49 protein-coding genes, 2 pseudogenes and 1 riboswitch (2 of these 52 running past the window's edge) are annotated in these 57671 nt (G+C 40.0%); of the genes and pseudogenes, 10 read left to right on the forward strand and 41 right to left on the reverse strand.

Annotation, left to right across the window (positions count from 1 at the left end):
* The 19 genes and pseudogenes from D0466_RS03555 to D0466_RS03640 all read right to left on the reverse strand — a co-directional run.
* On the reverse strand, positions 1-104 hold the 5' end (the start) of the coding sequence (locus tag D0466_RS03555; RefSeq protein WP_117321176.1) for a branched-chain amino acid ABC transporter permease. The gene continues 763 nt to the left of window position 1, outside the view; only the first 104 of its 867 coding nucleotides appear in the window; it begins with the start codon at positions 102-104; the stop codon falls past the left edge of the window.
* A 106-nt stretch (positions 105-210) separates the two neighbouring features.
* Positions 211-1470: an ABC transporter substrate-binding protein gene (locus D0466_RS03560; RefSeq protein WP_117321177.1), complete on the reverse strand. Its 1260-nt coding sequence runs from the start codon at positions 1468-1470 to the stop codon at positions 211-213.
* 107 nt (positions 1471-1577) lie between these two features.
* Complete coding sequence (locus D0466_RS03565) at positions 1578-2744, reverse strand: iron-containing alcohol dehydrogenase (RefSeq protein WP_158555804.1); 1167 nt, start codon at positions 2742-2744, stop codon at positions 1578-1580.
* Between the two features lie 80 nt (positions 2745-2824).
* Positions 2825-4033: an acyl-CoA dehydrogenase family protein gene (locus D0466_RS03570; protein ID WP_117321179.1), complete on the reverse strand. Its 1209-nt coding sequence runs from the start codon at positions 4031-4033 to the stop codon at positions 2825-2827.
* Between the two features lie 105 nt (positions 4034-4138).
* Positions 4139-5671 carry a class I adenylate-forming enzyme family protein gene (locus tag D0466_RS03575; protein WP_117321180.1) on the reverse strand — a complete coding sequence of 511 codons (1533 nt, stop codon included), beginning with the start codon at positions 5669-5671 and terminating at the stop codon, positions 4139-4141.
* Positions 5672-5690: 19 nt separating this feature from the next.
* Positions 5691-6446, reverse strand: a complete 756-nt coding sequence (locus D0466_RS03580) for an SDR family NAD(P)-dependent oxidoreductase (RefSeq protein ID WP_117321181.1) — start codon at positions 6444-6446, stop codon at positions 5691-5693.
* 112 nt (positions 6447-6558) lie between these two features.
* A complete protein-coding gene (locus D0466_RS03585) occupies positions 6559-7707 on the reverse strand; it encodes a thiolase family protein (RefSeq protein WP_117321182.1) in 1149 nt (382 codons plus the stop codon).
* A gap of 328 nt (positions 7708-8035) precedes the next feature.
* Positions 8036-8950: a DMT family transporter gene (locus D0466_RS03590; protein ID WP_117321183.1), complete on the reverse strand. Its 915-nt coding sequence runs from the start codon at positions 8948-8950 to the stop codon at positions 8036-8038.
* A gap of 347 nt (positions 8951-9297) precedes the next feature.
* Complete coding sequence (locus D0466_RS03595; RefSeq protein ID WP_117321184.1) at positions 9298-9858, reverse strand: NADPH-dependent FMN reductase; 561 nt, start codon at positions 9856-9858, stop codon at positions 9298-9300.
* 90 nt (positions 9859-9948) lie between these two features.
* Complete coding sequence (locus tag D0466_RS03600) at positions 9949-10362, reverse strand: thioredoxin domain-containing protein (RefSeq protein WP_117321185.1); 414 nt, start codon at positions 10360-10362, stop codon at positions 9949-9951.
* Between the two features lie 51 nt (positions 10363-10413).
* Positions 10414-11595 (reverse strand): LLM class flavin-dependent oxidoreductase, encoded by a 1182-nt coding sequence (locus tag D0466_RS03605; RefSeq protein WP_117321186.1) that lies wholly within the window; start codon positions 11593-11595, stop codon positions 10414-10416.
* A 165-nt stretch (positions 11596-11760) separates the two neighbouring features.
* Positions 11761-13302 carry a class I adenylate-forming enzyme family protein gene (locus tag D0466_RS03610; protein ID WP_117321187.1) on the reverse strand — a complete coding sequence of 514 codons (1542 nt, stop codon included), beginning with the start codon at positions 13300-13302 and terminating at the stop codon, positions 11761-11763.
* A gap of 20 nt (positions 13303-13322) precedes the next feature.
* A complete protein-coding gene (locus D0466_RS03615; RefSeq protein ID WP_158555805.1) occupies positions 13323-14327 on the reverse strand; it encodes an LLM class flavin-dependent oxidoreductase in 1005 nt (334 codons plus the stop codon).
* 310 nt (positions 14328-14637) lie between these two features.
* Complete coding sequence (locus D0466_RS03620) at positions 14638-16809, reverse strand: hydantoinase B/oxoprolinase family protein (protein ID WP_117321189.1); 2172 nt, start codon at positions 16807-16809, stop codon at positions 14638-14640.
* Between the two features lie 25 nt (positions 16810-16834).
* The gene (locus D0466_RS03625) at positions 16835-18910 is read right to left on the reverse strand and encodes a hydantoinase/oxoprolinase family protein (RefSeq protein ID WP_117321190.1); all 2076 of its coding nucleotides are present in this window, start codon (positions 18908-18910) and stop codon (positions 16835-16837) included.
* 589 nt (positions 18911-19499) lie between these two features.
* A pseudogene (locus D0466_RS23565) lies at positions 19500-19945 on the reverse strand (enoyl-CoA hydratase/isomerase family protein).
* A gap of 23 nt (positions 19946-19968) precedes the next feature.
* A complete protein-coding gene (locus tag D0466_RS22495) occupies positions 19969-20286 on the reverse strand; it encodes an enoyl-CoA hydratase/isomerase family protein (RefSeq protein WP_199484500.1) in 318 nt (105 codons plus the stop codon).
* A gap of 48 nt (positions 20287-20334) precedes the next feature.
* Positions 20335-21288 (reverse strand): NAD(P)H-dependent flavin oxidoreductase, encoded by a 954-nt coding sequence (locus D0466_RS03635; RefSeq protein WP_233522522.1) that lies wholly within the window; start codon positions 21286-21288, stop codon positions 20335-20337.
* A 102-nt stretch (positions 21289-21390) separates the two neighbouring features.
* Positions 21391-22941 carry a class I adenylate-forming enzyme family protein gene (locus D0466_RS03640; protein WP_117321192.1) on the reverse strand — a complete coding sequence of 517 codons (1551 nt, stop codon included), beginning with the start codon at positions 22939-22941 and terminating at the stop codon, positions 21391-21393.
* A 435-nt stretch (positions 22942-23376) separates the two neighbouring features.
* Between D0466_RS03640 and D0466_RS03645 the strand changes: the two genes are divergently transcribed.
* Positions 23377-25500, forward strand: coding sequence for a sigma-54-dependent Fis family transcriptional regulator (locus D0466_RS03645; RefSeq protein ID WP_117321193.1), 2124 nt, complete (start codon positions 23377-23379; stop codon positions 25498-25500).
* 615 nt (positions 25501-26115) lie between these two features.
* On the opposite strand, the gene D0466_RS03650 is transcribed toward D0466_RS03645, so the two are convergent.
* The 6 genes and pseudogenes from D0466_RS03650 to D0466_RS03670 form a co-directional block, all read right to left on the reverse strand.
* Positions 26116-27054, reverse strand: a complete 939-nt coding sequence (locus D0466_RS03650) for an MBL fold metallo-hydrolase (RefSeq protein ID WP_117321194.1) — start codon at positions 27052-27054, stop codon at positions 26116-26118.
* 230 nt (positions 27055-27284) lie between these two features.
* Positions 27285-27743, reverse strand: a complete 459-nt coding sequence (locus D0466_RS03655) for a general stress protein (RefSeq protein WP_117321195.1) — start codon at positions 27741-27743, stop codon at positions 27285-27287.
* Positions 27744-28073: 330 nt separating this feature from the next.
* Complete coding sequence (gene ade / locus D0466_RS03660; protein ID WP_117321196.1) at positions 28074-29804, reverse strand: adenine deaminase; 1731 nt, start codon at positions 29802-29804, stop codon at positions 28074-28076.
* Positions 29805-29876: 72 nt separating this feature from the next.
* Positions 29877-29978: riboswitch (purine riboswitch) on the reverse strand.
* Positions 29979-30180: 202 nt separating this feature from the next.
* Positions 30181-30333, reverse strand: a complete 153-nt coding sequence (locus D0466_RS22040) for an STAS domain-containing protein (RefSeq protein ID WP_233522523.1) — start codon at positions 30331-30333, stop codon at positions 30181-30183.
* A 515-nt stretch (positions 30334-30848) separates the two neighbouring features.
* Positions 30849-31493 (reverse strand): SDR family oxidoreductase, encoded by a 645-nt coding sequence (locus D0466_RS03665; RefSeq protein WP_117321197.1) that lies wholly within the window; start codon positions 31491-31493, stop codon positions 30849-30851.
* A 284-nt stretch (positions 31494-31777) separates the two neighbouring features.
* Positions 31778-32002 (reverse strand): annotated as a pseudogene (locus D0466_RS03670) (GNAT family N-acetyltransferase); the annotation flags it as partial.
* Positions 32003-32096: 94 nt separating this feature from the next.
* Between D0466_RS03670 and D0466_RS03675 the strand changes: the two are divergent.
* Positions 32097-32297, forward strand: coding sequence for a ChaB family protein (locus D0466_RS03675; protein WP_117321199.1), 201 nt, complete (start codon positions 32097-32099; stop codon positions 32295-32297).
* A 369-nt stretch (positions 32298-32666) separates the two neighbouring features.
* On the opposite strand, the gene D0466_RS03680 is transcribed toward D0466_RS03675, so the two are convergent.
* The gene (locus tag D0466_RS03680) at positions 32667-33707 is read right to left on the reverse strand and encodes an acyltransferase family protein (RefSeq protein ID WP_117321200.1); all 1041 of its coding nucleotides are present in this window, start codon (positions 33705-33707) and stop codon (positions 32667-32669) included.
* Here D0466_RS03680 and D0466_RS22500 point away from each other — a divergent pair.
* The 3 genes from D0466_RS22500 (at position 33664) to D0466_RS03690 (ending at position 35578) form a co-directional block, all read left to right on the forward strand.
* Positions 33664-33942 carry a hypothetical protein gene (locus tag D0466_RS22500; protein WP_199484530.1) on the forward strand — a complete coding sequence of 93 codons (279 nt, stop codon included), beginning with the start codon at positions 33664-33666 and terminating at the stop codon, positions 33940-33942. The genes D0466_RS03680 and D0466_RS22500 overlap by 44 nt on opposite strands.
* Before the next feature lie 179 nt (positions 33943-34121).
* Positions 34122-34436: a hypothetical protein gene (locus tag D0466_RS03685; protein WP_117321201.1), complete on the forward strand. Its 315-nt coding sequence runs from the start codon at positions 34122-34124 to the stop codon at positions 34434-34436.
* Between the two features lie 356 nt (positions 34437-34792).
* Entirely contained in the window at positions 34793-35578 is a 786-nt protein-coding gene (locus D0466_RS03690; RefSeq protein ID WP_117321202.1) for a putative hydro-lyase, read from the forward strand.
* 70 nt (positions 35579-35648) lie between these two features.
* Here the strand turns inward: D0466_RS03690 and D0466_RS03695 are convergent, their stop codons facing one another.
* Entirely contained in the window at positions 35649-36197 is a 549-nt protein-coding gene (locus D0466_RS03695) for a BA5345 family protein (protein WP_117321203.1), read from the reverse strand.
* Positions 36198-36591: 394 nt separating this feature from the next.
* On the opposite strand from D0466_RS03695, the gene D0466_RS03700 reads away from it, so the two are divergent.
* Positions 36592-37041, forward strand: coding sequence for a hypothetical protein (locus tag D0466_RS03700; protein ID WP_117321204.1), 450 nt, complete (start codon positions 36592-36594; stop codon positions 37039-37041).
* Between the two features lie 161 nt (positions 37042-37202).
* Here the strand turns inward: D0466_RS03700 and D0466_RS03705 are convergent, their stop codons facing one another.
* Positions 37203-38927, reverse strand: coding sequence for a methyl-accepting chemotaxis protein (locus tag D0466_RS03705; protein ID WP_117321205.1), 1725 nt, complete (start codon positions 38925-38927; stop codon positions 37203-37205).
* 287 nt (positions 38928-39214) lie between these two features.
* Positions 39215-40054 carry an STAS domain-containing protein gene (locus D0466_RS03710; protein ID WP_117321206.1) on the reverse strand — a complete coding sequence of 280 codons (840 nt, stop codon included), beginning with the start codon at positions 40052-40054 and terminating at the stop codon, positions 39215-39217.
* A 288-nt stretch (positions 40055-40342) separates the two neighbouring features.
* Between D0466_RS03710 and D0466_RS03715 the strand changes: the two genes are divergently transcribed.
* On the forward strand, positions 40343-41092 hold the full coding sequence (locus D0466_RS03715; protein WP_117321207.1) for a hypothetical protein: 750 nt from the start codon (positions 40343-40345) through the stop codon (positions 41090-41092).
* Between the two features lie 70 nt (positions 41093-41162).
* Here the strand turns inward: D0466_RS03715 and D0466_RS03720 are convergent, their stop codons facing one another.
* Positions 41163-42194: an FUSC family protein gene (locus tag D0466_RS03720; RefSeq protein ID WP_117321208.1), complete on the reverse strand. Its 1032-nt coding sequence runs from the start codon at positions 42192-42194 to the stop codon at positions 41163-41165.
* An 873-nt stretch (positions 42195-43067) separates the two neighbouring features.
* A complete protein-coding gene (locus D0466_RS03730) occupies positions 43068-43346 on the reverse strand; it encodes a hypothetical protein (protein WP_117321210.1) in 279 nt (92 codons plus the stop codon).
* 403 nt (positions 43347-43749) lie between these two features.
* On the opposite strand from D0466_RS03730, the gene D0466_RS03735 reads away from it, so the two are divergent.
* Positions 43750-44280 carry an IseA DL-endopeptidase inhibitor family protein gene (locus tag D0466_RS03735; protein ID WP_117321211.1) on the forward strand — a complete coding sequence of 177 codons (531 nt, stop codon included), beginning with the start codon at positions 43750-43752 and terminating at the stop codon, positions 44278-44280.
* Between the two features lie 359 nt (positions 44281-44639).
* Positions 44640-44828, forward strand: a complete 189-nt coding sequence (locus D0466_RS03740; protein WP_117321212.1) for a hypothetical protein — start codon at positions 44640-44642, stop codon at positions 44826-44828.
* Between the two features lie 178 nt (positions 44829-45006).
* Here D0466_RS03740 and D0466_RS03745 read toward each other — a convergent pair whose 3' ends face one another.
* The 4 genes from D0466_RS03745 to D0466_RS03760 are packed head-to-tail and all read right to left on the reverse strand — an operon-like array spanning position 45007 to position 48579.
* The gene (locus D0466_RS03745) at positions 45007-45723 is read right to left on the reverse strand and encodes an IucA/IucC family C-terminal-domain containing protein (RefSeq protein ID WP_117322200.1); all 717 of its coding nucleotides are present in this window, start codon (positions 45721-45723) and stop codon (positions 45007-45009) included.
* 13 nt (positions 45724-45736) lie between these two features.
* Positions 45737-46522: an ABC transporter ATP-binding protein gene (locus D0466_RS03750; protein WP_117321213.1), complete on the reverse strand. Its 786-nt coding sequence runs from the start codon at positions 46520-46522 to the stop codon at positions 45737-45739.
* Between the two features lie 12 nt (positions 46523-46534).
* The gene (locus D0466_RS03755; RefSeq protein WP_117321214.1) at positions 46535-47548 is read right to left on the reverse strand and encodes a FecCD family ABC transporter permease; all 1014 of its coding nucleotides are present in this window, start codon (positions 47546-47548) and stop codon (positions 46535-46537) included.
* Positions 47545-48579: a FecCD family ABC transporter permease gene (locus tag D0466_RS03760; protein ID WP_117321215.1), complete on the reverse strand. Its 1035-nt coding sequence runs from the start codon at positions 48577-48579 to the stop codon at positions 47545-47547. Before D0466_RS03760 ends, D0466_RS03755 begins: the two co-directional genes overlap by 4 nt.
* Before the next feature lie 190 nt (positions 48580-48769).
* On the opposite strand from D0466_RS03760, the gene D0466_RS03765 reads away from it, so the two are divergent.
* Positions 48770-49714 (forward strand): ABC transporter substrate-binding protein, encoded by a 945-nt coding sequence (locus D0466_RS03765; RefSeq protein WP_117321216.1) that lies wholly within the window; start codon positions 48770-48772, stop codon positions 49712-49714.
* A 536-nt stretch (positions 49715-50250) separates the two neighbouring features.
* On the opposite strand, the gene D0466_RS22045 is transcribed toward D0466_RS03765, so the two are convergent.
* The 6 genes from D0466_RS22045 to D0466_RS03785 form a co-directional block, all read right to left on the reverse strand.
* Positions 50251-50418 carry a hypothetical protein gene (locus D0466_RS22045; RefSeq protein ID WP_158555807.1) on the reverse strand — a complete coding sequence of 56 codons (168 nt, stop codon included), beginning with the start codon at positions 50416-50418 and terminating at the stop codon, positions 50251-50253.
* A 365-nt stretch (positions 50419-50783) separates the two neighbouring features.
* Positions 50784-50951: a hypothetical protein gene (locus D0466_RS22050; protein ID WP_158555808.1), complete on the reverse strand. Its 168-nt coding sequence runs from the start codon at positions 50949-50951 to the stop codon at positions 50784-50786.
* A 537-nt stretch (positions 50952-51488) separates the two neighbouring features.
* The gene (locus tag D0466_RS03770; protein WP_117321217.1) at positions 51489-52850 is read right to left on the reverse strand and encodes an amidase; all 1362 of its coding nucleotides are present in this window, start codon (positions 52848-52850) and stop codon (positions 51489-51491) included.
* Between the two features lie 118 nt (positions 52851-52968).
* Complete coding sequence (locus D0466_RS03775; RefSeq protein WP_117321218.1) at positions 52969-54732, reverse strand: M28 family peptidase; 1764 nt, start codon at positions 54730-54732, stop codon at positions 52969-52971.
* Positions 54733-54915: 183 nt separating this feature from the next.
* Positions 54916-56970, reverse strand: coding sequence for a sigma-54 interaction domain-containing protein (locus D0466_RS03780; RefSeq protein ID WP_117321219.1), 2055 nt, complete (start codon positions 56968-56970; stop codon positions 54916-54918).
* A 127-nt stretch (positions 56971-57097) separates the two neighbouring features.
* A protein-coding gene (locus tag D0466_RS03785; protein WP_117321220.1) for a zinc-binding dehydrogenase crosses the window boundary here: on the reverse strand, positions 57098-57671 show its 3' portion. It continues 536 nt past the right edge of the window; only the last 574 of its 1110 coding nucleotides appear in the window; the start codon falls outside the window, past its right edge; the stop codon is at positions 57098-57100.

A 57671-nucleotide genomic window follows, 5' to 3' on the forward strand; every position in this document is an offset into this window, starting at 1 on the left:
TGTGCGAAATTAACCAGGTCTGTCGTTTTATAAATCAAGACTAACCCCAGGGCTGCCAAACCATAAATACAACCAAAGATTAACCCGCTAACAATGATCTGCATTGTATTCTCCCTTCCTATGCATAATTTTTCATGGACCTTTGCTGAATGTTAAAATAAGAGGAATAATGGATGTTGTTCCATTATTCCTCTAACCAATAATGTGGTATTAATCTTCGTAGGTAATTTCTCCAGAAGCTGGGTCAAATTTTATTTGATCTGATATTGGCAAGATTTTACCATCTTTTGCTTCGGTCAGGATCATTGTGGTTAACCCGTAATGGTTATCTTTCGTAAATGTGACACCTTCAAAAATCGAACCATCCCAGTTGTCAAATGTATGCATGGCATCATAGAAGTTTTCCCATGTTAAATCTTTTCCACCTTGTTCTGTTCGTTTTAAAGCTTCCACCATGACTTCTGCAATTGCCCACCCTGATTGCGCAAACCCGTCAATCGGATCATTTGGATAATCCTTTTTAAAACGTTCAACATATTGTTTCATGCTTGGGTCATCACTAACATCCGGCATTGGGAAAGTTGCTGCACTGATCGTTCCTTCCCAAATATCATCGCCAGCTAATTTAAATTGATTTCTATCATTCGCACCTACAGATGAAACGATGTAAGGGACATCTTTCAATCCAATTTTATACATTTCTTTTTTCAAGTTAGCCGCGGGGTTAGGTCCACCAAGCACAATGATTGCATCAGGATCTGCCTGATCTAAATGCTGTGCCTGTGAACTCATATCTGTTTCGCCGGCTACATATGGAATTTCATCCACAAGTGTTGCTCCTTCATATTTATCAATATTCTCTTGCAGAGCTGTAAGGCCTTCTTTACCGTAATCATCATTTTGGTAAACCACTGCGATTTTCTTGGCTTTTAGCTCGTTGGCTGCATAATCCAAAAACACCCTTGTTTCTACGCGATAATTCAGGATGCTAGAACCAAAATAGTTCTTGATTGGAGGGTTTACAAATTCTTCGGCTCCACTACTGACCATCACCATTGGGATTCCCGACTTCTCAAAAGTGTTTCTTGCTGCCGTGTTACAAGGTGTACAAACATTGCCAATCATAGCAAATACTTTGTCTTCTTGAAGAATCCTCGTTGCATTTTTAACCGTTCTCGATGGTTGGTATTGGTCATCATACGCCACCAGCTTCAGTTTCTTGCCGTTAACCCCGCCATTTTCGTTTACATATTTAAAATGAGAATCGATCCCTTTCCGGAAATAGTCATAAACAGCATATGGCCCGGTTTGCGGCCCTAAGTGGCCAATCAATATTTCATTATCAGTGACGCCTTGTGTACCCTGAGACCCGGTACTTCCTTTTTTAGCCGTTCCGTTTCCACAAGCAGCCATTAAACAAAGTGAAAAAATCAATAGTGGCAATAACAGGAGTTTTATTCTTCTCATCATTCTAGCCCCTCTCTTTTATGAAAAATTATTTGTATATAATTCTTTTTTTCTGCCATTATATTTTTTGATTCGAAGAAAAATAATATATGAATATGCATTAAGTATGATCACCAGGCATTCTCCAATAAGCTATACACATCTTTTTTTAGTTCATTAATGTTCAGCAGATAAGAACTCGCATCACCGAGAATCTCTGCTGAAATGTTTTCAACAGTTTTTTCAAGGCTGCTTTTTTGTACGTTAAATTGCCTTAACTGGTGAGGGATACTTAATCTGATTATTAAATCCTTGATTAACATCGGGGCAAGATCCGCTTTTTCTTTTATGGACATCCCAGGCTTACCGGCATTTAGGGCATCTGTAATCGTTGCTTGTTCTTCAAATGTTTTCGGCAGCAAGAATTTCATTACGTGCGGAAGCATTATCGCAGATGTTATCCCATGTGTGATATTGTATTGAGAACCCAATTGGTGGCCTATGCTATGTGATAAGCCCATCTTGATGTTCACGTTTGAAAAAAGTGACATCCAGGCACCAAGCTGACATTGAAGCCGGTAATCCAAATTTGACGGTTCCTCCTTCGATAATGGCATATAAGTATATAATTTTTTTAGTGCATCTAAAGCCAAACTAGTATTTATCGGATTTTTTTTAGGTGAATATAGTGTTTCCACCGCGTGGTCCACCGCGCGAATGCCAGATGAAAGCCACAGTTGTTCTGGGGTTTCGATTGTGTATACCGGATCCAGAAAACAAATTTTTGGGGTTAATTTCACATTAGAAAAAATATATTTCATGCCATTGGTGTCGCAGGACACCCCGGCAAGACTTGTAAAATCTCCTGCTGATAATGTCGTAGAGATGGACAAGTGTGGGATTAATTTTACTGTTTCTACCGACTTATTTGAGCCTTGAAGGGAATAGGAGAATAATTCTTCCTCGTTTGTAATCCCTTCCGAAACAATCAGCGATAGGACCTTTCCTGTGTCTATGGCACTCCCGCCACCGCAGCTTATGACAAGATCTGGTTTATGGCTTTTAATCTCTCCTATATTTTCAAAGAGACTCTCGCTTTTTACATGCTGTTTAGAAAGAGTAACCAATACATTGAGATCCTGGCTGATTAATAATTCATGCAATTGTTTGTAAAGATCGGTTTGCAGTAAGCTTCGAGTCGTAACGATGATTACATTTTTCGCATTAAGTTTTTTTATTTCTTCAATTAAATGAAGTTGAATTACATTAGCCCCATAATATATTCGTTCGACAGGCAAAAATGGTATATCATTTATAGCCCCCTAACCTGGAATATTCATATTATTTTAAATTGGAAGCCTTACTGATATTACTTTTGTTATGAATCTTGGTATCTCTTTAATTCCAGTCTTGCAACATCCCTTAAATGGACTTCATCTGGTCCATCGACCAAACGCAGTGTACGTGAATTGGCCCAATGTGCTGCCAAGGGAAAATCTTCACTTACTCCCCCGGCACCGAATGCCTGAATTGCGCGGTCGATGACATTCAACGCTACTTCAGGCACGGCCACTTTAATCATGGCAATTTCCTTTCTGGCTGCCTTTTTTCCTTCTTTATCCATTTTGAAAGCAGCTTGTAAAGTCAAAAGTCTTACTTGTTCAATTTCTATCCTAGATTTGGCTATCCACTCCTGGATGACTCCCCGTTCTGCCAGTTTTTTTCCGAATGTAACCCGTTCATTTACTCTGCTGCACATTAGTTCAATTGCTCTTTCCGCCGCTCCCACAGCACGCATACAATGATGGATTCTACCCGGCCCCAATCTTCCCTGTGCGATGGCAAATCCTTTCCCTTCACCAACTAAAATATTGTCGACCGGGACACGTACATTTTCAAAGCTTATTTCTGCATGGCCCGTCGGTGCATGGTCGTATCCATAAACCGATAAGGTGCGTTTAATTGATACTCCTGGAGTGTCCATTGGAACTAAAACCATCGATTGCTGTTCGTGTTTCTCTGCATTCGGGTTGGTTTTCCCCATAAAAATCGCAATTTTTGTGCGCTTGTCGCCACCGTTGGTAATCCACCACTTCCTTCCATTTATCACATAATGATCGCCATCCGTTATAATGCTTCCTTCAATATTCGTTGCATCCGAGGATGCTACGTGCGGCTCCGTCATTGTAAAACAAGACCTGATTTCTCCATTCAGTAAAGGGACCAGCCATTTGTCTTTTTGTTCTTTATTTCCGTAATGCAATAACACTTCCATGTTTCCTGTATCTGGTGCATTACAATTGAAAACTTCCGGCCCGATTAATGACCGCCCCATGATCTCGCATAATGGCGCATATTCCACATTGGTCAACCCTTCGCCATACTCGCTATTTGGAAGGAATAAATTCCATAAACCTTCCTTTTTTGCCTTTCTCTTTAACTCTTCCATGGTAGGGGAAACTTCCCATCTTCCAATTTCATTTAATTCTTTTTCATATTTGTGTTCATTTGGATATACATGTTCTTCCATGAAAGCATTTATCCTTGACTGAAGTTTTTTTACTTTTTCGGTATGTTCAAAATACATTAGTGCCTCCTGTGTCAACGTAATCTTTCTCATTTTTTTCTAAAAGGATCTTAAAATCACAATCTGCTTATACCTGTGCTTAATTCAATAGCTTTTGAAAACTGGTCACATGTTCGGTTGGTTGTTGTATGTTTCCTTAAGTCTTCGCTTCATTAGTTTACCTGAAGGTGTCTTAGGTATTTCCTTTATGAATTCAACATCCCTAATCTGTTTATAGCTTGCCAAACGGTCTAAACAGTATTTTATAATCTCTTCTTTCGATAGTGACATGCCTTCTTTTAAAGCAATAAAAGCTTTCGGTATTTCACCAAGCCGATCATCCGGTTGGCCAATCACCGCTACTTCAAGTACTGCAGGGTGTGTATAGATTACATTTTCCAGCTCGACAGGATATACATTATAACCGCCTACAATGATAAGATCCTTCTTCCGGTCTAATAAATAAACATACCCTTCTTTATCCATTTTTCCGATATCCCCTGTATGCAGCCAGCCATTTTTAATGGTATTGGCCGTTTGTTCAGGGTTATTCCAGTATCCTTTCATTACACAATGGCCCCGTACAAGGATTTCACCCGGCTGCCCAGGCGGCAGAACTTTATTTTCTTCATCTACAATGGCCACTTCCAAATGTGGAAGCGGAAAACCCACGCTCTCAAATCGACGCTCTATCGACAGCATATCAACAGTAATGACCGGGGAACTTTCCGTTTGTCCGTAGGCTTGTATTGTCAAAGTGTTAAATCGGGATTCGAAGGTCTTCCGGACTTCTAAAGGCATATGGCCTCCACTCGTGATGCAAATTTTGAGGGATGACATATCATATTTTGTCTCTTCAGGCAAAGTCAGGAACATATAATACATAGCTGGAACGCCAATAAAGAAATCTATCTTTTCCTTATGAATTTTCTCTGCCACAGCTGTTGTACTGAATTTCTCAAATAGATAAAATTTGCCTCCCTTCATGAATATCAATATCAGTCCCGCCATCAAAACGAGCAAATGGGATAGAGGGGTGACGATACAACCATAGTGGTTTGCGGTAAGCCTAATACTATCTGCATAAAATTCTGCATTCGTATTCAAATTGTAGTGGGAAAGTTCGACTCCCTTTGGATTGCCCGTTGTACCAGAGGTATACAATATACAAGCTCCCCCGTCAGGGGATAAGTCCAAGGAATCGAATGGCTCCATTTGATCGGGAACAAGGCCATTCACCTCCTGAAAAATTTGATCATCATCCAGACAACCATCTATTATCAAAACTTTTTCAAGATCGGGCAAATCAGCCAGGTTGTTTTTTAGCAGGGGTATTTTTTCTTGTGTGGTGAAAAGTATTTTTGCAGCGGAATCTTTTAAAATATAACCGGATTCGGCGGATTTAAATAAATGGTTAATTGGCACTGCTAAAGCGCCTATTTTTAATGCAGCATAAAAGGCATAAATAAACTCCATACTATTTGGCAGCCATATGGAAACCCTTTCACCCTTAGCTACACCCAATGAAATCAATAAATTAGCGTATGCATCGACATTCCGGTTCACATCTTTGTAACTATAAGCGCGGTCCTTGAATCTTACCGCAGTCCTTTGTCCATTAATATACGCATGTCTTTCAATGGATTGTGCAATATTCATCTTTATCCTCCTCAGATTTCTATTCCGCAGTCCAGCCGCCGTCTACATATAACGTTTGGCCCGTAACATAATTCGCTTCGGATGAGCAAAGATATCGAACAGCTGCAGCTATCTCTACTTCCTGCCCAAGTCTTCTAAGTGGGATTTTATTCATGATACGTTTGTAAGCCCTTTCATTATTTTCCAATGTGTCGCGGTTCATATCCGTTTTTACATAGCCCGGACCGACTGCATTAACGGAAATGTTGTATCTTGCCCACTCAAGAGCAAGTGCTTTGGTAAGTTGAACAACTCCTCCCTTACTTGCTACATACGGCGAAATTGAAACATCACCGACGGCTCCCATGACAGAAGCAATATTTACAATTTTCCCTCCACCTTTTTCTTTCATTTGCTTTGCTGCTGCCTGGCTGGCGAAAAACAAGCCTTTTAAATTTACATCCAGGATCTGGTCCCATTCTTCCTCCGTCACTTCAAACGCCCTTTTGGTGAGCGTAGTCCCGGCGTTATTGACAAGAATATCAATTAACCCCACGCTTTCTTCTACTGTGTTAAAAAAAGACAATATGGAAGCTCTGCTCCCCATGTCGCTAGCTATGGCGCTGGCACTTCCCCCACCACGGTTTATCCCTTCAGCAACCTTATCCAGAGCTTCCTGATTTCGGCTTGTCACTATCACTTGTGCTCCTGCCTGTGCCAGTACTTCGGCTATAGATTTTCCTAATCCCCTGCTTCCACCTGTAATGACCGCAACTTTTCCTGTAAGGCTATACAATTAGCTCACCCTCTTATAAAATTTGCTACTAACTGGACATCTCGTAACAAAAGCAATAAACCTTATCCAATTAAATTAATTAGCTGAATGTTACTTTAGAAAACATCCTCGGTTACAGTCGTTCTATGATCGTGACGTTCGCCATTCCATGTGACTCGCACATTCCGATTAAGCCAAAACGTCCGCCGATTCTGTCTAATTCGCTCATCATAGTCGATAAAATACGGACGCCGGTAGCTCCTAGCGGATGTCCCAATGCGATTGCCCCGCCATTAGGATTTAACTTTTTAGGATCGGCTCCTGTTTCCTGCAGCCAAATAAGCGGAGCCGGAGCAAAAGCTTCATTAATTTCAAATATGTCGATATTGTCTATATTTAGCCCAGCCTTTACTAATGCTTTATTCGTGCCTATTATCGGACCTGTAAATATAATTGATGGATCAGAACCGACCACTGTTCTGTTCACTATTCGAAAACGTGGGCTTATGCCAAGTTCCTTCGCTTTTTTATTTGACATGATTAAGGCTGCTGCCGCACCGTCACTAATTTGGCTTGAGTTCCCTGCATGAATTTTCCCGTTTTCGATGAAAGATGGCTTTAATTGCCCCAATTTTTCAATTGTTGTATCTTGCCGCGGCCCTGAATCTTGTTTGATAATTTTTGTTTCTCCCTCAGGTAGTCTGACTTTCAACGGCATAATCTCCCTGTCAAATCTTCCTTCTTTTTGCGCTGTGATTGCCTTTTCGTGGCTTTCGAGGGAATATTCATCCAATTGTTCACGGCTTAAGCCCCAAATTTCTGCTATACGTTCTGCCGCTATACCTTGGTGATGCATTTCATACTTTGCAGTCAAGCTCTCACTAAAGCCTGTTCCGGCTAAATTTGAAAACATTGGAACACGAGACATACTTTCGACGCCCGCTGCCAGAACAATATCCATATCACCACTAATGATGGCTTGGGCTGCAAAATGAATGGCTTGTTGACTGGAACCACATTGCCTGTCTATTGTTGTACCTGGAACACTTATCGGAAAGCCCGCGATTAATCCGGCCAGCCTTGCAATATCTCCAGCCTGTTCCCCGACCTGTGAAACACAGCCCATTATGATATCATCAATCAATTCAGGAGAAACCCCTGTTCTGTTTATGATTTCTTTTAACACTTCTGATGCCATATCGTCCGGCCGTAACCCGCTTAACATGCCATTCCTTCGGCCTATAGGTGTACGTACCGCATCAATGATTACAGCTTCAAGCATTATTTCCCTCCTTCATTAATGATTAATAATAAAATAGTGAAGTGTGTTTTTTATTTTTTGATCTTATCTTTTATAATGCAAGCAGCATGCCAATTTTTTCATTTCAAATTTTTCCCTCAATAAAACATTAGGAAAACAAACGGAACTTCAATTTTTAAATAATATTCAAGACAATGAATGTTTCCAGAAGGCATTTTTTTCGAGACAGGCAACCGACTGTTGTTTACAATCGTTAACAACGATATATATGTTGTAAACGGAAATGTTCATTCTTCTTTACAAAATACAAATGTAAATTGATGTGAACACTTCTCTCTATCCTGGTCCGTTACAGAATGTTAGAATCATAATCATGTTCATTGACCCGTGTTTTTCTTTGATGCTTCACGAGCCACAGACCAATAAAAATGATGATCCCGCCAACAACCTGTTGAATATAAATGTGTTCTTTTGCCCATATTGCAGCAAACAATACAGCTGTAAATGGAGTCAAAAACATGTAAACCATCGTATTTGTAGCCCCAATTTTTTGGACACCGACATACCAAGTGACAAGGCCAAAAATTGTGACAAAGAAAATAGCATATAATAATGCAAGCCAACTTGTCTGATTTAGATGAAATGGGATAAAAACAATGCTTGACCCAGTTAACAGGACTAGTGGAATGGCCCCAATCATTGTTGACCAAGCTATTACTCTTAGAGCAGAATATTTGTTTACTAAAGGGGTAGCCAATATTGGGTACAAACCCCAGCTCATAGATGTCAAAATACCGATAATGGTACCAATCATTACATTCTTTTGATTACTGGACGGGTCATGAACAAGCAAGATAAGTATTGTACCGGTAAATGCAATGACAGATCCTATTAGTTTTTGCTTTGAAAATTTCTCCTGTTTAAAAAACAAGGAAAATATCATTGTAAAAATTGGAGATATAGAAATTAATAGAGAGGCATTCGTAGCAGATATGTATTTAATTGTTAACATAGAAAAAGACTGATATAGAGTTACTCCTACCATACTGACTATAATTAAATGGAATACATCTTTTCTTTTAATATGGATTGAACGCTCCAAAGCCATGGCAATAAGCAATAGGAAAGGAGCTGCAATAATCATTCGAATTGCTGTAAATTCGACGGGAGTAATTTCAATTACTCCATATTTTCCTATTGTGTAATTAGTGCCCCAAATCACGACGACAATAAGTAATAGAAGTTCCATTGTCCACCGTTTCATTTGTATTAAAATCTCCTCATCCGTTTTTTTTGCAGGAAAAGAGCGGAGTTAACGCAAGCACCGGATTCACCCGAGATAGTGGTCTTTAAACTTAACAATGCTGCCTTTTCAGGGTTTTGATAGAAAATTTCCGCTGGTTTTGTTCATTAATTACTCTTTAAGGATAATGTATCCCCTCCAAGTCAAAGGAAAATACCCACAGCTAACTTTTGGGTAAATTTCAGTTTGCCTAGAGGGAAATGCACTAGCTTTGTTTTACGAGCTTGACCTTGTATAGAAAAAAGGCTTTAAACTTCATTTTGCAGCTCTGGCTTCCTTTTTGTGTCAGTCTTTAAGCTTTTATAGTTTCAGTAAATAGATGGCCCGAGTACTTTCCCTCTAGTAATTGAGGCCAATTCCACAAGATCTTTGCCAAAGTTCTCAGCTTGTTCTTTAACATTATCCTCAATTATTTGCCCATCCTTAACCGTGAACCTTGAATGGTATAAGATGCCCGGTATGGTATGCACCTGAAAAAAGGCCATTGCTGTTCTAAATCCCAAATCCAATCCTAAATAATGATGATCGCTTCCCCCAGTCGCTACAAGTCCTGAGGCTTTCCCTTTTAAAAAATCATTCGGGATTAGGTCAATTAGATTTTTTAAAGCTCCTGTCATACTTCCCCTATACATGGGTGAACCAAATAGATAAGCATCCGCATGTTTTATTTTTTTGAGCACTTTTTTTGTAGATTCGCTATATTCCTCATAGGGCCTGCCATCACAAAAATCTATTTTCACTTCCGACAAATCAATCAGGTCGGTAGTGATATCTTCTCCACACACCACTGCCGACTTTAATGCTGTCTCAATTAATACCCTGGTTCTTTTACTGGATGCACAACTCCCGCATACACCGAGTACTAACACAAATGCACCCCCTTATGTTCGTCGATTGGAAAACATTTGTTAATTTTTGCTTGTGGAAAAGAATTCGGCTAAGTTTTCTGTTTTATGTTTTTAAGCCTGCTGTATATCTCTTACCTTGAAGAATCTAAACTTATTTACCATCACATCATACTGATATCCAATGATAAGGGTTTCGAAGTTTGTTAGAATTGGCGATACGATTAGGTAGGGATTCTCTACTAATAAACTTTTGACTTCATTGTCAGAAAGTGCATTACTTTGTATTTTGTCAATTAATGTTTGGTCTGAGGCTCTTTGGGGATTTATCAATGAAAAAGAGAACGCATCTGGAAATGCTAAACCTTTTACACCTCTTGGGGAAATGTTTGCCAGATTTTCAATTTCTTGCTCTGTGATTCGAAAAACACTCCGGACCTCAGCAGGAATGCCATGGTTTTTTAGCCACGCTTTTGTCACCTCAAAAGACGGGTTGCCTGATTTACCATAAAGGATCCAATTTTCCATTTACTCATCCTCCCAATTTTTGTTGATTCTTCACATAATCGTTATAGGTAGTTACCGGCTGCCTATCAAAGATTCAGCCTCTTTTTTATGAGTTATGGAATTATTCTTAGCTACAGGGTTCCTAATGCCTGCTTGTTCCAATAATGGCAATACATTCTCGTTGAAGTACGGCATTTCTTTAAGATAGTCAACAAAAGTAACCAATGTACCCGACACACCTGAATTTGCTATTTTAATTAATCCTTCAGCAACCTGTTCCGGTGTACCAACCAATGGCCATCCATTAAAGCCTCCTATAAATCTTTCTTGAGCCATTGATAAGTATTCCTTTGAATGGGAGGACGCATGCATGCCAAACATATCCGTAATGATCTTTGCTACCTCCCAGTCACCCTGCTCCCTAACATAATAATCATAGTATTCTTTTGCTTCTTTTTCTGTCGGTCTGCATACAACGAAACTCGAAGTAAAGGTATTGATTTCACGATGGTATTCTTCCCAAGCTAGTTTCCTTACTGTCTTTGTCCACTCACTTGCTTGCTCGATCGATTCTATATATCCAAAGTTAAAGTCAGTAAAGCGTGCTGCATAATTTCTACCGGCAGGGGAAGTTCCTGCGCTGATCAAAACAGGACGTGGATTTTGGACGGGTTTGGGTTCCGAAAATCCATCTTTAATTTCGAAAAATTCACCTTTATGGTCAAAATATTGTTCCGACCACAGCCTTAAAACAATTTCCAGCCATTCAGTCGAATATTTATAGCCCTTATCGTGTTCCATCTTGGTCCCGCCAAACATCTCCATCTCTTTAGGAAACCAGCCTACTACTGTATTTAACCCAATTCTCCCTTGAGAAATATCATCAATTGTTGAAATCATTTTCGCGGCCACGATCGGATGCATGGTTGGTACATGGGAAGTGCAGAATAGATAGATTTTTTCAGTTACAGCTGCCATTGCAGCAGACCATGTAAAGGTCTCCATACATCTCCCGTGTAAATTAGTAGGCCCCCCAAACCCTCTCCACCTGGCAGCAGGCACTATGCACTCATACCCGGCATCTTCCAACAACTTAGCTATTTTCACATTCGTCTCAAAATTCGGCTCAAAACTGCTTTCTGCAAGCGTCATTGTACAGGAATTGCTTAAGTTTGGTGCGAATATTCCCATCTTCAATTTATTTTCATTAAACATGGGATTACCGGCTTCGCGAAAAATGTCAAAACGACTCATTATTCATTCCTCCCCTATTTACGATTTTTCATGAATAGTATGGTCAGATCCTAATATACAGAAAAAGTTGTCCTTTACATCACCCCCTTAAAACCCATCCAGGAAAAATTTCCTCATCCCCTTTTTCAGCGATGGTGATTCAATGAAAAAGGGAGTTTTAGTAGTTTATGTGAAGCTGCTCTTTTGGCGGTTAAGTTTGGTCCTATCCTCTGAATTGACAGGATCGAACTTTATGTTAATGCGATTTATCTTTCCATTTGGCAGTTTCGGTAAAGGATCATAAGTTAATTGAATATACCTCGGTATCTTCCAGTCTGATAGTTTTTCCTTACACCAATCAGCAAGCTGGGTGGCGGATAATTTGGAACGGTCCTGCAGAACGACCACAGAAGCGACTTCTTCTGTCCTTATTTCATCCGGCACGCTAAAAACCACACATTCTACTACTTCAGCATGAGACATTAGGGTAAATTCTACTTCCTCCCCTGAGATATTTTCTCCAGATCTTTTAATAACGTGTTTGATTCTTCCCTCATAATACACTCGGCCTTCGTTATCCATACGCCCTAAATCGCCCGTTTTGACCCAGCCATTCACTAATGTTGATTTAGTGGCTTCTTCATTTTTATAGTATTCTTTCATAATATCCGGATGCTTAAATAATAATTCACCAATCGAATTAGGACCGACATCATTTCCGTTATTGTCAACAACCTTAACTTGGGCATTATCCGGAAATGGCCAGCCAATTAACTTAGGTTCAAACCGGTTGTAATTCGGGGAGGTCAGCGTTCCCATGCCGCCGATTTCCGTTAAATTCCACGTTGTGCACATATCAAGATTAAATCGCTCCATAAATTCCTTAGGCCGAATATGGGAAATGACAAGATTCAACGAATGATCGCGGTCATTCTCTTTTGGCGGCAAACTCATTAATATGGATACCATTGTAGGTAAAAGCAAGGCTTTTGTTACCTGGTGTTTATCCACAGTATCCCAAAACATATTTGCACTGAATTTTTCAACGAGGGAAACCGATGCTCCACATGCTATAGCGGAAGCTATGTTCATATGTGTACCGGCAGCATGGAATAAAGGCAATGTACAAAATATCGTATCGGTGGCTTTGTAGTTTAGTCTTGTGGAGAAGGCGATCCCACAGGATGAAAAACTAGAATTCGGCAAAACAACCCCTTTGGGTTTCCCCGTACTGCCCGAAGTATACATGCATGCCATTGGATCTTCGGGCTTAATTGTGGCGCTAGGTTCTTCAACATTATCGCTTAACAAGGATTCAAAGGAAGGTTCGCTTTTATTTGTTCCATCAACCAGGATGGTCCGTTTTAGAAAACGTAATTCTTTCCTTATAACTGCAACATTTTTATAGTTGGTATTGTCAGCAATCAAGTATCGGCTTTCTGAATGGTTCAGCACATATTTAATTTCATCTGGAGTTGAACCACTTATTAAGGGTACTACTATGCCACCGATCTTATTTATAGCAAGGAAACATTGAAGATAGACAGGGCTATTTCTAAACAGTAAAGCGATCTTATCCCCCTGTTTGCATCCAAAATCCAAAAGCCCGTTTGCTAATTGATTGGTTATTTGATCAAATTCCCCGTAAGTATAATAATCTTCATCAAACTTCAGAAACACTTGTTCGTTAAATTTTTCAACCGTATTTTTCCAGAATTGCTTTACCAACTTTCACCCTCCGTTCCATCCTATTTTTTAAAGGTTTCCAGAATCAGTTCCATATTCTGAATCACTTCGTCCTCGCTGACTCTGAATGGAATGAGAGTTAACATCGGCATTCCCGGGTAATCCTGATATTTTTGCAGCTTTTCCCTGCATTCATCCGGTTCCCCGGTGATTGTAAAGTGTTCAACCATCTTATCGGTAATCAAATTGGCTGCCTTTTCATAATCCCTTTGTTCTATAGCTTGGTTAATCACTTTAACTTCTTCCGAGAATCCTTCCTGTTGCATAACACGCTGGTAATGAGGGTACTGGGCAGTATACATGATTGATTTTCTAGCCCTGTCATAGGCTTCTTTCTTATTATGGGATATTGAGCAGATTTGTCCGTAAATCATTTGCAGGTTTGTCAAATCTCGGCCAGATCGTTCTGCGCCAATTTTTAGATTAGGAAACACATTTTCTTCTAAATATCTAGGGGAATGCAATGCTCCTATAACTAAACCATCGGCGATTTCTCCAGCCAGCTGCAGCATTTTAGGGCCAATAGCCGCCATGTAGACGGGGAAAGGGTTTTCCATCTTGACCGGGGACTTGTATTTCTTAATTTTAAATAATTCACCATCGTAACTAAATCTATTACCTGATTCGGAAGCTTGTATTCCCTGAATGACTTCAATCGATTCACGCATTTGCCTCAGCGGGCGCCCATAATGACTTCCATACCAATTTTCAACAACAAAAGGTGTACTTAAGCCCAAGCCCATGACAAACCGCCCATTTGAAAGTTCCTGAAGATTTATCCCTTGCAGAGCCAGAGTCGTTGGGTTGTTTGGGAAAATTTGCCCGACACCTGAACCAAATTTAATGGTATTGGTTTTCATGGCAATGGCTGTTAAAGGAACAATGGTTTCACGCCATGCTTCTGCAAACCAAACCGCGTCAAAACCATTTCCCTCTGCCTTTTGAGCCAATTCGGTAACTTTGCTGATCGGGGTTTTCTGTGTTATTAGCCAAATAGATAAATCCATGTACTTCACCTCCATTTGAAATAAAAAGAGCTTATTCGGTTGTTACTGATAGATCATTAGTCATTAGACGCTACTGTCAGATTGTGATAATATCATTTTCATTTCTGTGAAGGAGTGTTTCTTCGGTTCATTGAAAGGTATAATAAAAGAGTTTAGCTTCATGAAAGCATATGGATTGGTCGTATATTGTTTTCTTGTTGGGCACTAATTTGTCCCCCATTACTTTCTATTAAAGAATGAGGGACAACAGCTGCCACGCCTATTTTCTTTTTGGGACTACTAACATGGGGTAGAGGAAAAACCAGGATTTTTAATCATTCACACTTGTGCTAATGCCTAGCATGCTGCCACATTCCGGACAGGCTAATTCATTGAGATATACATAAGGTGCATGATCCCTTCCCTTGACAAACATGCCGTAATCACCAAGCGCTCCTGAAACTTCAGTATTGATACGAACAGCGCCTTGTTCCCACGGCTCATTTCTATCGGATAACACAGTCCCACAATCGGAACAACAAGTAAAAAGCTGCCCATTGGAATCAGTTTTTACATGCAGTGCTTCTCCGGATGTCCTTAAAAATTGAAGTTGTTTTTTCACATTAGATTTTTTTATCGGCGGTATTGCGCGGTCCACCCTTTCTTTGCGTATCAATTCCCTGCGTGTTTTTGTGCGCTGTTCATCAACCTTCCCGTTTTCAGCTATGATCACACCATAAGCCTTTTCCGCCATTTCTTGCGTAATATAACCGTCGTATAAATCCCTCAATACTGCTTGCGGATCACGTTTCAGCGGATCGCCAAGTCCTCCGCCCCCGCCTTCAAATTGTACAAAAACATCATCCGCAGCAAGTTGCAATACATGTTTGGAAGGCAGTAATTCTTTCTCCCCGTCCAACTGGGAAAAATCCGGCAGTTTGCCTTCTTGCATAAGTTTTCGGGCATTGGAGTTTTTGATTGACCAGTAACCGCTAGTGCCTCCAGGATAACCTCCCATCGCACCGCGTGACGGCACTTGCCAGCAAGCAGTGCTTACCAGTTCAGTCCCTCCGTCAGTTCCCCAGGGAATCCAGCCAAACTCAATTCCTTGCCCCCCTCTGTACTTGCCTGGACCTCCGGAGTTTATGTTTAGTTGACGCCATAAGTAAAGAATCGGATTGGAAAGTTCATTAATTTCTATGTCAGGCAACCCATTGCTTAGCTGTGTGAAGGCTGCTCCTGCATCTATGCCGTCGCAAATTGTCTGAGCACCTCCGCCCGCACCCCCGCCATTCATATCAAGAAAAACAGTTGGCCGGCCTTCATCGTCTTTTCCCGAAAATACTCCTACTACCCAACTATCATGGAAAGCGGCCATGGCATGGCTCTGGATCCATTCATCTTCACTTTCCATCATGGCGCGGCTAAGAAGATCTGTAACAACTTTTGTTATGCGCATCCCGGCTTCCATATGCGCTGACGAAACAGGTGCCGGCATTTTGGCATTTACCACTGTCCCTTCAGGCAGAATGATATTGGTTGCCCGGAAAATTCCTTCGTTAAAAGGGATGTCGGGCGTCAACACAAGCATAATGGGAGTGACAGCACAACCAATCGCCGTACCTTCTGTCGTATTTACGAACCCGTCGGTTTGAGGAGCGGATCCTGTGAAGTCTAAAGTAAGGCTGTCTTCATGTACCGTTAATTTACAATGGATTGGCCAAAGATTATTTTCATGGCCATTATGCTCGATCCATTCGGTTGCTTCGTATGTTTTTTTAGGCAGTTCCGCTATCCGCTGACGGTATGCCTTTTCTGTCAAATCCTTATTCAGTTCGACGTATTTATTGAATTCCTCCAAACCATATTTATCAATCATATCGATCGTCCGTTTTTCACATGTGTTACATGCTGCAATAAAGCAGCGAATGTTATTGATATCATGTTTTGGCAAACGGAAATTGGCTTCCATAAGATGGAACACATCCTGAATGATCTTTCCTTCGCTGACTATCTTAATGCCCGGAAAGCGCAGCGCTTCAGAATAAGCATCATTGGCAGCTATGGCAAATCCGCCTGGAGACATACCCCCTACATCCAACAAATGTCCTTCTGCCCAACACCAGGCCACTAATTCGCCTTTATAAAAAATCGGCTTCACAATTCCAACATCAGGCGGGTGACAAGCCCCGGTCGTATGTGGGTCATTACAAATAAAGGCATCTCCAGGAAGTATTTCATCTTCCGGATACGTAGCCATTATATGGCGGACCGATTGGCGGGCAGGTCCTGCGTGCATTGTCATATATCCTGAAAAGGAAATGATTTCCCCATTTTTGTCCGCGATAAAGGTAGAGAAATCCACTGCTTCAGAAATGACCGGATCCCCTGAAGTTCTTATCATGACAATGCCCATTTCTTGAGCGATATTGTATAATTGCTGCCGGATAATCTCCGCTTTAATTAAATTCCCTGATGTTTGTTCAGTATTTGTTTTTGCCATTAACTAAACTCCCCTCATTAGTGGATTATAGGTCTAACAAATAATTTCTGTAGTTATCCATTGTGGCAATCGTGCCTTCCGGAATGAAAATGGTTGTTTGTGTCCGTTCGATAATTGCCGGTCCGACAAATTTAGAGCCTGGTGTAATCTCCCGGTCATCATAGACAGGGATATCCGTCCATTTATGCTCCATTGGCAAAAATACTTGCCGGGTTGATTTCTGAACATCCTCGGCTTTAACCGGATTGTCCGAATAGCTCTTTGGCTGGAACTTTTCAACATTCCCAATCCCGGTTACCCTGACAGTAAACATATTTACTGGAGAATGGACCCATGCCGTTCCAGGACCATATTCCGCTTCATAAAGAGGAGCAAAATTATTTGCAATCTCCTCTAGAGTTTTTCTAGTTAACCTGCCAGAAGGTATAGGAACTGGCAATTCAAAAATTTGCCCTTCAAACTTGAAATCACCAAATCTCTGAATTTCATATTCACCATCTTTAAATCCACTGGCATATAAGCTTGCTTTTATTTGTTCTTCCATTTCTTCCAGTATTTTGTTGACATTGTCTACTTCCTGTCCCGGTTTCCAGAAACAAGACCTTACGAGGTTTCGCACATCATCGCCTGCTAGCAATCCTTGAGCTGAAAAAACAGCAGATGTACTAGGGATTACAGCCTTTCTAATCCCGATTTCCCGGCAAATTTCGGCTGCAAATATAGGCAATGCACCGCCATAAGCCACAAAAGTAAACTCACTGGGATCATGCCCCCGTTCGACACTTACCCCGCGAACTGCATTACTCATAGAGGCAACTACCAATTGGTACACCGAAGCAGCGGCATCAGTAATGCTCATATCCAGCTTTGAGGCTAATTTTTCATTGTATACTTCCTCTGCTTTTTCTTTCTCCAACTTCCTTCTGCCACCTAGAAAATACATAGGGTCAATAAATCCAAGTACTACGTTGGCATCTGTTACGGTAGGCTGGTCTCCGCCCCGGCCATAACAAACAGGCCCAGGATCGGAGCTTGCACTTTGGGGCCCAACCTGCGGAACCCCCCTTGAATCCAGCCATGCAATCGATCCCCCGCCGGATCCTATGGCAGTAACATCTATTTTACTTAGACCCGTCAGGAATTCCCGAAGGTAAACACGCTGGGTCTTGGAAAACTTATTATCTACGATTACCGAACAGTCATAACTGGTACCACCCATATCACCGGTTATCATGTTCTTGATACCCAAAGTGGTCCCAAGGTGGTTCGAGCCCAAAACACCGCCAACCGGACCGGAATCCACTAATGTGATGGGGGCAAGGCGCACTTCATCAGCACTTAAACTTCCGCCAAACGACTGGATAAATACCACGGATGATTTAAGTCCAATTTCCTCAAGCGTGCTTTGGACTTGATCGACGTAACGCACTACTTTCGGTCCTGTAAACGCATTTAATGTAGTGGTGACCATACGTTCATATTCACGCATCACCGGGTATAGCTCTGATGAAACCGTTACATAAACTGAAGGATATTTTGACTCAATAATCTTTTTCACCTGCTGTTCATGTTCAGCGTTTAGGAATGACCACAGAAGGCAAACTGCAATTGCCTCCACATTATTTTCTTCCACTAACTGTTTTACTGCTTGCTCCACTTGCCGGGAATTCATTTCCACTATTTCTTTGCCATTTTTGTCGATACGCTCCTCAATTTCCAAAATGCACTTTCTATCAACTATATCAGGGACATTTACTTGCTTATGATGGTCTCTATCATCCGTTCTTGGAGACCTGGCAATCCGTAATGTATCACGAAAGCCCTTTGTTACTAACAGGCCGACCTTGGCCCCTTTTAACTCTGCTATACTATTTGTAACAATTGTTGTCCCATGCACAAATCGGTCACACTGATTCAATAATGAAGTACGTGAAATCCCCATCTGTCCGGAAACATTGTCAAGACTAGTCAGTAATCCTTCAATTAAATTTTTGGGAGTTGTATCTGCTTTGTCTGTCCACATCTCGCCTTTTTGATTAATAACTACGATATCGGTGAACGTCCCACCCATATCAATCCCAATTTGGTATGAATCTGTCAACACCCATTCCTCCTCCAAAATAATAGATAGATTACTAAATCACCTACATTATTCATAAGAATTGTTCTATTCACACCACCTCCTCTATATATTTTCATAATATTCCGAAAATTAATAGAATAAATACTATATGGTCCATTTTGAGCTTCTACTTATTCACGCACTCTGCCAAAGATTTGATGGTTATTCTTCTCTTGTTTCAATCGCCGCAAACGCTTTCAAAAAAAGGTTTTTTATAGTCCTGCATTGTGGTGTTGGTTGGTTTCAGATCTTAAAATGGTAGATGTAACAATTCTCCATTTTACCAGACGCCGTACAACGTTGGACAAAATTGTATTTAACGATCCTTTTACTAGATTAAATGGAATGTATACATTTTTTAAATTAACGCCACGATTCCAGCAAAAGGATCTAACGTGAGTGCAGCGATTATCTAAGGAACATAACCAGGTTCGAATTTCAGATAAGGCGCTATCGGTATTAATGGAAAACCTAGCCACATCAAATCAAGCGACATAGATGATAACATGGCCATGACAACAAGTTTATGGGTTCTCATTTTCAGGCCTCAATTCTGGATATTATTTGGTCAAAGTTTGAAGTAAACTGCCTCACGTTTTTCTATGAACGCAGCAATCCCTTCTCTTCCTTCTTTGCTATTGGCCCGTTCTGCGAGATACTCCGACTCCATAGCCATTTGAGTTTCGAGGGTTTCTTGAAAGGCATGATAGAATAACTTTTTACTGCTGCCGAACGCGTTCATTGGCCCTTTTGCAAGCATTTCTGCTAAATCAATGACGACTTTCATTAATTGGTCCCCAGATACAAAGTGATTTACGATTCCCCATTCATGTGCCTCTTTGCACTTAATTTCCGATTGGTATACATAAGCTCAAATGCCCGTTTCATGCCAACAATACGAGGCAGAAAATAACTTCCTGACCCATCCGGTGTTAAACCAATTCGATTATACGCCATAACAAAACTTGAATTTTCTGAGGCATACACCAGATCACAGGCACATGCAAGGCTCATGCCGGCCCCTGCTGCCACTCCATTTACTGCACCATTAACGGTTTGTTCATGCGCGTCAAATAAGAAATTGCCTGATGGAGGTAAGCCGTCACATTTTTCAGTAGTGAACCAATTTCTTTGCCCTCTTTTGTAAAAGTTTTTAAATCACCTCCTACTGAAAATTTTTTTCCTTCCCCAGTAATGACCACGGCACGGATTTCTTCATTTTCCGAACAGAAAATGGCAGCTGCCATCAATTCTTTTGCCATGTCGAGGTCAATTGCATTCCCTGCTTCAGGCCGGTTTAAAAAAATAATGCCAACATTATTTCGAATTGACAGAACAACCGTTTTGTTTTCCATTTCAACCTTACTTAGAATCCATTTTTTTAAAAAATTAAGGAAATATAACTAAAAAAGAGCCTGAGCCTTTGCCAAAATTCTTCTCGCTTCACCTGCTATCCTTTTAACCACCGTTTCTGCACTGTCGATTTCCTCTATCAGACTGGCAACCTGCCCGCAGCTCATAAACCCGCCTTTAAGATCTCCATCCAACATGGCAAGCTTGTTATAGGTTCCACGAACTCTTGGCAGCACATTCTCCAATGTGGGGGTAATTTTTTCACTTTCATATACTTGTTCTGCATATTCGTTTTTCAATACTCGTAAGGGACCTTTAAGCATGCGTGTCATGATCATTGTGGAGTCATCCTTAGCTGCTAGGATTTCTTCCTTAAAATGAGTGTGGGCTTCGCATTCTTCTGTCGCCACAAATCTGGTGCCCATCTGCACTCCATCAGCACCGAGAATCAAAGCCGCAGCCATGCTTCTTCCATCAACAATTCCGCCCGCCGCAATTACTGGGATGGAAACCGCCTGTTTCACTTGAGGAACAAGGGTGAATGTTGTCAATTCTGATGGCCCATTACTTCCGCCAGCTTCATACCCTTCACAAACTATGACATCGGCACCAAGCTTTTCCGCTTTTACTGAATGAATGGCCGTTGATGTTAATATTAAAACCAATAATCCATTATCCTTAAGATAAGGCACAAGATTTTTTGGATTTCCAGCACCTAGGCTAACAGCTTTGATTAGTTCCCTATGTTTCTTGATGATCTCCAAATAAGGAGAAAAATCCGTATGCTGGCTAATTGGTATATTCACCCCAAAGGGATTATTAGTTGCTTCGCTCGCTACCAGAATCTCATTCTCGAAATTTTCCGGCGTACGTCCTGCCGAGCCAACCTGGCCAAATCCTCCTCCATTGGAAACAGCTGCAGCTAGCAACCCATTTCCAACATAAGCAAGCCCTCCCTCTAATACTGGCACTTCAATTTCCAACAGTTCGCATATCCGGTTCAAAATGCGTAACCACCTTAATATTTATAAAATTTGTATATGGCATTAACGCTGTCAAGACTGAGTTGATGACTCCTTAATTGCAGCTTATTTGTAAAGATCACATCATGAACGCTGTGCTGCATCTTTTTTGCTCAGATTGCGTAGTTGCCTTTTCAGTATTTTTCCAGAAGGGTTTCTTGGTATTGCAGAAATAAATTCAATTTGTTTAATATATTGATATTTTGCGAGCTTATCGTTACAGAATTTAATGAGTTCATCCTTTTCCAAAGCCGCATCCTTTTTTAGAACAACATAGGCCTTTACCGATTCTCCCCACCTTTGGTCAGGCGCGCCGATGACAGCGGCCTCTAACACATCCGGATGCCTATAGATCACCTCTTCGATATCCTTTGGATAGATATTCACCCCACCGCTGATGATCATATCTTTTTTTCGGTCGAGCATGTAGTAGAAACCACCTTCATCCATCCTCCCCATATCTCCCGTTCGATGAAAGCCGTCCGGTGTTCTTGCTTTTTTTGTTTCCCCCTTATTTTTATAATATTCTGTAAACATGGTTGGCCCTTTCGCTGCAAATTCACCTTCCTGCCCTATCCCGACTTCGTTTCCCTCTTCATCAAGAAGTCGAAGTTCCATAAATGCAGGACTTTGGCCTACACTGGCTGATTTGCGTATTAGATCCTTTGGCCGTAAACTTGTTAAAGGTGTTATTTCTGTTGTCCCATAGAATTCCGTAAAATTCTTACTGAACTGTTCCAGGACTTGCTTTTTGGTGATTTCTGCCATTGGAGCTCCAGCTGAAACAAGTGAACGAAGAGAAGAAAGGTCATATTCTTTGAAAGATGGCAGCTCAAGCATGAAAATGTATTGTGTCGGTACAAAAAAGGCATGCGTCACTTTGTATTCCTGGATTAGTTTTAACGTGTTTTCTGCACTAAAATCTCTTGTCAAAACAATTTTGCACCCTAATAAACTGATCTGGAAAATGTATAAATGCCCCATGGAATGATAAATTGGAACCGTTACCAAAATTACATCTTTATAGTTTAGATTCCATTCTATTGCAAAAGCGTTATCCCTGAAAATCTGGTTGCCATGAGTGATAATGATCCCTTTAGGCAAGGAAGTAGTTCCGGACGAATAAAGCAAAGCGGCAATATCTTCCGAATTCACTTCCACATTCGGTGCCTGTGTAGAGCCCTTTAATAAAAAAGATTCATAAGGAATGTACGGTGCCTCCAACTGATCATTACTCACTAAAATGGTTGTTTTTTCTGTAATGGTCTTTATATTTGATTGTACACTTTCTAATGCTGGCAAGGTTTCTTCTTCCACAAATAGGAAATTTGCGTCAGAGTCATTTATTAATGCGTGCAGGCTTTCACCTTGCACCATATAGTTAATCGGAACTGCAACTGCCCCGGCAACAGAAACCGCATAGTAAATCTCGACCATTTCCAATCGGTTTCTCATATAAACCACAATATGATCGCCTTTTCTGACACCAAGTTCTATCAATGAATTAGCCAAAGCATTCACTCGATCAAAAAGCTGTTTGTAAGTTCTGGACATATCGTAATAAACAATCGCTTCTTCATTAGGTTTATTTCTTGCATGAACAGCCAATCCGGAATGTAAGTTACCTAAATTCATCCTAACTCCCCCATTGTGTATAACTATGGTTATGCCGCGCCACAGAATTGATGGTTATTAGCAACTGAAAATTCAAGATTAATAGCTCATAAAGCAGATCACCAAATATTGTTGTATATATGTTTTCCATTAACTATGCAATATCTATGCCAATTTTTTTAAAAAGTCGCTTAATAGCTTTTTCCATTGAATTTGTATGAGGAGTTTGTGTTTTATAACTTAAAATTATTTTTCGTTTTGCCTCAGAATATATTTACTATTTTGGTTATTTTGTGATTTAATGTTAACGGAAGCTTACATTTTATAAACATATGTAAACAATAGCTGTCCATTTTTAGTAACAACACTCATCTTGACCATCACAATTTCATATCAGTTAAAGCGGATTTAGTCATATCAGTCCTATGTGGAAATTCGAAAAAGGGAGTGAAAATCTTGCAGGTTAAAGATATCATGACAGATTCTTTCCAATCTTGTGATGTCAATACACCTTTGATGGAAACTTTTAAAATTTTTTCAAAATATAAGCTGAATATCATCCCCATCGTTGACGAAAATAATATATTGACTGGCATTCTCACCAAGAACAAAATAATCCATGCTATTTCAAATGGGTACTCTCTTACAGACTCAATAAACCCCTTAATAAACTTTAATCCGATTTATGTATTTCCAGATGCACACATTTTACAAAGCAGAAAAAAACTGTTACACCACATGATTGGACACGCCCCAGTAGTAGACAGCAACAAGCAGCTAATTGGAATTATTTCTACCTCACAGATTTTATTTGGTTATACGAAAACCCTCGACATGCTGCAATCCCAACTTCAATTATTGTTTGACAATCTTCATTTCGGATTATTATCTGTTGATACAAATATGAATATAACTGCGATTAACCCATTAGCCCGGGAAATCCTTCAAATCAATGTCAAAAATGATTCAGAAAAAATAATTCTTACTAACAAGGTCATTCTGGAGATGATAGAAAACATACTCGTTAACAGGGAAAAGCCACCTAAAAAAAAGCTAAACTTAAATGGTTACAGCTTTATAGTTGACTGTTATCCATTGTTCGAGAATAAGAAGTTAATTGGTGTAATGGTCATGATCGACGATTTGACAAATGTAGAAGAATTGATTAAAGAACTTCAAATAACCAAACAGTGGGAAGAAAAATTAAGAACACTAGTAGAGTCAGCATATGATGCCATTGTTCTGGTAGATGAGAATGGGATAATTACCATGGCAAATAAAGGGTTCTGTGAACTCTTTAAAACTACTGAATCGAAGATAATGGGTAAATCAATCTTTATTAATTTTCCGGATATAGGCATCAAGGAAGTTCTGGACGTAAAAATCCCTTTAAGTGGCATTTCTAAAATAATAAATGCAAAACAAAGTTTGGTGACTAATTTACCTATCAAAAATAACGGGGAAATCGTTGGCGTAGTCAGTAAAATCACTTTCCGGGGCTTAAAGCAGCTTCAGGATGCCTTGAACAAAGTCAGTAAATTAGAAGATAGTATGACGATCATGAAAAATAATCCAAAAAGTCCGAATGGCAGCAAATATTCGATTGCCGATATTATAGGAACTTCCGCCAGCATTAAAAAAGTAAAGAAGGAAGCGTTCGCAGCTTCACAAAGCAGGTCAACTGTTTTATTAATCGGAGAAAGCGGGACTGGCAAAGAGCTGTTTGCCCACGGTATTCATACTGCCTCTTCCCTTCCTGGCTCTTTTATCAAAGTAAATTGTGCGGCCATACCTGGAGATTTGTTGGAATCAGAGTTTTTTGGATATGCAGACGGGGCATTTACCGGAGCCAAAAAAGGAGGGAAAAAAGGGAAATTCGAACTTGCACAAAACGGGACGTTGTTCCTGGATGAAATTGGTGATATGCCAACAAACCTGCAATCTAAGCTTTTACGAGTGCTGCAAGAAAAAGAATTCGAACCTGTTGGAAGCAATCACACAATAAAATTAGATATGAGAATAATCGCAGCAACTAATAAAAATCTTGAAAGCATGATAAAAAACGGTGAGTTCCGTGAAGACCTCTACTATCGATTAAATATACTCAGGTTAAATATTCCATCGCTAAAAGAACGCAAGGAAGATATTGAAGCCATTACCCATGCCGTCATAGATAGGCTGATTCATTCCGGTTTTTATATCAAGGGAATTACTTCTTCTGCATTGAATGTATTAACAAAATACAATTGGCCGGGAAACATACGTGAATTGCAAAATGTACTAGAACGGGCAGCAAATTTAAATGTAGACGGGTATATAGATGTACCAGAACTTCCTGATTACATTCTTAAGCACCAGGATATCAATTTTACGGTAAAAGAAAGTACTTATGATGAATATGAAGAAGATGCACCAATTTTACCCCTGGATTACAAGAAAAACGTAAATCTTAAAGAAAAGGAACTTATTATTGAGGCTTTAAAACAAGGACACGGCAATAAAACAACTGCCAGCCGCATCTTAGGAATCAGCCGTACCTGGTTATATTCAAAAATGAAAAAATATAACATTGATGTTTAATACAATTAGGTACCAGACAATAATTATAAAATCGCGCAAACATTTTTAAAAATTGGTTCAGTTTCCTTTTTTCCACGATACAGCATGGGGGCCTGTGGAGCCACCTGCCCAGTCTAGCGGTAATCCTTCACTATTAAGTTAAGATGACTGATCAGCGGACCCGTTTTTTCACTGATAAATTCGTCGTTGGCAATGAAATAAATAAAGAAAAGGATGTGTAAAAGGTTTTCCTTCAAAGAAAAGGGGCCCTTACACATCCAACTCTTTTAAGTTAAAAACCAGACTCTTGCTGAATCAAAGTATTCGACATCTAGCAAATTGTTATGAAAATTCATGTAAATTTGTTTCCCTAGTTAAAAGGTAATTACTAATTCAGATAAAGTTCAGTGCAAAGAATTGAATCAAGTATTCAAAGTTATATCAGCCGGTTGTCCAATTTAGGCGACAGACGTGTATATTAGACTTCCCCGTGTTCTTTCGTGAATTAAAGCGAAGCCCTCTGTAAACATTTCATACATTACATAATTCCATTCTTGTTCTTCCAGTTTTTAATTCCTATATTTGCCAATGATGATTGAACCGGACCATGGGCTGTTTTTCAGGAATAGAGGAAAATTACACGGTATATATGTATTCCCCGTTCTGTTCTTCCTTATGGCACTCCCCTTTATTGACCAAATATTCAAGATGCGCGATGGTTTCCCCTATTGCAAATCTCATTTCGTGGGAGTTAAATGCTTTGCCAAATAGTTTTTGGCATGCATCATATACAGTAACGGGGGTGCGGATGATTTCGTGCAGCTTTGACAGCCTTTCATCGTGATGTGCGATAATCTCATCGATTCTATGATTTGCGTTCATAAATGGCTTTCCATGTGAAGGGATCACATACTCCGCTTCAAGCCGTTTAAATTTGTCCAGCGATTGCAGGAATTTGGCCAGCGGGTTTGCTTCGCCATAGAAATGATAAGAGATATTTGGCGTGATTTTAGGCAAGATATGGTCGGTGGAAAATAATACTTGCTGTTCCCTGTTATAAAGGCATATCAAACCATTGGAATGCCCAGGAGCCTCTATTATCTCGTATTCATATTTACCAAACACAATTTTTTCACCTTCGTGCAGATAACTGTCAACTCTCGGATGCGGGGAAACCTGGGAAATAAAACCCGCCTCATTCCCTGCCATGGAATCTGCTATATCTTTAGGAATGCCGCACTTGTAATAGTTTTCCCGCAAAGAATGGCTAAAGCCTTTTTCCCACATAGCCAGTGCCGTGTTTTTATCGGTTTCTGTCATGGAAACTTTTGCTCCCGTTAATTCCTGGAGCCTGCCGGCATAACCGTAATGGTCTGGATGATAATGCGTAATGATAATATTTCTTACTTCATGAGTTTCTAAAACGGGTTTCCAAGCGGTTGCAGTAACCATATTGTTCAACCCGGAATCCAGGATCGTCCACCCATTTTCTCCCTTTGCCAAAAAACAATGTACATGATTTAATCTAAACGGCAGATCAATCGTCACACAAGATACTTCTAATTGTTCAAGCATTGCTCTCCCCCTATTTGCATACATCTTAATTGACTTGAGTCATCCACCCGACACTTCAGGCATTTTCCAATAACTTACTCATTTCTCCTTCAGGCACCCGATTTCCTTCCACTATCAAGATATTTCTTGTATATTGAATAATATCAAATCTTTTATGCAAAAAGATCCCGGCCAACGAATCATTTCATTCGTTGCAGCCAGGATCTTTCTTTCATTTCAATGAAAAGTTTTTATTTAAACTCAGACGAATCCACATGTTTTCCATCTACCAACACAAGAATTTTGCCGTCTTTTACATCGCCTTCGTACTGTCGGGCTTCTTCTTCCGGCAGCCCCATCTCCTTCAGCGCTCCTGTCAAACCGCCCGCATTGGTTGCAGCACCTGCCACGGCACCGCCGAGCATGGAAAAAATCGGGCCTGCTGCCACAATTGGTCCGATTCCAGGGATGGCAAGTGTGCTCATTCCGACTAAAAGGCCGGTTAATCCAATTACTCCCCCAGCTGTCGCCCCGGCAATCATTCCATCAGCATTTTTCGGTTGCACTTGTTCCACATTCGGGCCTAATTCTTCGATATTTTTGGCAACAATAGAGATATCCTCCAGACGATAGCCTTTTCTCTTTAATTCCTCAACCGCATCGTGTGCTTGTCCTTCATTTTCATAAACACCTACCACTCGTTTTTCCATGTTGATTAACTCCTTTATATGATGTATTCACCTTATACCCTATTAGGAGAACTTCAATCAGGAAAAACATACGTGCATTTTGCTGAAAGATTGTACATAGCGCTAGTAGTTCGCTCTATATCAAAAATCACGGTTTAACTTCAACGCAAAAGGGTAACCAAAAAGATAAACCGAATTTCACACGGCCTACATATAGAAGGAGGTAAAATCATGGAAATGTTCGCATGGATCCTTCCATCCATCTTAGGGATCTGCTTTATTTTTTCTTTAGTGGCTGTATTGAAAAAACCGGGCTTTCTTAAAAATCGCAAAAGCTCTGGAACAAATTGATTAAGCCTGGACTGCAATATGTTCACCTGTTTTCGCATTAAAAAGTCCTTTATCTGTCAGCTTTAGTTCCGGAATAACGGGCAATGTCAAAAATGACAGTGTAAGCAGTGGATTAAATGTGTCCGGAGCTCCAACTTCTCGCAAGGCACACTCCACGGCATGAAGCGATTCATTCACCTGATGGAAGGGCTGATCGGTCATAAGCCCCCCAATTGGCAGTGAAATGGATGCAATCGTCTGCTTGTTTTTGACGATTGCAATCCCTCCTTGCAGCTTTTGCAATTCCTCGACAGCTTGAAGCATATCCTCGTCATTCACACCCACTGCGACAAGATTATGTGAATCATGTGCAATCGTGGTTGCGATTGCACCCGAAGCCAGTCCAAAACCTTTCACTATACCAAGCCCGATATTCCCTGTCTGATGATGCCGTTCGATTACGGCCAGCTTTAATTGATCCTTTACAATAGAAGGAACAAATTGGTGCTTTTCAACGTCCACTGATTCGATCAGATGGTTGGTAACCAGGCTGTTTGGGATGATTCCTATTACATTGGCCATATGATTGGTCATTGGTATTTTTAAATCATTGGATGTTAGGGAATGGATATGGACAGAACCTGTTAACTCGTCCGCTTTCGTATTTTCGCCTGATAAAGGACTTAAACACTCTCCTTGCTCAGCTGCTAATTTCCCATCTTTGTATACTTGATATATATCTATTGTTTCTAAGTCATCCAACAGCAGGAAATCAGCAGCATAACCGGGTGCAATTGCTCCTTTTCCTTTTAATCCGTAACATTCTGCCGCATTAAGCGACGCCAGCTGAATGGCCAGCAGAGGATCTAAACCTTCTTGTATCGCAAGGCGTATATTATGGTCCACAGACCCATCCGCCAATAAATCATCTAAATGTTTGTCATCCGTACAGAACATGAAACGGCGGGCATTCCGTTCATTCACGATCCCAATTAAGGCTTGTAAATCCTTGGCGACAGAGCCTTCACGAATCAATACATACATTCCCCTTCTAACTCGTTCCAGGGCATCTTTTACAGACGTACTTTCATGATCGGTCATAATGCCGGCGGTTCGGTAAATATCCAGTCCTGTTTCATCCAAACCGGCTCCATGGCCGTCTATTACAGCTCCAATGGAAGCTGCATCCATAATCTTATTAAGCATGTCAGGCGAACCATCCATGACCGAAGGAAAGTCCATTACCTCTGCTAAACCTATCACCCTCGGGTGTTGATAAAATGGTTTTAAGTCTCCGGCATGGAGAACAGCTCCAGCGTTTTCAAAAGGAGTGGCAGGTACACTTGAAGGCAGCATCACCATGACATCAAGGGGCAATCCTTCGGAATCATCAAGCATGAATTGGATTCCTTTTGCACCTGCGACATTAGCAATTTCATGAGGATCCGTGATGGCGGTTGTCACGCCGTGGGGGATCAAAAGCTTTGAAAACTCTCTTGGCGTCACCATTGACGATTCAATATGCACATGGCTATCAATGAAAGATGGAGAGATGTAACGTCCCATTGCATCGATGGTTTTTTTCCCTTTATAATCGCCAATCCCTACGATCATCCCTTCAGTAATGGCAACATCAGCCTCGATGATGTCCAGATTAAATATATCTATGATTTTCCCGTTTATTATAACGATGTCAGCTGGAATTTTTTTGCCGGCAGCAGCAATTTGTTTTGAGATTTCTGTATTGGACATGATGTCTACTCCTCTCTGATGTTAAAGAAGTAGTTAGACTAAAGAGAAGAACATATGAAGAGTTCAAATGGGGACTATGTTTTCATCTCTCGTAGTCCAACTATTTACGGTAGTTCGGTAGAGACTCTTGGACCATATTTCCAAGATTATACGAGTTATTATTCGTTATTTTGATTCATTCTAAAGGTCTGGCCTAACTTCGTCAATGTTTTTTTGAAATAATTTTATAGAAAGTAAATTAGTTTATAGCGATTCCAAATTGAGGATTCTGTAGAAAAACTATTTTAGCAGCAAAACAATTTGAAGCCACTCATGTAATATGCCATAATATCTTCTTCTCCGCTTACAATAGATATAACAAATAAAGGCAAAAAAATTACACCACTTTTTTTACAGCTAAAGACTCTAATGCTTTCTGTACATTAGCTACTGTATTCAGGGAAGATAAATCGACTCCAAGGTTAACAGCAATCCGGGCAAATTCCGGCCGTAATCCGATCAGGATGGTTTTCATTCCCAGCAATGCCATGAAAGAATTAATCTTTAGCAGGTAATCAATACCAGTTGGTCGAAATTAGACCGTTCACCTATAATGATAGTCAAACAATTGATATGGCGAGTTCATGGCTCCCCCCACATTCTTCCTTTTTTTTAGCTCGTAACCTTATTGTTAAGTATAGGTTACATTTCCTTTTTAAACGCTCCCACAAATCTCTTCTATTACCTTCCTTTTATCTTTTCTTTCTCTTATTCCTATAACGCGATTAACCCCGTTCCTTATTTCAAGACGAGGTAAATAAAAGTTGTTTAATTTTAGATCGCAAAAACCAGCCGTTTTTTTAAGAACCATATCGGAACAGTCTAACTAAAGAATTCTTTAACCAATGCGCCCTGTACTTAAAACGAAAAAGTCGAGGCTATAGGAAAAGCCCACGACTTTTTCGGAATAAAAAAGCGAATTTAAATGTACCACATAGCTTTTTTAATTGATTATAAAGCTCTCCATCTACCCCATCGTGCAATGGAGCGCTAAAAAAATTCCTATTAGACCTTTTGTAATGCATCAAAAATCGGAGTATCCCCAGACACAAGATCAAATGAACGTTTGAAGGTCCGTTCTTCATTTAAAGATGCCAAAATGGTTTTGGCCACATCTTCACGCGGAATGGAATATCGAAGCAAATTCTCTGCAATTGAAATTTTCCCTGTACCTGGCTCGTTTAATAGCCCTCCCGGACGGATGATGGTATACGTTAACGTGCTTTGTTCAAGAATTTTATCTGCATAGTGCTTGGCTACATAATACGGTTTAATTTTTTCGTTCCAGTTTTCCCTATTATGCGCACCAAGGGCACTGACCATAATAAACCTTTTGATCCCCGTTTTTTCGGCAGCTTCTACCGTTTTGGCAGCTCCATCCAGATCGATCAATAGCGTTTTGTCCGCTCCTGTATGCCCGCCGGATCCCGCGGTGAATACGATGGCATCACAGCCCTTTGCCCCTTCCGCAATCTCCCCGACGGTTCCTTCCAAATTGACTATGGAAGTTTCTATACCCAATGTTTGAAAAGACTCTGCTTGCTCTCGCTTTCTTACCATTGCTCTCACTGAATGTTCATCGCTTTCAGATAACAAACGTATCAGGTGTTGTCCAATCTGGCCATTTGCACCAACTACGAATACTTTCATATGATCAAGCTCCCTCACATATTGATATATGTTTATTCTAAAATGTATTCCTCAAAAAACCAAATTGAGCGTACGCGGTTAAATTATTATGGCGCCATTCCTGCTTTATTTATCAATTCAAGCATAAAATATTTTTTTAAAAATAGTTTTTCTTCGTATGAAAATTTTATAGACATATCGGTTATCTACCGCTTGTTCACTCTGTCAAGAATCCATTTACAGACATAAAAAAGGGACTTTACTCTTCAGGAATCAACCCGTTAACTTATATTTTTTAACCTGAGTCAATCATTCGGGTTTAGGATGGACAGCACCTGATGGTCTTCCCATTTTCCGTTGGTCTTTACATTTTTCTTCGCCAGTCCTTCTTTATGGAAACCTGATTTTCCCAATACACATATCGATGCTAAATTATGGGGCATTACCCCGGCTCCTATCCTGTGTAATTTTAAAATATCGAATGCATAATCAACGATTAGATTAACAGCTTCCCAGACAATATCCACGCCATAATCCCTAAGCATATTACTGGTCATCTTAAGTGTTCAAATGTTTAAAATCATAGATATTTGGAAAAAGAAAAGATAAAAAGGATGATGCGACATGCCTTATAATTCCTTAAATGAGCTTCCAGAGGCAGTAAAAGATCATTTACCCCATCACGCCCAAGAAATTTTTAAAGAAGCGTTTAATTCGGCCAGTGAGGAATATAAGGAAGAAGAAACAGCATTTAAAGTAGCCTGGAGTGCCGTCAAAAAGAAATATAAAAAGGAAAGTGACGGCAAGTGGGTGGAAAAACACTAGATGCTGAAAGAGCCAAACGAAAAGACTTTATACGTAAATTGAAAGCAAGATCATGATGATCTTGCTTTTTATCACCTTATTTAGTTTACATAAAATATTTATATGATATAAAAAGTCGAAAATGAGTATTCACCCAAACATAATTAACCGAACTAATTAAGAGTTAACAATTTTTCTTTTAATGATAACTTATTTTTACTTTTATGTTATTAAGACTAAGAAGGTTGATGCGTAGCATTGTAAAAGCAAAATAATACCCTCCTATAAATAGAAAAGACTTCGAATTGCTGACAGTTTATGCATGTTCTTACCTGTACCTACACATGTTTAATTTTTTCATATGTGTAAACCCTTCCTTTCGCGTAAAATTCAACTAACTGGTTTAGACAGCCTTCGTCCCCTTATTCGTCTTTTTACATATTGAAGTAAATCATAAGCCGCATACGAGATCGAAAAAATAACGAATGTTTTAAATAGCTTTAGCAATAAATTATCAGCTATTTCATCCTTATTTAACTCCGATAAAATCATATCAAAGATATCTATGAAAAAGACATGAACAATATAGATCCCTACAGCTCTGGCACCTATTTTAGCGGTGAACAGCCCCTCTCCCAAAGATGGATTATTTAATGCAAATAAAAAAAGAAAGAAGGTTAAAAATATGGTAGAAAGAAAGTATTCTCCATGCCTTCCTGATAATATTTTTTCTAATATGTATCCTTCTGCCGCTTGAATGTTAAAGAAGAAAACAATTAATGATAAGTATGTTTTTGCGGTAAATAGCCTTGCCTTTTTAAAGGTTTTATCAAAAGCAAAGCAGCTGCCCAAACTCGTATAAAAAAGACCAAAAAATAATGCATCACGAGTGATATATGGAAAATCAAAAAAGACTGAATACGACTGGCCACAAAGACCTATCAAGTGTAAAACTAGGCTCACAATTAAAAGAAACTTAACTTTTTGAAGTTTAAAAAATGCGAAAAGAATGATAACACTCCAAATTAGCGCGCTTAAGAACCACAGCTGATATCCGCTGGTTCCGCTTCCATAATACGTCAGGTCCAAAAATGAAAAATGATTCCAGTATTGTTCCATTGCCTTTTCTAGATCAGCAGATTCTTTATACACATTAAGAAAATCAAAAATGATATAAAAAAAAAGCCAGGATACATACAGTTTTATCATTTTCACAAGATATTTATTAAAATAATCAAGCGAATCCCCTGTATATATGATTTTTTTACCAAACAAATAGCCAGATGCAGTAAAAAAGAAGGGAACGGCAAATCTTGAAAAGTTGTCGAGAACAAATAATCCTATATGGTGATCCCTTGGGAATACATGAATGACTACCACAGCAAATATGGCAAAAAATTTAATAAAATCAATCGTGGTGTTTCTCTCCATTTTTCCGCTCCTTCAAAACACTTTTGCGTTCCTTGTAATTGCCCATATTATTTGCAACAACAAGAATTTTATTTTATTTTTTTATTCCAATGTTCCACAGAAAAATTATTTCCAGGAAATTTCACAAAATGCCGACCATTTGATAAATCACCTATTGCGTGAAGATGGGTCCAATTGTGATCACGGGGGCTGTGTCCTGTATCGTACGAAAAACACTACCACCATTGAAGGTTAAAAAGCCGCGTACCTGATCATAGGCATGCGGTTTATTTGTTTATTCAGTAGGATCTGCGGTCAATTCCTTCACAAAATAGATCATTAGCTCCGCTAATACGTTTACAAAAGAAAGGAAATAGTTTTTAGTTGATACATTTCAGGAACCAAGGTAAGGTAAAAAAGAATAGGAGATTAGGAATGAGTAGAAAATTATACGTATTTATAGTAACTTCTTTATTGATCTTTATTTTAGCTGCCTGTAATAAAAATGAATTAAATGGAAATTCATCTGCAGAACATTGGAATTCTTTGGATAGAAACCAAAAACATATACAGGTTGCAACCGAATTGGAAGAGTTAAGAAGCAGTGGATTTACCATTATCGTTGAGGAGTATTATTTCATTGATCAATTAGATGCATACTATAACGATAATCCATCGGGCAATTTATCCATCCACAAAGCTATAAGGAAAATTGGAAATTCTACTGGTACAATCCAGGTATCAAACTAATAATTTGATGATCGTATTTCTTACATACCTTCCCTCATAATAGTTTGATCCCTATTTCTTTATGTGTCTTGCTATATAGGTTGTGGTAGGTGGTCTAATTTCGCACATTATTACTGCACGCACCCCGCTAATAGACATTTATTGCCCCGATCCACGAGGCAGTATCAAGCAAAGCTCGGAATGATGGTATGTAAACATGGTTATTAAGCGAAACTGGATTTAGAATCATCACATATCTTTTATTAAACTTGTTAATAGGTTCAAACTCCAGCCCTTAGTATAATTCAAATGAAAAATCGGATTAAAGTTTGGTAAAAAGGACTTTGATGGAACGTACACACCAAGGAGATAATCACATGGATAAAAATATCGAACTTTCTGAACTACGCAAACTTTTAAGAAAGAACGAATTTACCGGTCCTACCGCGGGATTTGCCCATGGGCATACCCAGGCAAATCTCGTCATACTGCCTAAGGACTTGGCCTATGACTTCTTGCTCTTCTGCCACCGAAATCCGAAACCATGCCCGCTGATTGAAGTGACGGATGTTGGTTCCCCGGTTCCAAGGCTGACAGCGCCGAATTCAGATTTGCGCTATGAAGTGCCTAAGTATTTTATTTATAAAAAAGGCGAGCTTGTCAGGGAAGTTAATGATATTGAAACTTACTGGAGAAATGATTTAGTATCCTTTTTAATCGGATGCAGCTTCACGTTTGAATTTCCCCTTGTTGAAAACGGGCTGGAGATTCGCCATATTGCAGAAAACAGGAATGTTCCGATGTATATCACAAACATTCCTTGTGAACCGGCAGGCGTGTTTCACGGAAATTTGGTAGTCAGCATGCGTCCCTTTTCAGCCACCGATGCTATAAGGGCAGTTCAAATTACCTCAAGATTCCCATCTGTACACGGTGCGCCAATTCACATCGGCAATCCTGAACAGATCGGGATCCAAAATATTTCTAAGCCGGACTTTGGGGATCCGGTAACAATCAAGGACGGCGAGGTCCCTGTATTTTGGGCTTGCGGAGTAACGCCCCAATCGGTCGCGATGTCCAGCAAACCGGAATTAATGATTACCCACGCTCCCGGTCACATGTTTATAACCGATACGAAAGATAGCAGCTACTCCATATTATAAAGTTATAACGGGGTCAGTCCCCCACTGCGTTACTGCTTTAACGCGCCGGGGGACTGACCCCCTATCATGATCATTTACTCTGAAATTCAATCAATATATTAGCAACAAAGTAATTGAAGTTGTTGTAGAAATATCTATAGTTTATAAACACTATAACAAATAGGACGAAAAGAATGATCAATAAAACCAGTATGGCCGTAGAATATTGAATGGCATAAGCAAGAAAAATGACTGTTGTGAGGGCCATTGCCAAACTTGTAAATAGGGCGCGTAACGCATGCAAATTTCCCAGCCTATAGCTGTAAATTCTTTGAATTTCCCCACCTCGATGGTTTTTTATGATGATTTTATCGATTTCATACTCACTCCTAAAATACTTTGCCTGCTGTGTCCATATAATAAAACCAAGGCCTATGCTGACTTGATGGATCAAATGCCCAAGGATAATCCCCGCAAGTATGAATATGGTGGCTGACGCTACAATTGTTGAAACTTCATAACTGAATATAAAGGCAGAGGCTGCCTTCAGGTCTTTTACTGTAAAATACGCTAATATTGCCGATAGATAAACCCACCCGGCAATTCCCCATCTAATCCAATGTTTCGCCTCAAAATTCACTAGTATATCACCTCCTATATACTTATGTACCATTGTACAATAAATTAATATATTCTTTGCAAATGAGTTTGCCAGAATGTCTCTTTTTATTTTCTATTAGAATCTCACTCTTTTTTGACCGTACTATGTACAAAGGACTTACTTTTTTTAAGCGAAGAAAAACGCCTGCCAAATTGATAGACGTTTCATGAATGCAATTATTATTAAAAATATGTTTACCTAGCGCTTAGGGAGTGTACCCCCTATACACAATTTTATATTCGTTGCATATACTTTATTGGTACTTTCTACAGGGCGGCAACTTCTTTTCCATCATTCATACAGTAGTTTGGTAATTGACTGGAAGTAAATTAAATACCCTTTCTGACAGAATTCATTTAAGGAGAGATCCATTTTGGAACCTGTTCGGCAAACCCAAGTAAGCATTCCATCCCCATCAAGGTGGGGAATCCACGCTGCTGTAGGCGGCAGACCGGTCGTTTATGGCACCTTAAACATCAATTCCGTGTCAGGCAACAGGGTTACCGGGACTATCAATTTTCGTGGAAGACCTATTCCAATCAATGGACATTGGAATCCAGGCACGAGACAAATACAGTTTGAGTCACCGTATGCTGTGTATTCCGGGAATCTGACTATATTTGACGACCCATCAATAAGAGTTCGCCATTTCCTTTTCAGGGGACGGCTGAGGATGAAACCCCCATCACTGCAAGCAGGCCAGTTTGGAACTTGGGTGGCTACTACTGAGTCAGCTCTTACTGGACCTCCCGTTGGCAGCCAGGGTCTGCCACCTGCCGGGGCGTTTTTGACCTCTGAAATTCTTTATGGGACTCCGGAATAACCGGGGTCAGTCCCCCAAAGACGATATCGCTGTCAAGCGCTTGGGGGACTGACCGCTTCCTTATTGGCAATCCCAACAAGTAAATATACGATTTCTTCGTTAGTTTCTAAAACCATGATTCTCAAAGGTTTATAGGCTTAAAACCTGGAGATCGTTGAAATTTATTGTAGTTTAAATTTACGGATTAAATCATTTAAGCCCTGAGACATCTGATTTAATTCCTGTATGGAGGAGGCAATGTCAGCAACTAACACTTCCTGCTCTTCGGTTGCATTTACCACCTTTTCAGTATTGCCTTCTGTTTTCCTGGCAATCTGAGTTGTTTGCTCAATAGCATTTGTAACTTCCTTCGACGAATTGAAAACCTGTTCTGAGGTTGCTGACACTTCTTGTATCTCTGAAACTACTTGTTTTATTGAAAACAGGATTGTCTCAAATGACCGGCCCGTTCCTTCAGAAATCCTGATGCCCTCCCCAGTTGCTGAGACAGCTTTATCCATTGATTCAACAGTAAGCTGAGTATCCTGATTTATATGGTGAATTAATTCAGCTATGTGGTTCGCAGAGTTTTCAGACTGCTCCGCGAGTTTTTTTACTTCATCCGCAACTACTGCAAACCCCTTTCCGGTCTCGCCTGCCCTCGAAGCTTCAATAGCAGCATTTAAAGCAAGTAAATTCGTTTGGGAAGAAATATCCTTGATGACCTGAATGATTTCATGAATTTCTTCTGATCTTGATTCGAGCGTTTTAATGAAGCTTGAAGCCTCGCCCACTGTAGTATTTATTGCCTCCATTTGTTGTATGAAATTTTGGACTAGCTGAAATCCCTCATTTGCGCCATTTAACAATCCTTCTGCCAGCTTTGAAACATTCAAGGAGGAAAAGGCAATTTGCTGAATGCCACCCGTCACTTCTCCAATGGATGTTGCACATATTTCAGTACTTTCAAACTGTAATTCAGTCCCTCCAGCAATCTCTTGTATGGAGGCAGTTATTTGGTTGCTTGCGACACGCGCCTCTTCCGAATTGACCAATAACTGATTTGAGGATTGATTGAGCCTAAGTGTATTATTGTTAATTCCATCGATAATATCCCTTAAGTCATGGATCATATTTTGAAAAGAAACAGATAAGAGACCGATTTCGTCTTTGCGATTTGTATCAATTTGTGTGGAAAGATCCCCTTTCCCAACTAATTCAACCTGTTTGGCCAGCCGTTTTAGCGGATTTATTAAAAATCTTGAAAAGAAGTATGTAATTAATAAACTCACAATTAATATGATGGCAGTCGTTAAGATAACATTTTGCTTGCTATGTTCCATTTGAGTATGGACTTGTTCAGCATTAAAATCGGCGCCCACAATCCCTATTACTTCTCCAGAAGAATTCTTTATTGGCACATATGCGGAGATTAAAGCTCCGTATTCATCAACACTCATTTCCCCCACTTGGGTCTTTCCTGATTCAAAAGCTTTGATTAAGCTTGAATACATTTGAGCTTCTTCTTCGATCTCACCTAACTTGGAGGCATCCTTATCATGAATGGGCATACCATCTACCAAATAATAATATTCATACCCCTCTCCCTTTTTACTTCTACCCATGGTATAGAGATATTCCAAACCATTTCTTTCTCTTAGATCATTCAATTCATGTCGCAACTGGTAGTAATATTTTGTTTCCCCTGATTCTATTTTGATTTCTCCATACTTATCAACCTCTATTATTTTTACAGCTTGTTCAGTAATCGTTTTAGCTTGATTGCTGACTGTATCAATGACTAAATTGGAATAGGACCGATAATTCAAAAAGCTGATTATTACGCAAGAAACCAGGATTACGAATGAAAATATAAGGATCATTCTGGTTTGAAGACTTCTTCCCATAGTTGGTGCCTCCGTTCATCTACATAAAAAACAATCTCAGATTCATAGAATAATGGTAAATAATACCTATATCTATTTTACTATATACGGAGCAAAAAACAATATTAATATCAATTTCCTTTATATCGTCAATAAGATATGCTTGGTGCGGTGGCGAGTCTATGTGATAAATCTTTAGGTAGCCATCACTGAAGGGAAAGAGACTGTCATTTTATTAAAAAAATAAAACGGCCTTTCCCCTGGAAAAGGCCGTACCCTCAGAAATAAAAAGTTCTTATTTTTTCCAATTATACATTAAAGAGCTGGTTTATTGCCTTTTCCAGCGTCGATGTAATCGAAACTTTATCAAATGGGAGCCCCAATTGAACGGCTGTCTGGGCGATATCTGGCCTTAATCCCGATAAAGTAGACTGTACACCCAGCAGATTCAAGCCTTCGATCATTTGAAAAAGTTGGTGGGCAACCAGGGTATCAATCATGACCACTCCTGATAGGTCAATAAACAGATGATTTACTCCCTTTGCTGAGCATTGCTGCAGCGTATTTTCAAGTAAAAATTTAGCACGGGCGGTATCAATATCACCAATAAGCGGAAGCAAAGCGGTATTACGAGTTAAAGATATAATGGGTGAACTCAACGCCAGAATCATCTCTTGCTGTGCTTGAAGCTGCTTTTGCGAATAGGTATCATGCTCTCTAGTAAACCAAGTCATTACTTCACTGAAAGTCTTAATGATTATTTGATTCCAAGAATCCATCTGTTCTTTTGTAAACTTTCCTTCCTGCAATGAAACAAACTCTTTAACTAAAGCCAGGTACTGTTGTTGTGTCCTGAAGAATTCCCTTAGTATTAAATGGACAGGTGTTCTTAAATGTTCCGGGTCTTGTGCGATATCTAAAATCCATTCTTCGAAGGTTTCAAAGAATTGGGATTCCTCTTCCACAAACACTTTGCAAAAACGTTTATGAAACTCGTGGTTTTGATTTTTTACACCCTTGATAACCTTTGGATCGGTCGATACATATACACCTGTTTCATCGCTTTTGTCCAAGGAGTTATACCATTGTTCTGTCAATTCCAAAGTTCTATCTAATAAAAACTCATACAATGCTTTATTTCGATGCATATCCCCTTGGCCCCTTCATATAACAATCTTAAAACTATTGTATAGTAACCATATTATTGTGTCGATAATAAAACTTCACGGTGACCCACTGCTTTTTTATATTCCGCAACCACAATGGCAACAATTCATCCATCATTTTGCGAACAATTTTTTCCTTGCCATATACCTGAAAATCCGGCGGCTTAATATACAGTACTGATTACTTATACGGCGAAATGGGTAAATTAAAGAATCGCGTTTTGGAATATGCCAATAATTCTACTATTCTTAGCAAAGTGAGTGACATTAATGGAAAAGGTAACTGAAATGTATGTACATACAGCCGTGAAGGTGCAAAAACCTGGTTGGATTGAAAAACTCGAAAGGAAAGAAGGTGAGCAATTTGCCTTTGATCAAACCATTTTCACTGATTATGTAATAAATGATGATAAGGAATCATCATTGTTATCTATCAATCAGAAGGAAGAATGCTTTTTTATAACATGCTTTAAGGTCGGCTCTCTTTCAGAATTAAAATTGGCGAGACAGGTCTTTATTCCTGAGTATCTCGATAGCGGTTTAAGATACCCGCTTATCGAAAAAATGAATCATTTAGGACTCACTCCCATTTCTGAGGGTTTTGATAAGGCATATGCACACGTTTCCGTTTTTATAAAGGATATCCGTTCACTGTCCCCATTTATGCATTCCCGGTTTGCGAATGCCGACGGAGATGACGACCCTGTCGTAATAGATAAGCTGAATTATATATCAAATTTCTACAATCAAAAAGAAACCCGCTTTGTAACAGGTGCCGAGTCGTTATCTTTCTCAACGATATCCGAAAATGAGCAATACTTTTATGGCCTCCACCTTCCCAAAACGGGCATTTTATATTTAAAATATTACCTCTACTATTTACAACATGATCAAATTCCGTCAAAGCAAATGATGCCTAGATTATTGGGAAATCTTTGGCGTTCCATGCAATCCAACCGGAATGACTTCAACAAGCATCTTTATAAAACGATGTCCATAGACATCACAAGAGGAAAATAAATTGAACTAAACACGCATACACCCCCTGTGTTTTTTACAGGGGGTCATTTATATAATATGGAAAAAATATTTAATCCTTTTTTGAAGCTTGATATTGATCGGTCAATTGATTTAACCGACGCAATTGGTAGCTATATTCGACAATGAAAGAAGCGATGATCATCAGCCGGAATTTGTGTTCTTTATTCTGCAAGTATTGGTGGAGGATTTGCTCAAAGAACGCTTCACTTTTTTTCATCATCCCGTTTTCTACATCATTCTCATCCACTTTTATTTTCCCTTCAAATTTAAGCAGCACGTATTCATGATCTTTGATCAAATCTTCAAGATGACGGTCAAAAAATTCATCTTCCTGATCATTTGCCCTGCTCTGGAAATAGTGTTCATTGATATTTTCAAGCACTTGTTCTCCCTGTTTTATGGTTTTAAGCATTTGCTTAAATACAACGATCTCCCTGACATTCAGCTCGTTTAGTTTTACAAGATTCCCTCTTTCTTCATTAAATAGTTTATATTGTTCTTCAAGTTTTCCGATATCAATGATCAATTTTGCATGGTGTTCCTGAAATGTTCTTTCCTTCATTTCATTTGAAATCGCCGTACGTAAAAGCAATGAAAGATTAGTAAATACAGAATTCACTTTATTCAGGTAATTTTTTTTGTAATTTGGAGGCAAAATGGCAAAGTTGACGACCATCGCACAAGCAACGCCGATAAAAATGATTAAACACCGATTTAAAATGAAATCCAGACTTTCATTAGCCGGAGCGCTCATAATGGCTAAAACCGTAACCAATGTAAGGGGAATGGTGCCTTCCATGTTTAATTTCAAACATAGCGAAATAACCAAAATCATAACAAGACCGATCATAATGGGACTATCGCCCAAAAAGTAAATGGAAAAAAGAGCGGTCAATGCACCGATTACATTGGTGACAATTTGGTCAAGCAAATGCCTCCAGGTACGATATACAGACGGCTGAATCGTAAAAACAGCCGCAACTCCGGCAAATACAGCAGGCTGTAAATTGAGGATTGAACAAATTAATAGTGAAATTGTAACGGCAATACCCGTTTTTAAAACACGCGGACCCAGGATCATAAAATATGTAACTCCATTCTTTCTATATACTTCTATGTAAAAAATAAAGATAGTTCTGTTTAACAATAGATTCCATAAAAGACACAAGTTTATTTCAGAATTGTCATTACTACTGGTTTGGAAAATTCAAAAAAAGATAAAATATTTACATAATATCACTTGCGAACATTAGTTCCTATGTGATATGATCATAACATACAAATCCTCATCAAAAATATAAACTTTATATATTCGACCTAAATCTACGCCGCAGGTTGTAGCGCTGAGCCAAAAACACGGTTGTATCAGTGCGCCTGGCAGGTATCTAGGTTCGAAATAAGAATTGATGATTAATCCGAAGTATACAATTGAAATATTGGTAGGCTTGTCGGTTTTTTTGCTGATGGGCTTTTATTTTTATTTCAACTTATTACAAAATAGACGACGGTGCTTAGAAGCTTTTAATTAATTTCCGGACCAAGATTTTAATTATATATTGCCACTATCCTCCTTTATATGAAATTCATTTTAGAAGAATCTTTTCTTTTAGTTGTGCAGTTATTTCCATATGGTATTTTAGTAATCAAGCTTCGCTGAAATTCAAAGAACCCTTTAAATATGCCTCAGTCATCAATCAGAGAGATTTATTACAGCCTTACATAACATTCCTACTCATCGGATCATTCGCCGCCAATTCGTCATGATTATAGTAAAACTTGTAAAAATTGATATAAAGGATAAAAAGGCAAAAAAGATGCAATCATTGAAACATTTGCAGCAGATAAAGAATGAGCTGCATTCAAAAATAAATATTATGAACAGCAATAATTTTTCGAACACAAAAAAAGACGATGTAACCTATAGCCTGTACAACGTCCCTTGATTTACTTTCCGCTACTCTATCGTATAACCATATTTTTTATTGACCCTTTTAGCAATCGATTCCAGAAATTCTGCAACTTTGGTCCCTTCAATTTCCCTTGTGTACCATGCAAGCTTCGCATCCTTAAATTTCCCATCATAGGATACTTCCAATGGCCAATATGTTTTCGTCGCATGAGTATAATCGAAATGAACATACAGCTCTTTTCCTTCAGGACTTTCAAGAATCACCTTATAGTTTGGATTTTTGCCTTCAGTATGAAATTTGACCTTTCTTATTTTGGATAACATACAAGGTCCCCTTTCCGTTTATTCATTTGCTGGGATTATTTTTTCATATAACTATTTTATCAAATGACCATAACAAAAAATATGCTGGTTTTACGTTATGGGAAAAAAAGCCGACTCGCTACTGAACCACCTTAGAAAAATTACCTATTAAAGTGAAATTTTCTTATGCCAATTATGATGATTAACATTTGGTACTTGGTTTTTCTTAAATCCTATCATACAAATGAAAATTTTTCCAAGTTTCTCCCAAAGTACTTATGGGTAAAGAATACAAGCTTGAATCATTTCCAAAAATAAACTTTTTCTTTTACTTTTTCTTTAGTTATTGTAATATAAATGTAACATTTGTAATATTAATAAATTAATTGGTACATTGTAATTCACTTTGATAGGGGAGAAAAAAATGAAAAGATTGAAAGCCATCCTATTTTCTGCAATTTTCGTCTGTACGTTAACCACTGAAGTTTCAGCACAAGCAGCATCACAGAATTTAACAACTGCAAATGCTGTAAAAATAGCCTATAAAGCAAGCAATCATTATTGGAATTCATTGCATGGATATAAAAGCCGCTCATGCTCACAAAAAAGTTTTCAATATAAAGGTATCGCGTACTCCTATCTTTGCCCAGAGTTTAATACAAAAAACAAACTTGTGGAATACCTATCTGAAACATTCACAAATACAGCGATTCAAAAAGGGTTAACAAACTATAAATATATTACGTATAAAGGTAAATTGGCCCGCCCGCTTGGAGATGGCGGAAGCATGCTGGAATGGCGAAAAGCGAAAGCCAAATTAGTTTATCAGAAACAAAATGTCCGATCCTATCACTTCACGGTCCCTGATGTGGAAGGCGGCAGTGTCAAACGGACGGTTACCTTCTACAAAACTGGAACTGGCTGGAAAGTTAACAGGTTTGATGCCGTTCAATAAATGAATAAAACAAAAAACAAGGTCAAATATGATCTTGTTTTTTTATAACTTTTTTTTCATTTCCCCTATAAACGTATAATGTCAGAACATAATGAATCTTGGTTTAATTTATTAAATTAGTTCAAAAAAGCTGGTGCGGTTTGGATCTGTTGTCAACATACAGGTCCTTGCCATAAATCGTTAGAAGTCGATTCGAATAGGTGAATGGTCCACACCAATATGAAGCGAATCGCCTTTTCCTGCCGGTCAGCACGTTTCCTTTAAATATATAAAAAATTTTGACAAATTAGTGAACTTGCAGGAATGTTGGTACGCCATAAAGAAAACAATTAAGAACAAATAGAGGAGGAGCTATGTGAATGGAAACAAAAAACTTCTTATCTGTTAAATGTTCGGGGTGCCAAAAAGAGTTAGAAGCGATCGACTTAATCTTGATTGATGAAACAAATGCACTTACTCATGTACAATGCCCCCATAAAACAGATGTTGCCGTAAAGGATTTAGGTTATTACAAAGATATTTTAGAGAAATATCTACATATCCAATGATAAAGCTCTCCAAGTCAAAGGGCCACCTATTAAAAAAACCTGAGCAGCAAGAGTGAATGGATGAATCCACCACTCGAGCCCTCAGGTTTTGCACTCTTTCCGGACAATAATTTTTTATGATCTTGTTTGTTCATATATTTCGCTATTTACCAATGAGTGCATCAGAAATCTTAAGGTCTTATTCCTGTAAGCACCTGTCAGTTGATAGCTTTGGACAATATGGGCACTTTTCATTCCCAGGAATCATATAATAAAGGCAGCATGTCACCCGGGAATAATTGGACATGCTTTCCTCAGGTGTTTGATCATTTAGGAACCTTTTAAACGGAGAGCGCCGTTCCATCCCGGTCCACGTTTCGTCCTTTAATAAGAATTCCAGGTCGCCCCGTGCCTGTTTCGAGACATCTTCGGAGTCTTGAAAAAGCTGTGTATACATCCATAGCACATATCCCCAGACATTTTCCCAAAGTACTAATGGTGACGATTTTGTTTGCCTTGCTACCGCTTTTATAAGGGGCAGGCATTGCTCACGAATGATATTCTGAAGCGTTAATCGGACATGTTCATCGTCGTCCACCGAAACCCAATCCCCGTCCTGAAATGTCCACTGCGGAGACCATCTTCCATTCGATTCGCCATCTAGAAGGCCAATACGCCTGTGGTCCCCTGACCATTTCTTGCGATACTTGCTTAGCATATATAATTGGGAAACATATACAAATGCAACATGCCTCATAAAAACCGATGCCATTGCAGGAGGCTTTGATGCGTTTGTCCTTTGTCGTACCAGTTCGAATACGGAAGGTAAATCAAGCGCAAAATCCCCCATCGACGGATTTTCATGTCTAAGGACATTAAAACGCTCGACCTCTTTCCAAATCTCTATTTGCTGCATTCCGCTTCCGCCTTTACTTAATCAAGTCGTATGAGATCATAGCCGGTTTCCCGGTCCTTGGGTCGGCGACAATCTCTGTATCTATATTAAACACTTGCTTTAGAACAACGGGATCCATTACCTGCTCGGCAGAGCCTTGCTTAACAATTTTTCCGTTTTTCAAGGCAACCAATTGATGTGCAAATCTGGAAGCCTGATTCAAGTCATGAATTACCATAATGATGGTCCTGCCATCTTCCTGGTTTATTCTCTCCAAGAGCTGCAATACTTCCAATTGATGGGCCAAATCGAGGTATGTTGTTGGCTCATCAAGCATGAGTAAATCCGTCTCCTGTGCGATGGACATGGCAATCCAGGCACGCTGCCTCTGTCCGCCGGATAGTGTATCGACAGCCTGATTTTGCAAATCTGTTAAACCGGTGACATTCATTGCCCATTCTATCATTTCCCGATCATGCTTTTTCAGGAGTGAAAATCCGGATTGGTGTGGCGTACGGCCATAGGAAATTAATTCATAAACTGTCAAACCGTCCGGTGCCTCTGGGGCCTGCGGCAAGATGGCAAGTTTTTTTGCCACTTCCTTTGCCGGCGTTTGATGGATCATTTTCCCGTCAAGATAAATTGATCCGGAAGTTGCCGTGTGAAGCCGGGCCATCGTCTTCAGGATTGTTGATTTTCCACACCCGTTTGGTCCTATAATGGCTGTAATTTGACCAGGTATAAAATCCAGATCCAAATCCTGGACAATTGTCCTCTCTTCATACCCAATCGTTAATCGTTCAGCTGACAGGGTTGTCATCCGTCATCCTCCTCATTTGCTTTTCATCAATAAAACCAGAAAATATGGAACACTTACAATGGCCACCACCAGCCCTGCCGGTATTTCAGTTGGAGATAAAGCATTTTTCCCTATAGTATCTGCCAGCACTACTATGATTGCACCCATTAATGATGCAACTGGCAGCAATAATTGGTGTTTGGGACCGACCAGCCGGCGTGCAATATGGGGAGCAATCAACCCCAAGAAAGCAATCCCTCCTCCCGCAGCCACTCCAAGGCCGGCAAGTGCAACGGCAATTATAAGGAGAATGACTCGCTGACGAAGCGAACGGATTCCAAGGGCTGTCGCCATTTGGCTTCCCAGATTCATGATATTGAGAGTATGTGCTTTTAATAGTGCAAATATAGAAAGAATGATAAACCACGGCAATAGTGCCCAGACATATTGCCATTGGGAAGCCCACAGGTCACCAGACAGCCAAACCATGGCTTTGACAAAATCATTGGGTTCCAATCTCAATTGCAAGGCGATAATGAAGGCACTCAACCCGGCATTTATACCGATCCCGACCAATATCAACCTACTTGAATGAATCCCTTTCCTCCATGACAGAACCATGATAAGCGCGCCTGTTAACAGGGCTCCCAGAAATGCGAAGATTGGGAGAATGAAGGTACCAGCTAAAGTGAGACCCCCAACCGCCGTTTGAAAAAACGTAATATAAATAACCACTGCAAGTCCTGAGCCTGCATTGATGCCAAGAATCCCAGGGTCAGCAAGTTCGTTTCTTGTAATGCCTTGTAAAATCGATCCTGATATAGCCATCCCTGCACCAACCATGATGGCCAAAACAATGGCTGGCAGGCGAAATTGAAACAATATCAATTCCTGGCGGGCAGATCCGTTCCCGAGAACAGTTTGGAACACTTCCTTAGGAGCAATTGCTACAGCACCAAGGTTTAAGCTTAGCACACACGAAAGCAAAAGGAGCCCAAACAGGCACAACATACTCCACTTGAACCGGGCTTGTCTATGTTTTATCATAATCTGCTCCTTCCGCTTCTGACCAAATATAAAAAGAATGGCACACCTATGCTTGCGGTGATGACCCCAATTGGTGTTTCATAAGGCGGGTTAATCATCCTTGCACCAATATCACCAAGCACCAGCAGCAAACTGCCAAAGACCGCTGACACAGGCAGGGAAAATCGATAATCCGGGCCTACCAGCATCCGGCTTATATGGGGCACCACCAGACCTACAAAGGACACCGTTCCCGAAACAGCAACTGAACTTCCTGTTAAGAGAAGAACGGCACAAACACCCAGGATGTTAACCAATTGAAGATTGATTCCAAGACCTTTCGTAACATCAGCACCCAGACTTAGCAATGTCAGAGACCTAGCGAGGAGAATAATGATGAATATTCCTATTATCCCGACCACTCCAAGCATTTTTATGCCTTGCCAGTCAGAAGTCTCCAAACTGCCTGCATACCAAAAACTAAGATCTTTGGCCACATCAAAATGGATGGCTATCACGGAAGTTAAAGAACTTAGGAACATGCCGATTGCAACTCCGGCAAGCGTCAGTTTTACCGGAGAGATTCCCCCTTTTGAGACCGAAGCCAGTGAAAAGACAAGAAGTACGGCCGCCCCCGCTCCTGCCATGGATACTAAAGCGGATCCGGACGGGGAAATGCGGGGAAATATGGTTAAACTTACAACCAGCGCAAAAGCAGCTCCGTGGGATACTCCTATTATTGCGGGTTCGGCGAGGGGGTTTCGCGTCAAGGCCTGCATAACGGCTCCTGAAAGCGCCAGAAATGCACCGATTATGGCAGCTGTAATGACCCTTGGCAAGCGGATTTCATGGATCACCTGATGTTCTTTGACCCCTGGATCAAAATTTAAAAAAGCCTGCCAAACCATCTTTGATCCTATATTTGTTGACCCGTAACCGAGAGAAATAAAAAACGCTGCTATAAGAACAAAGATTCCGGCAAACAATATCCAGCCTGTCCGTACAGCGCGCCCTGCAGGTAAATTGGTTTGTTCTTTTAGGTGTCTCCCCACTAGTTTCAGCCTCTCTATTTTTCTATTTAATGAATGAGAATCGTTTTCAATGTAGTAAGTATAAATTTTAGTGACTATTGTTTCAAGATATTTGTGTAAATAACATTATTATTTGTAGTGGGTATTGACTTTTAATTTGAGAATGATTATCATTTCCATGTAGATGTTTAATGAGGAGGGAATTAGACAGATGGCATTCAGAAAAAAATACATAGGGCTTATGGCCGCGCTGCTTTCCATTCTATTACTTGCTGCGTGCGGTAACAAAGAAAATGGAGCCGAAGAAAAAAATAACGAACCCAAAGAAATTACGCTTACAGATGCAAACGGAAAAGTAACCATACCTGCTGAGCCTAAACGGGTTCTTGCACCTTATTTGGAAGATTCCCTGGTTGCGCTTGATGTAACTCCAGCCGCACAATGGTCAATCGGCGAAACAGTTTTGGAATATCTTCAATCTGATCTAAAGGACGTACCAAAAATTGGCTGGGACTTGCCGCTTGAACAAACGATCAAAGCAGAACCTGATTTAATCGTCTTTAGCTCTGCCGCTTCCATTCAAAACGGACAATATGAAGAATATAAGAAAATTGCCCCAACTTATGTTTATAAAGATGTAGACAGCGCTGATTGGAAAAAACAGCTGGAAGTCATGGGGAAAATCTTAGGAAAAGAAAAGCTCGCTTCCGATAAATTAGCTCAATATGAGGACAAGACAAAAAAAGCAGCCGAGAATATCAAAAAGGCAATCGGAGACGAAACAGCCGCAATGATCTGGATAGCAGGAGGTAAATACTACCTCTTCGAAAATACACGATTTGCTGGAAATGTTCTTTACAACGACTTGGGTGTATCCCAGCCGGAAATGGTCAAAAAACTGCCAAAAGCAGAAGCCAGTTGGCAGCCGATTTCAATGGAATCACTATCCGGACTTGACGCCGATCACCTCTTCCTGGTGAGCCTCCCTGAAGAACAGGGCCTTGCAAAGCTGGAACAAAGCAATATATATAAAGGGCTTCCTTCCGTTAAAGAAGGTAATGTTTACAAAATGGAAGATCCAACCCATTGGACTATAAACGGCTTAATCGCCAGCGAACTATCAATCGAACAGATTGAAAAATCCCTTACAAAATAATTCTACATCTGCTTGTTAAACGCGAAGATTTCCTCTTCGCGTTTTTGTATTGCGATTACTCATATTCCTTGTAAAAATTACGATCACGTCCTACTAGTAACCTTCTGAAACTAGCCATAATGATACCTTGGAGAACATTTTTCATATGCACTGCCCTCTCAGCGTTTTTCCTGGAATTAGCATAATCCTAAGATGGAAACAATATCAATACACTTTTTGGCGCCTAAGCTGAAATCTTTCCTGTTTATAATCAGATCCATTGATCATACTTCTAGTTATAAGTTATTTTGCTAATTACATTTAAATTACAAACCTATATTCTGGCGAGGTTTTTTGTAAGATATTTGTTCCTGGTAGCTTTCGCTTAAAACTTTAACCTTTCGCTCAAGTATTTGATTTTCGCTTAATTAATGGAATACTTCCCTTGAAAATGATCCAAGAACCTTGGCAACCGGAAAAACCTAGTCTTATTGTTTCAGCGGCCCCCTTTTAGGTACCAGTGATTGGTCGTGCTGAACATCCCTCTGTTCATTTATTTAGCAATAGGTTTGTTTACATTGTTTACGTTTTAATTTGCCGGTTAATTTTTGTACTCCATTGTTTTTCCTGGCTATGGCTCGTTTGGCGAAATGCTGTTCTGCATGTCGTTGATACTCCTTCACTCTTTCCTTCCTGATGATTTCCATTTCATATTCATTAAACATAATTGATCCCCCTTTTCATTTTTTCCGTGAGTACTTGGCGAGGGTCATTAATTCATTCCCCTACCTTATAACGAAATTGAGAAGCCAAAAGATACGCAGGAATTATTTACATCGTTTCAGGAAGGTATCGGAAGGCTTGTTAACAGAATTTGCTGGAAGGATATTTTTCCAAGAACAAAAAAAAACAGCATGGAAAACCATGCTGTTCGGCTATTCTAACATAATATTAAACGTTTTTTTGTGCATCTCGTCCGCTAACTGTTTGCCCTTGTTGCCATTACAAAGCTTCCGTACGTTTTTATATTCATACGCTTAAATAACAGCTAAACGATATACGAAGCAGAATAGTTTCTGTAATTAAACGGCTAATTATAGTTGTTTCCCTCTTCCCAGCCGACTGTAAATGGCGTTTCCTTTTCACCCACTGTTATTTTTATCAGTTTCCAACCTTCGTTCAAGTACTGGTTTAACTCGTGTTTATTTATGTCTCTTCTTTTGGTGATATTATGGCAGCCAAATTCTTGTTCAGTCATCTAAAGCCCCCGTTTTTTTAAATTAATTGTATTTCACATCATTGCCTCTGCTGCATCTCACGCATCGGTCAACACTTTTTTGCTCATAAACTTACCCTCAAATGCAACATTTGGTTTACATTGATTAATTTTTTACAAACAGTACTGAAAAATACGAAAAAGGTGAAAGATTACTTGGGACAACTCATTAATTAGGTTTAATTAGGGTGATGAGGTAAGTGTTTATTATCTATATCAGTCATTTGAATGTTGGAGTGGAAATAAATTAAAGATTCCGAACGGGGAAAATGATGATAGGGCAGGATTTTGTCGTTTATTTGCAAGTGTTTCCAGGTAAATGAACTTGAAAAAGAATCATTCCAGTAAACATAATCCGTTTTTCATTCGATTAATTAGAAACAACCCCAAATGTGCTATAGTCTGCACTACTCGACATTTGGGGTGTTTATATGCTTTCTTAAGGAATATCAGCAGATAATCATCCGTACTTGTGAACTCCTGATTGTTTAACCATCTTCCTAGTGTGTTGTTTATCCATTAAAGTGGTGGCCGTCTGAAACCACCAGTGGATGTCTGGTACGCATCCGCAATCCTGTAAATGGTTGCTTCATCAAGGCGGCGGCCAATGAATTGGATTCCAACAGGCAGGTTTTGGGAAGCGGTATTGCCGGCTGAAACCGTTATCGCCGGATTTCCGGAAATGTTAAATGGAATCGTTCTTTGAGTAAAATCATACGTTGTATCTTCAAAAGAAGGATCCCGTTCCGTTGCCGGGCTCGGAGATGTAGGGCAGACCAGTGCATCCACACGTTCGAACATGGCATCGATTTTTTCTGCGAATGCCCTTTTCTTTTCAAGTGCTTCTACATAGCTGACCGCCGAAACATTAAATCCTTCTTTTATATTCATTACAGTTCCTTCGGCGTAATCCCCTGCCCGTTCAGGATACCACGCCTTATGATGGTAAGATCCTTCCGAAAGCAGGATAGGGAACGCAATCTCTAACGCGGTATCAATACCGGGAATTTCGACCTCGATTACTTCTGCACCTAAATCGGTAAGCTGCCTGATCGCGGAATTCACTAATTCACTTACTTCAGGATGGATAATTGATTCAGTCAACGAACGTATAACCCCGATTTTCACCCCTTTAATAGAACCGGTAAAGACAGAGTCATAGTTAACTTTTCTTGAAGAAATACTCTCCAAAACGATAGCATTGTCCCTTACTGTCCTTGTTAACGGTCCGATATGGTCCAAAGAATGTGAGAGGTGGAATAGGCCCTGGCGGGATACCGTATCATAGGAAGGCTTTAATCCGACAATCCCGCAGAAAGATGATGGCAGGCGGATGGACCCTCCTGTATCCGTACCAATCGAGGCAAACCCTATTCCGGCAGCCACTGATGATGCGGAGCCGTTGCTTGACCCTCCAGCAGTCCGGTTTGTATCCCAAGGGTTATTGCACTGTCCGTAATCCGGATGCACCGCGCCGTATGCAAATTCCAGCAAATTCGCTTTCCCGAAAACAATTGAGCCGGCTGCTTTAAGCGCATTATATAGATAAGAATCCTCGGTTGGAACATAATCCTTTAAAATGCGGGAAGCCATGGTTGTTTTAATTCCTTTAGTCATGAAAATGTCTTTCATGGAAACAGGAATACCAAATAATTTGCCGACTGTTTCTCCCTTTGCGAAAACACCCTCTGCTTCCCTTGATTGTTGCAAAGCCTCTTCACCCATCACGGTAATGAAGGCATTCAATTTTGGTTCCAATTCTGCCTGGAGCTCCAGGGTGGCTTCAGTAACCTCCACAGGTGAAACCTCTTTGCTCCGATACAGTGCAGCGATTTCGTCGATCGATTTGTATAATAGTTCTCTCTTTTCCTTAACTGACATGCCGTCTTCCCCTTTTCTTTCCGACTACTGAATTTGCTTATCCAAACTCAGGCTCTAAATAAATAATGCCAAAAACCAAGATGAGGAGTGTCAGCAAGATACTGACACTCCACGTCTATTAAACCAGTAATTCCCTTGCTTGCTGCAGCGCCCAAATGACACGGTTTTGGCCTCGAGTCAAGTGGGTCTTTAATACTTTATATTCATGGGATCCCTCTTTAACTGAACCGAAACCAACAGCTGGTGCAATATCCGGAAGCGCTGGAACGTTCAATGCAGAATCATGCCAGAACTTCCCTTTTTTCGTGAAATTGATAGGGACAAGGATCCTTGCCAGCTTTTCAATCACTTCATTTGTCTTTTTAACCTGTGAATCGGCAATTTCCAGCCCTTTTAGTTCTTCCGCTTTTTTATAGAAAGATAGTAAATCCTCACGCAGTGACGCTACTTCGTTCAATGCCGGTGTAAAATCAAAATGCGATCCAGCAGCTTCCTGGTAAGATTTAATCGTCTGGGCGAACTCTTCGGCGGTACGGACAAAATTGAATGGGTGAACCGATGTGTTTGCTGCACGAAGTACACCTGTCAAATAAACTTTAATATCCTTCACCAGGATGTCAAAATCTGCAACATGCATTAAATCTTCTTCTGTATGCCATTCGATGTTTGCCCCACAGCCTCCAACCGGATAATAGCCTTTTTCTTTTAAGATTTCTTCCGGAATACTTGAGGAAAGCATAAAGAATGACGTAATTCCGATATTATTAAATGAATAATCCCCTGCACGAAGAGGTCTTGATCCTTTAGAAGGCTGGTCAACAGCATCCTTGATAACATCGGTACAGAATTCATCAACCTCGCTCATCCACATCATGTACTCATAAGAAGTTGCCCAGCGGCATCCAGGTGAATCACAGTTAACGGAGGCAATGCAATTTTTCTCTAAATCCAGTCCAAACTGGTCAACAAACCATGTGGAACCAGCATATCTACCAGTTGAATGGCCAGTCCAAACCGCAATCCGTACACTCCTTTTTAACTTGTCACGATGCTTATACAAAATGCGGGCCATTTCCAGCAACGCCGCATCACCAGTGGCATTATCACCGATTCCTTCATGCCATGAATCTAAATGTCCATGTAAAAGCACATATTTCTCCGGTTCTTCTGTTCCTTCGATGAAGATGTCGATAATTGGGCAATTAAACCAGCCTTTTTCAAGGTATGTCTTAAATTCTAGCGTAATGGTTTCTTTTTCAGCTAATGTTTTAAGCTCATTTCCGTCTGGCTTATTAATAGCAAGTACAGGGATTTTTGGTTCATCATTTATATTGTCAAGGTCAGGCGCACCCCAAATGGTAGTAGAAATCCCTTCATGGATGTTGTTTCCAGGGCTGATAAAGATCATGGCATATGCACCCAGTTCGGCAAATTCCTGGACTTTTCCTGGCATAGGGTACCCTTCAGTCAGAATAATTTTCCCTTCCAGGTTTCCAATGTCCTCCGGAACCTTTGTGCCAAAGATATCATTGATTCCTTTTGCATAACCCGTTGATATGTATACTAGTTCGCCGCTTACGGCTTCATCCCCGGTAATAACCGAAAAGGACGGTGTCTTGACGCGAAATTCTTTTTCAAACGGTGCTGTTACTTTCAAATATGCGCTCTTTGGAACGCTCAAATATAATTCCGGTGTATGGACCTTATGCGGGACGCCCCACTCCTTTAAATAACTGGCTAAGAAATCAGCAGCGATTCTCTCATCTTCGCTTCCTGATTCCCGGATTAATGTGCTGAATCTATCCAGGACTGCTTTAGGCACCTCTGTATTAATTTCATCAAGCAAGATTTTCTCTACGGCATTATTCGTTGCAGTTGTCATTCTTTATTGCCCCTTTCACTTTATCGAAATGTTTCGATAATTATAGATGCAAGTTCCGTGCCAATTTGAAAAATCTTAAAAAATCACTTTGTCGGGAGTTTTTTTACCGCCACCCGTATAAATAGGTTCAATTTTGGGGTTTAATAGGTTGAAAAAGGTCACCCTGATGAGGGCGACCTTCAGTTACACTTGCAAAACAGATTCACTTTGTTCCAAACGTCTTTCCATCTCTGGAATCATTAGAATTCCTGTATGGGAAATCCTGCTTCCCTGCCCTTTCGTTCCGGAGTGAATCAATTCCAGATCCCTTAAAGTCTCCATTCTCCGCCTCACTTGCTGGTCACTTAGCTGCACGCCATTTTCCTTTGAGAACTCAACAATTTTTCCTCTTCCGATACTTTTTCGTTCATACTTTGCCTCAAGTAAACAAGAAAGGATGACATGAAAGTCCTGGAGATCCCCTTCTTTTAACAGTCGGGAAAAAAGATGATCGGATTTAGAATCGATCTTCTCGGTGATATTGAATTGTTCCGGCAGGTCATTGATGGTTACAATGTTATCTTCCATGACAGTGGTCATATACTGGACCACACTTTCCAACTCCCTGACATTGCCCGGCCAATCATAGCTCACCAGCCTCTCCATTACCTCATTTGAAATGATCGGGATTGTCGGGCATGCTTCCCTGATAAAGTGGGTCAATAATTCCGGGATATCCTCTCTTCTGTCCCTAAGTGAAGGTATCCTTAAAGGCAGAACAAACAAACGGTAGAACAGGTCTTCCCGAAAACTCCCTTCCTCAACAAGCTTTTTTAAATCCTTATTTGTCGCTGCGATTACACGTACCTCCACAGGGGTGATACTTGTTCCTCCCACCCTCATGACCTGTTTTTCCTGCAATACCCTGAGCAGAAGAGTCTGAAGGCTTTTAGAGGCATCCCCTATTTCATCCAGAAAGATCGTCCCGTTGTGGGCCAATTCAAAGAGTCCTTGTTTACCTCCCCTAATTGCCCCGGTGAAGGCGCCATCTTCATACCCGAATAGTTCACTTTCGGCTAAGGATTCAGGCAAACCGGCGATATTCACAGGGATAAATGGACCGTTTTTCCGTGATGAAAGCTGATGGATGGAATGAGCGAACAATTCCTTTCCTGTTCCGTTTTCCCCTAATATCAAAACCGTCCTGTCCGTTTTGGCGATTTTGCGCATAATATTCTCGATATCCATTATGCGTGAACTTTTCCCAATTATATTTTGTATGGAATATTTGGAGGAAAAACCCCTTTTCTGGATCGTTTTCCTTATTTCCTGTTCCAGCTGCTGAATTCTTGTTACATCCTGAAAAGCGGTCAATTCGCCGATGTTTTTCTGACCGTCGTTAATAGAACGCTTATTCATGATCAGTTTCCGGTCATTAAAAGATATAACGTGATTATTTGCATCCGCGGCCTTGCCGCTATTGCTGCCTATTGCAAACTTCGGGAATATTTCATGTAATTTTTTCCCGATGATCTCATCCACCGAAAAGGTAATTCCCAGAATTGATTTTGCGGCCTCATTAATTTGAATGATGTTCGACTCTGCATCGCTTGCAAGAATCCCGTCGTTAACCGTGTTAAATATTGCATCCAGCACATGGTTCAAATTATTGACTTCATTTAGCGATTGGGAAAGCTTCCGGCTTAATCGAATAATCTCTTGTATGTATTTGGCTGACTGGATATTGACCCGGTCAATGTTGATATTTAATTTTAGCGATATTTCGATCAAAGTGGAAAAATCCAAAGGACGCAGCCCGATATTTACGATCTTTTTAATCCCTTTTGGGACCATTTCAGTCGCTTCGGGTATAATTGCTACATCCACTTTCTTATAGCTTTTGATTCCGGGATAGTAAGGGTGGAAATTAAATTCAAACCCGAAGTTTTCCAGGATTTCGATGGTTTCAGAGGTCGACACGGCAAAGTTGTTTACGACAAGGCAGTCCGTTCCGGCAGGAAGTGAAATAAGTTCCTCAAGCCTTGCAATATTGATCGTTCTTCTTGCAATTAAAACTTTTTCAGTTGGAGGGTTCTGAAGAAGTTCTTTATGGGATAACAGAATTAAATCTACCCCTTCATAATTCTCACATTCATCAATCGATAGTACGGATACTTTTCCTTGAAAAAAATCTAAAAGTTGTTTTTTAAACATTTTATACGTCCGATAATCCTTGGTCAGTACTAATATACTAGACAACCTAATCCCCCCAAAATCCTGCTATATAGGGTATTTTAATGATAATTGATAATTGAGTCAATGCAGAAGATTCTAAAAAGTTGAAAGCAGCCGTTTTAAGATACGGCTGCTTTCGTCAATAACAGGTTTATTCACTTACTTTCATTACTATTTTTCCAAAATGCTTTCTTTCCTCAAGTTCATGCTGCGCTTCAGCAATTTCCTCCAGCGGGTAGACCTTATGGATGGATGGCTTCAATTTTCCCGACCAGATCAGGTTTGTCACCTGGAGAAAATCTTCCCAATTCCCCATGGGTGCCCCTAATATCTGCCGGTGACGCTGATAAATTTCCCTTATGCTCAGATCAGGGGAATCACCAGCGGTTGCTCCGGAAAGTACCAATTTCCCGCCCATTTCAAGGCAACGGAGGCTGTGGCGGATAGTCGGTGCACCAACAGCATCCATAACGACCCTGACCCCGTTTCCGTTCGTCCACTTCATTACCTCTTTTTCCCAATCACCGGTCGAATCAAACACTGCTGCTGCACCTTTTTCCAACACTTTTTGGCGTTTTTCTTGTGTGCTGGCAGTCCCTATCACTGTGGCGCCTGCCGCCGCCGCAATTTCAACCTGGGCTGTACCCAGGCCGCCCGAGGCTCCTACTACCAGCACAATATCTGACGGTTTAACCTGGGCAACAGTCATCACACCTCTCCAGGCA

It is taken from the genome of Peribacillus glennii (assembly GCF_003429105.1).
Taxonomy (GTDB): domain Bacteria; phylum Bacillota; class Bacilli; order Bacillales; family DSM-1321; genus Peribacillus; species Peribacillus glennii.

Excerpts from the sequence above, each read along its gene's own strand:
- D0466_RS03560 (WP_117321177.1), bottom strand. The coding sequence starts at position 1,470 with ATGATGAGAAGAATAAAACTCCTGTTATTGCCACTATTGATTTTTTCA.
- D0466_RS03570 (WP_117321179.1), bottom strand. The coding sequence starts at position 4,033 with ATGTATTTTGAACATACCGAAAAAGTAAAAAAACTTCAGTCAAGGATA.
- D0466_RS03575 (WP_117321180.1), bottom strand. The coding sequence starts at position 5,671 with ATGAATATTGCACAATCCATTGAAAGACATGCGTATATTAATGGACAA.
- D0466_RS03585 (WP_117321182.1), bottom strand. The coding sequence starts at position 7,707 with ATGCTTGAAGCTGTAATCATTGATGCGGTACGTACACCTATAGGCCGA.
- D0466_RS03590 (WP_117321183.1), bottom strand. The coding sequence starts at position 8,950 with ATGAAACGGTGGACAATGGAACTTCTATTACTTATTGTCGTCGTGATT.
- D0466_RS03600 (WP_117321185.1), bottom strand. The coding sequence starts at position 10,362 with ATGGAAAATTGGATCCTTTATGGTAAATCAGGCAACCCGTCTTTTGAG.
- D0466_RS03605 (WP_117321186.1), bottom strand. The coding sequence starts at position 11,595 with ATGAGTCGTTTTGACATTTTTCGCGAAGCCGGTAATCCCATGTTTAAT.
- D0466_RS03615 (WP_158555805.1), bottom strand. The coding sequence starts at position 14,327 with ATGGATTTATCTATTTGGCTAATAACACAGAAAACCCCGATCAGCAAA.
- D0466_RS03620 (WP_117321189.1), bottom strand. The coding sequence starts at position 16,809 with ATGGCAAAAACAAATACTGAACAAACATCAGGGAATTTAATTAAAGCG.
- D0466_RS22495 (WP_199484500.1), bottom strand. The coding sequence starts at position 20,286 with ATGGAAAACAAAACGGTTGTTCTGTCAATTCGAAATAATGTTGGCATT.
- D0466_RS03640 (WP_117321192.1), bottom strand. The coding sequence starts at position 22,941 with ATGAATTTAGGTAACTTACATTCCGGATTGGCTGTTCATGCAAGAAAT.
- D0466_RS03650 (WP_117321194.1), bottom strand. The coding sequence starts at position 27,054 with ATGCTTGAACAATTAGAAGTATCTTGTGTGACGATTGATCTGCCGTTT.
- D0466_RS03655 (WP_117321195.1), bottom strand. The coding sequence starts at position 27,743 with ATGGAAAAACGAGTGGTAGGTGTTTATGAAAATGAAGGACAAGCACAC.
- ade (WP_117321196.1), bottom strand. The coding sequence starts at position 29,804 with ATGTCCAATACAGAAATCTCAAAACAAATTGCTGCTGCCGGCAAAAAA.
- D0466_RS22040 (WP_233522523.1), bottom strand. The coding sequence starts at position 30,333 with ATGGCATTGCTGGGAATGAAAACCATCCTGATCGGATTACGGCCGGAA.
- D0466_RS03665 (WP_117321197.1), bottom strand. The coding sequence starts at position 31,493 with ATGAAAGTATTCGTAGTTGGTGCAAATGGCCAGATTGGACAACACCTG.
- D0466_RS03675 (WP_117321199.1), top strand. The coding sequence starts at position 32,097 with ATGCCTTATAATTCCTTAAATGAGCTTCCAGAGGCAGTAAAAGATCAT.
- D0466_RS22500 (WP_199484530.1), top strand. The coding sequence starts at position 33,664 with ATGGCAAAAAATTTAATAAAATCAATCGTGGTGTTTCTCTCCATTTTT.
- D0466_RS03680 (WP_117321200.1), bottom strand. The coding sequence starts at position 33,707 with ATGGAGAGAAACACCACGATTGATTTTATTAAATTTTTTGCCATATTT.
- D0466_RS03685 (WP_117321201.1), top strand. The coding sequence starts at position 34,122 with ATGAGTAGAAAATTATACGTATTTATAGTAACTTCTTTATTGATCTTT.
- D0466_RS03690 (WP_117321202.1), top strand. The coding sequence starts at position 34,793 with ATGGATAAAAATATCGAACTTTCTGAACTACGCAAACTTTTAAGAAAG.
- D0466_RS03705 (WP_117321205.1), bottom strand. The coding sequence starts at position 38,927 with ATGGGAAGAAGTCTTCAAACCAGAATGATCCTTATATTTTCATTCGTA.
- D0466_RS03710 (WP_117321206.1), bottom strand. The coding sequence starts at position 40,054 with ATGCATCGAAATAAAGCATTGTATGAGTTTTTATTAGATAGAACTTTG.
- D0466_RS03715 (WP_117321207.1), top strand. The coding sequence starts at position 40,343 with ATGGAAAAGGTAACTGAAATGTATGTACATACAGCCGTGAAGGTGCAA.
- D0466_RS03720 (WP_117321208.1), bottom strand. The coding sequence starts at position 42,194 with ATGATCCTGGGTCCGCGTGTTTTAAAAACGGGTATTGCCGTTACAATT.
- D0466_RS03730 (WP_117321210.1), bottom strand. The coding sequence starts at position 43,346 with ATGTTATCCAAAATAAGAAAGGTCAAATTTCATACTGAAGGCAAAAAT.
- D0466_RS03735 (WP_117321211.1), top strand. The coding sequence starts at position 43,750 with ATGAAAAGATTGAAAGCCATCCTATTTTCTGCAATTTTCGTCTGTACG.
- D0466_RS03740 (WP_117321212.1), top strand. The coding sequence starts at position 44,640 with ATGGAAACAAAAAACTTCTTATCTGTTAAATGTTCGGGGTGCCAAAAA.
- D0466_RS03745 (WP_117322200.1), bottom strand. The coding sequence starts at position 45,723 with ATGCAGCAAATAGAGATTTGGAAAGAGGTCGAGCGTTTTAATGTCCTT.
- D0466_RS03750 (WP_117321213.1), bottom strand. The coding sequence starts at position 46,522 with ATGACAACCCTGTCAGCTGAACGATTAACGATTGGGTATGAAGAGAGG.
- D0466_RS03755 (WP_117321214.1), bottom strand. The coding sequence starts at position 47,548 with ATGATAAAACATAGACAAGCCCGGTTCAAGTGGAGTATGTTGTGCCTG.
- D0466_RS03765 (WP_117321216.1), top strand. The coding sequence starts at position 48,770 with ATGGCATTCAGAAAAAAATACATAGGGCTTATGGCCGCGCTGCTTTCC.
- D0466_RS22045 (WP_158555807.1), bottom strand. The coding sequence starts at position 50,418 with ATGTTTAATGAATATGAAATGGAAATCATCAGGAAGGAAAGAGTGAAG.
- D0466_RS22050 (WP_158555808.1), bottom strand. The coding sequence starts at position 50,951 with ATGACTGAACAAGAATTTGGCTGCCATAATATCACCAAAAGAAGAGAC.
- D0466_RS03770 (WP_117321217.1), bottom strand. The coding sequence starts at position 52,850 with ATGTCAGTTAAGGAAAAGAGAGAACTATTATACAAATCGATCGACGAA.
- D0466_RS03775 (WP_117321218.1), bottom strand. The coding sequence starts at position 54,732 with ATGACAACTGCAACGAATAATGCCGTAGAGAAAATCTTGCTTGATGAA.